The 48,128-nt window shown below is 73.4% G+C and carries 44 protein-coding genes (1 of these 44 running past the window's edge); 19 read left to right on the forward strand and 25 right to left on the reverse strand.

Annotated elements, in window-relative coordinates:
• Positions 1–1,821: the 3' portion of a thioredoxin domain-containing protein gene (locus tag KV205_RS31280; protein WP_265868185.1), read on the forward strand. Its footprint begins 207 nt before the window's first position; only the last 1,821 of its 2,028 coding nucleotides appear in the window; its start codon lies beyond the left edge, outside the window; its stop codon occupies positions 1,819–1,821.
• A 56-nt stretch (positions 1,822–1,877) separates the two neighbouring features.
• Here the strand turns inward: KV205_RS31280 and KV205_RS31285 are convergent, their stop codons facing one another.
• Positions 1,878–2,954, reverse strand: a complete 1,077-nt coding sequence (locus tag KV205_RS31285; RefSeq protein WP_265868187.1) for an LCP family protein — start codon at positions 2,952–2,954, stop codon at positions 1,878–1,880.
• A 488-nt stretch (positions 2,955–3,442) separates the two neighbouring features.
• Here KV205_RS31285 and KV205_RS31290 point away from each other — a divergent pair, with 488 nt between their 5' ends.
• Positions 3,443–3,676, forward strand: coding sequence for a chaplin (locus KV205_RS31290; RefSeq protein ID WP_265868188.1), 234 nt, complete (start codon positions 3,443–3,445; stop codon positions 3,674–3,676).
• Positions 3,677–3,760: 84 nt separating this feature from the next.
• Here KV205_RS31290 and KV205_RS31295 read toward each other — a convergent pair whose 3' ends face one another.
• Both KV205_RS31295 and KV205_RS31300 read right to left on the reverse strand, forming a co-directional pair.
• Positions 3,761–5,068, reverse strand: coding sequence for an FAD-dependent oxidoreductase (locus KV205_RS31295; RefSeq protein WP_265868189.1), 1,308 nt, complete (start codon positions 5,066–5,068; stop codon positions 3,761–3,763).
• 58 nt (positions 5,069–5,126) lie between these two features.
• Complete coding sequence (locus KV205_RS31300) at positions 5,127–6,467, reverse strand: ATP-grasp domain-containing protein (protein ID WP_265868190.1); 1,341 nt, start codon at positions 6,465–6,467, stop codon at positions 5,127–5,129.
• 315 nt (positions 6,468–6,782) lie between these two features.
• On the opposite strand from KV205_RS31300, the gene KV205_RS36610 reads away from it, so the two are divergent.
• Entirely contained in the window at positions 6,783–8,318 is a 1,536-nt protein-coding gene (locus KV205_RS36610) for a glycosyl hydrolase (protein WP_374214755.1), read from the forward strand.
• Between the two features lie 24 nt (positions 8,319–8,342).
• Here KV205_RS36610 and KV205_RS31310 read toward each other — a convergent pair whose 3' ends face one another.
• The gene (locus tag KV205_RS31310; protein WP_265868191.1) at positions 8,343–9,482 is read right to left on the reverse strand and encodes a GNAT family N-acetyltransferase; all 1,140 of its coding nucleotides are present in this window, start codon (positions 9,480–9,482) and stop codon (positions 8,343–8,345) included.
• On the reverse strand, positions 9,479–10,147 hold the full coding sequence (locus tag KV205_RS31315) for a lipopolysaccharide biosynthesis protein (protein WP_265868192.1): 669 nt from the start codon (positions 10,145–10,147) through the stop codon (positions 9,479–9,481). The genes KV205_RS31310 and KV205_RS31315 overlap by 4 nt, the downstream gene beginning before the upstream one ends.
• Positions 10,148–10,293: 146 nt before the next feature.
• Here KV205_RS31315 and KV205_RS31320 point away from each other — a divergent pair, with 146 nt between their 5' ends.
• Positions 10,294–11,499: an RNA-guided endonuclease TnpB family protein gene (locus KV205_RS31320; RefSeq protein WP_265868193.1), complete on the forward strand. Its 1,206-nt coding sequence runs from the start codon at positions 10,294–10,296 to the stop codon at positions 11,497–11,499.
• Between the two features lie 44 nt (positions 11,500–11,543).
• Here the strand turns inward: KV205_RS31320 and KV205_RS31325 are convergent, their stop codons facing one another.
• The 7 genes from KV205_RS31325 to KV205_RS31355 form a co-directional block, all read right to left on the reverse strand.
• On the reverse strand, positions 11,544–12,674 hold the full coding sequence (locus tag KV205_RS31325; RefSeq protein ID WP_265868226.1) for a glycosyltransferase: 1,131 nt from the start codon (positions 12,672–12,674) through the stop codon (positions 11,544–11,546).
• Between the two features lie 8 nt (positions 12,675–12,682).
• Complete coding sequence (locus KV205_RS31330; protein WP_265868195.1) at positions 12,683–13,468, reverse strand: polysaccharide deacetylase family protein; 786 nt, start codon at positions 13,466–13,468, stop codon at positions 12,683–12,685.
• Positions 13,380–15,797, reverse strand: a complete 2,418-nt coding sequence (locus tag KV205_RS31335; protein WP_374214756.1) for a lipid II flippase MurJ — start codon at positions 15,795–15,797, stop codon at positions 13,380–13,382. The genes KV205_RS31330 and KV205_RS31335 overlap by 89 nt, the downstream gene beginning before the upstream one ends.
• Positions 15,790–17,133 carry an O-antigen ligase gene (locus KV205_RS31340; RefSeq protein ID WP_265868196.1) on the reverse strand — a complete coding sequence of 448 codons (1,344 nt, stop codon included), beginning with the start codon at positions 17,131–17,133 and terminating at the stop codon, positions 15,790–15,792. Before KV205_RS31340 ends, KV205_RS31335 begins: the two co-directional genes overlap by 8 nt.
• Positions 17,134–17,135: 2 nt before the next feature.
• Positions 17,136–18,587 carry an exopolysaccharide biosynthesis polyprenyl glycosylphosphotransferase gene (locus KV205_RS31345; RefSeq protein WP_265868197.1) on the reverse strand — a complete coding sequence of 484 codons (1,452 nt, stop codon included), beginning with the start codon at positions 18,585–18,587 and terminating at the stop codon, positions 17,136–17,138.
• The gene (locus tag KV205_RS31350) at positions 18,584–19,756 is read right to left on the reverse strand and encodes a glycosyltransferase (protein ID WP_265868227.1); all 1,173 of its coding nucleotides are present in this window, start codon (positions 19,754–19,756) and stop codon (positions 18,584–18,586) included. Before KV205_RS31350 ends, KV205_RS31345 begins: the two co-directional genes overlap by 4 nt.
• Before the next feature lie 142 nt (positions 19,757–19,898).
• On the reverse strand, positions 19,899–21,134 hold the full coding sequence (locus KV205_RS31355; RefSeq protein WP_265868198.1) for a DUF3344 domain-containing protein: 1,236 nt from the start codon (positions 21,132–21,134) through the stop codon (positions 19,899–19,901).
• 382 nt (positions 21,135–21,516) lie between these two features.
• Between KV205_RS31355 and KV205_RS31360 the strand changes: the two genes are divergently transcribed.
• The 6 genes from KV205_RS31360 to KV205_RS31385 all read left to right on the forward strand — a co-directional run bounded on the left by KV205_RS31360 (position 21,517) and on the right by KV205_RS31385 (position 25,945).
• The gene (locus KV205_RS31360; protein WP_265868199.1) at positions 21,517–21,759 is read left to right on the forward strand and encodes a chaplin; all 243 of its coding nucleotides are present in this window, start codon (positions 21,517–21,519) and stop codon (positions 21,757–21,759) included.
• A 324-nt stretch (positions 21,760–22,083) separates the two neighbouring features.
• Positions 22,084–22,863 carry a hypothetical protein gene (locus tag KV205_RS31365; RefSeq protein ID WP_265868200.1) on the forward strand — a complete coding sequence of 260 codons (780 nt, stop codon included), beginning with the start codon at positions 22,084–22,086 and terminating at the stop codon, positions 22,861–22,863.
• Between the two features lie 264 nt (positions 22,864–23,127).
• Entirely contained in the window at positions 23,128–23,421 is a 294-nt protein-coding gene (locus tag KV205_RS31370) for a hypothetical protein (protein WP_265868201.1), read from the forward strand.
• Positions 23,422–23,616: 195 nt separating this feature from the next.
• Positions 23,617–24,711 (forward strand): hypothetical protein, encoded by a 1,095-nt coding sequence (locus KV205_RS31375; protein ID WP_265868202.1) that lies wholly within the window; start codon positions 23,617–23,619, stop codon positions 24,709–24,711.
• 112 nt (positions 24,712–24,823) lie between these two features.
• On the forward strand, positions 24,824–25,321 hold the full coding sequence (locus KV205_RS31380) for a hypothetical protein (RefSeq protein WP_265868203.1): 498 nt from the start codon (positions 24,824–24,826) through the stop codon (positions 25,319–25,321).
• Between the two features lie 339 nt (positions 25,322–25,660).
• The gene (locus KV205_RS31385) at positions 25,661–25,945 is read left to right on the forward strand and encodes a chaplin (protein WP_265868204.1); all 285 of its coding nucleotides are present in this window, start codon (positions 25,661–25,663) and stop codon (positions 25,943–25,945) included.
• 72 nt (positions 25,946–26,017) lie between these two features.
• Here KV205_RS31385 and KV205_RS31390 read toward each other — a convergent pair whose 3' ends face one another.
• Both KV205_RS31390 and KV205_RS31395 read right to left on the reverse strand, forming a co-directional pair.
• A complete protein-coding gene (locus tag KV205_RS31390; RefSeq protein ID WP_265868205.1) occupies positions 26,018–26,884 on the reverse strand; it encodes a tyrosinase family protein in 867 nt (288 codons plus the stop codon).
• Positions 26,868–27,344: a tyrosinase family oxidase copper chaperone gene (locus tag KV205_RS31395; protein WP_265868206.1), complete on the reverse strand. Its 477-nt coding sequence runs from the start codon at positions 27,342–27,344 to the stop codon at positions 26,868–26,870. Before KV205_RS31395 ends, KV205_RS31390 begins: the two co-directional genes overlap by 17 nt.
• Before the next feature lie 150 nt (positions 27,345–27,494).
• Between KV205_RS31395 and KV205_RS31400 the strand changes: the two genes are divergently transcribed.
• The 3 genes from KV205_RS31400 to KV205_RS31410 are packed head-to-tail and all read left to right on the forward strand — an operon-like array spanning position 27,495 to position 29,683.
• Complete coding sequence (locus KV205_RS31400) at positions 27,495–27,998, forward strand: DUF5949 family protein (protein WP_265868207.1); 504 nt, start codon at positions 27,495–27,497, stop codon at positions 27,996–27,998.
• 19 nt (positions 27,999–28,017) lie between these two features.
• Positions 28,018–28,674 (forward strand): vitamin K epoxide reductase family protein, encoded by a 657-nt coding sequence (locus KV205_RS31405; protein WP_265868208.1) that lies wholly within the window; start codon positions 28,018–28,020, stop codon positions 28,672–28,674.
• Position 28,675: 1 nt separating this feature from the next.
• The gene (locus KV205_RS31410) at positions 28,676–29,683 is read left to right on the forward strand and encodes a glycoside hydrolase family 26 protein (protein ID WP_374214757.1); all 1,008 of its coding nucleotides are present in this window, start codon (positions 28,676–28,678) and stop codon (positions 29,681–29,683) included.
• Here the strand turns inward: KV205_RS31410 and KV205_RS31415 are convergent.
• The gene (locus tag KV205_RS31415; protein WP_306806358.1) at positions 29,649–30,269 is read right to left on the reverse strand and encodes a TetR family transcriptional regulator; all 621 of its coding nucleotides are present in this window, start codon (positions 30,267–30,269) and stop codon (positions 29,649–29,651) included. The two genes, KV205_RS31410 and KV205_RS31415, sit on opposite strands and share 35 nt — an antisense overlap.
• Positions 30,270–30,313: 44 nt before the next feature.
• Positions 30,314–31,006, reverse strand: coding sequence for a hemolysin III family protein (locus KV205_RS31420; protein ID WP_265868210.1), 693 nt, complete (start codon positions 31,004–31,006; stop codon positions 30,314–30,316).
• Positions 31,007–31,211: 205 nt separating this feature from the next.
• Between KV205_RS31420 and KV205_RS31425 the strand changes: the two genes are divergently transcribed.
• Positions 31,212–33,035, forward strand: a complete 1,824-nt coding sequence (locus tag KV205_RS31425; RefSeq protein WP_265868211.1) for a phosphoenolpyruvate carboxykinase (GTP) — start codon at positions 31,212–31,214, stop codon at positions 33,033–33,035.
• 166 nt (positions 33,036–33,201) lie between these two features.
• Here KV205_RS31425 and KV205_RS31430 read toward each other — a convergent pair whose 3' ends face one another.
• The 7 genes from KV205_RS31430 to KV205_RS31460 all read right to left on the reverse strand — a co-directional run bounded on the left by KV205_RS31430 (position 33,202) and on the right by KV205_RS31460 (position 40,505).
• A complete protein-coding gene (locus KV205_RS31430) occupies positions 33,202–34,095 on the reverse strand; it encodes a poly-gamma-glutamate hydrolase family protein (protein WP_265868212.1) in 894 nt (297 codons plus the stop codon).
• A 17-nt stretch (positions 34,096–34,112) separates the two neighbouring features.
• Positions 34,113–34,703, reverse strand: coding sequence for a hypothetical protein (locus KV205_RS31435; RefSeq protein WP_265868213.1), 591 nt, complete (start codon positions 34,701–34,703; stop codon positions 34,113–34,115).
• Positions 34,690–36,297 carry a VWA domain-containing protein gene (locus KV205_RS31440; protein WP_265868214.1) on the reverse strand — a complete coding sequence of 536 codons (1,608 nt, stop codon included), beginning with the start codon at positions 36,295–36,297 and terminating at the stop codon, positions 34,690–34,692. Before KV205_RS31440 ends, KV205_RS31435 begins: the two co-directional genes overlap by 14 nt.
• Complete coding sequence (locus KV205_RS31445) at positions 36,294–37,532, reverse strand: toxic anion resistance protein (protein WP_265868215.1); 1,239 nt, start codon at positions 37,530–37,532, stop codon at positions 36,294–36,296. The genes KV205_RS31440 and KV205_RS31445 overlap by 4 nt, the downstream gene beginning before the upstream one ends.
• Positions 37,529–38,650, reverse strand: coding sequence for a hypothetical protein (locus tag KV205_RS31450; protein ID WP_265868216.1), 1,122 nt, complete (start codon positions 38,648–38,650; stop codon positions 37,529–37,531). Before KV205_RS31450 ends, KV205_RS31445 begins: the two co-directional genes overlap by 4 nt.
• A gap of 142 nt (positions 38,651–38,792) precedes the next feature.
• Positions 38,793–39,185, reverse strand: coding sequence for a hypothetical protein (locus KV205_RS31455; protein ID WP_265868217.1), 393 nt, complete (start codon positions 39,183–39,185; stop codon positions 38,793–38,795).
• Positions 39,186–39,293: 108 nt separating this feature from the next.
• The gene (locus KV205_RS31460) at positions 39,294–40,505 is read right to left on the reverse strand and encodes a pyridoxal phosphate-dependent aminotransferase (protein WP_265868218.1); all 1,212 of its coding nucleotides are present in this window, start codon (positions 40,503–40,505) and stop codon (positions 39,294–39,296) included.
• Positions 40,506–40,675: 170 nt separating this feature from the next.
• Between KV205_RS31460 and KV205_RS31465 the strand changes: the two genes are divergently transcribed.
• The 4 genes from KV205_RS31465 to KV205_RS36460 all read left to right on the forward strand — a co-directional run bounded on the left by KV205_RS31465 (position 40,676) and on the right by KV205_RS36460 (position 44,131).
• Entirely contained in the window at positions 40,676–41,158 is a 483-nt protein-coding gene (locus KV205_RS31465) for a hypothetical protein (RefSeq protein ID WP_265868219.1), read from the forward strand.
• A gap of 69 nt (positions 41,159–41,227) precedes the next feature.
• Positions 41,228–42,694 carry a polyprenol phosphomannose-dependent alpha 1,6 mannosyltransferase MptB gene (mptB, locus tag KV205_RS31470; protein WP_265868220.1) on the forward strand — a complete coding sequence of 489 codons (1,467 nt, stop codon included), beginning with the start codon at positions 41,228–41,230 and terminating at the stop codon, positions 42,692–42,694.
• Between the two features lie 46 nt (positions 42,695–42,740).
• Positions 42,741–43,439 (forward strand): alpha/beta fold hydrolase, encoded by a 699-nt coding sequence (locus KV205_RS31475; protein ID WP_265868221.1) that lies wholly within the window; start codon positions 42,741–42,743, stop codon positions 43,437–43,439.
• A gap of 23 nt (positions 43,440–43,462) precedes the next feature.
• The gene (locus tag KV205_RS36460; RefSeq protein ID WP_265868222.1) at positions 43,463–44,131 is read left to right on the forward strand and encodes a helix-turn-helix domain-containing protein; all 669 of its coding nucleotides are present in this window, start codon (positions 43,463–43,465) and stop codon (positions 44,129–44,131) included.
• Between the two features lie 17 nt (positions 44,132–44,148).
• On the opposite strand, the gene KV205_RS31485 is transcribed toward KV205_RS36460, so the two are convergent.
• Positions 44,149–45,762: an amidohydrolase family protein gene (locus KV205_RS31485; protein ID WP_265868230.1), complete on the reverse strand. Its 1,614-nt coding sequence runs from the start codon at positions 45,760–45,762 to the stop codon at positions 44,149–44,151.
• Positions 45,763–45,796: 34 nt separating this feature from the next.
• Positions 45,797–47,062 (reverse strand): alanine racemase, encoded by a 1,266-nt coding sequence (locus tag KV205_RS31490; protein ID WP_265868223.1) that lies wholly within the window; start codon positions 47,060–47,062, stop codon positions 45,797–45,799.
• A 248-nt stretch (positions 47,063–47,310) separates the two neighbouring features.
• Here KV205_RS31490 and KV205_RS31495 point away from each other — a divergent pair.
• Positions 47,311–48,128, forward strand: an 818-nt coding sequence (locus KV205_RS31495; protein ID WP_265868231.1) for a sugar kinase, incomplete at its 3' end; no start/stop codon positions are given.

The following is a 48,128-nucleotide window of genomic DNA, read 5'->3' on the forward strand; positions in this document are numbered from 1 at the left end:
GTCAACGAGCACTTCGTCGCCGTGAAGGTGGACCGCGAGGAGCGGCCCGACGTCGACGCCGTCTACATGGAGGCCGTGCAGGCCGCGACCGGCCAGGGCGGCTGGCCGATGACCGTGTTCCTCACCCCGGACGCCGAGCCGTTCTACTTCGGCACGTACTTCCCGCCCGAGCCCCGGCACGGCATGCCGTCCTTCTCCGACGTCCTCGACGGGGTCGCGCGCGCCTGGACCGAGCGGCGCGAGGAGGTCTCCCAGGTCGCCGCGAAGATCGTCGAGGACCTGTCCGCCCGCTCGCTCGCGTACGGCGGGGACGGCGTCCCCGGTGACGAGGAGCTCGCGCAGGCCCTGCTCGGTCTCACCCGGGAGTACGACGCCCAGGACGGTGGCTTCGGGGGCGCGCCCAAGTTCCCGCCGTCGATGGTCCTGGAGTTCCTGCTCCGCCACCACGCCCGTACGGGCTCCGAGGGCGCCCTCCAGATGGCCGCCGACACCTGCGAGGCGATGGCCCGGGGCGGCATCTACGACCAGCTCGGCGGCGGCTTCGCCCGCTACTCGGTGGACCGCGCCTGGGTGGTGCCGCACTTCGAGAAGATGCTGTACGACAACGCGCTGCTGTGCCGGGTGTACGCGCACCTGTGGCGGGTCACCGGCAGCGACCTGGCCCGCCGGGTCGCCCTGGAGACCGCCGACTTCATGGTCCGCGAACTGCGCACCCCCGAGGGCGGCTTCGCCTCCGCACTCGACGCCGACTCCGACGACGGTACGGGCAAGCACGTCGAGGGCGCCTACTACGCGTGGACGCCCGCCCAGCTCGAAGCGGTCCTCGGCGCCGAGGACGCCCGGCACGCCGCCCGCTACTTCGGCGTCACCGAGGAGGGCACCTTCGAGGAGGGCGCCTCGGTGCTCCAGCTCCCGCAGGACGGCTCCTTCGCCGACGCCGACCGCGTCGCCTCGATCCGGCAGCGGCTGCTCGCCGCCCGCGACGAGCGTCCGCGCCCCGGCCGCGACGACAAGATCGTCGCCGCCTGGAACGGCCTGGCCGTCGCGGCCCTCGCCGAGACCGGAGCCCTGCTCGACCGCCCCGACCTGATCGAGCGCGCCACCGAGGCCGCCGACCTGCTCGTCCGGGTGCACCTCGACGACGGCGCCCGCCTCACCCGTACCTCCAAGGACGGGCGCGCGGGCGGCAACACCGGGGTCCTGGAGGACTACGCCGATGTCGCCGAGGGCTTCCTCGCGCTCGCCTCCGTCACCGGCGAGGGCGTGTGGCTGGAGTTCGCCGGCTTCCTGCTCGACATCGTCCTCGACCGCTTCACCGCCGAGGGCGGCGCGCTCTACGACACGGCGCACGACGCGGAACAGCTGATCCGCCGCCCCCAGGACCCCACCGACAACGCCACCCCGTCCGGCTGGACCGCGGCCGCCGGCGCGCTCCTCTCGTACGCCGCGCACACCGGCTCCGAGGCGCACCGGACCGCCGCCGAACGGGCCCTCGGCGTGGTCAAGGCGCTCGGGCCGCGCGCCCCCCGGTTCATCGGCTGGGGCCTGGCCGTCGCCGAGGCGCTGCGCGACGGGCCGCGGGAGGTCGCCGTGGTCGGCGCCCCCGACGACGAGGGCTTCCGGGCCCTGCGCCGTACCGCCCTGCACGCCGCCACGCCCGGCGCGGTCCTCGCCGCCGGGCTGCCCGACGGCGAGGAGTTCCCGCTCCTGAGGGACCGGCCGCTGGTCGACGGCAGGGCCGCCGCCTATGTCTGCCGGCACTTCGTGTGCGACGCGCCGGCCACCGACCCCGAGCTGCTCGCCCGCAAGCTCGGCCGCTGACGCAGCTGTGGAAGCGGAAGGGCGTCCGCGTCACTTGTAGAGCTCACTTGCAGAGCTCACTTGCAGAGCAGCGAGGCGCCCTTCACCGGCTTGTAGTCGCCGAGGCCCCGCGGGATCTCGCTGGTCGGCTCCGGCCGGGCCTTCGGCAGCGCCTTGTCGGCGCGCATCGCCGCGAAGACCTGGTCCGCGTGCTTCTCGTCCCAGGCCAGGGTCGACCCGACGTCCTCGATGTTCGCGTTGAAGCCCGCGACCGGGACGACCGCGAACTCGGTACGGGCCGGGGTGAGGTTCTTCAGCCGGCCGGCGAGCGCGACCAGCTCGGTGACCGAGATCCCGCGCTCCGCCTTGCCCTTGCCGCGCACCGTCGAGGCGAAGGCCTTCAGCGCCTTCGGGCTCTTGAGCAGCCCGTCGCGCAGGCTGCGGTGCAGGTTGGCGATGAACAGCTGCTGCTTCTGGATGCGCCCGAAGTCCATCTTGCCGTCCGCCCGGCGCGAGCGGACGTACTGCAGCGCCTCGCCGCCCCGCACCGACTTCGAGCCGGCCTTCAGGTCGAGCCCGGTCACCGGGTCCTTGAGCCGCTGCTTCGTACAGATGGGGGTGCCCTTGTCGAAGACGTTCACGGTGTCCATGAAGCGGCGGAAGTCGATCTCCAGATAGCGGTGGACCGGAACCCCGGTCATCGCCTCGACGGTCTCGATCGTGAAGGCCGAACCGCCCTCCGCCCAGGCCGCGTTGATCTTCGCCGGGTGGGCCTCGTGCTGCTCGCCGGTCCGCCGGTCGACATGCCCGTCGGGGAACTCGGTGAGCGAGTCGCGCGGCAGGCTGACCACGCTCACCCGGTCGTTCTTCGCCGACACGTGGACCAGCATGATCACGTCGGTGCAGGCGCACTCGCGGCTGCCGAGCCGGTACTTCTTCTTCTCGGCGGCGGTCACCGCCTTGCGGCCGTCGACGCCGACCACCAGCAGGTTCAGGCCCTTCTTCGGCGAGGGCAGATCCGACGGCGCCGCGGCGAGGACGCCGGTGCCGAGCGCGACCAGGGCGGTGGACAGGAGCAGCGTACGTCTCCGGCGCGGGCGCGGGCGTGGGCCGAGGCCGGGGCCGGGGCGCCGGAGGTTGTGGGGGGAATTCATGGCGGAACGTTAATTCGGGCACACTCGCACACAGGTGCGCGACGCGACATCGGCAGTTCGAATCACCCGCCTGCGACGGCTGTGTCATGATGCCGGAACACCGGTGAAAGGAGCGAATATGGCCCCCGATCCAGGGAAATGGGAGCGCATGGCCTTCATTCCGAAGAGCCGTTATGTTCCCGACCCGCCGCCCGAGCGGGAGCCCTTCCCGCTCTATTCCTCCCTGGCCCGCCAGTGGGAACAGGCAGGCCGGGTGGTGCCCGGAGTGCCGGACCGGGAGTGGGAGCGGCTGATGAGAACACCTATTTGGCCGCGTTGACCATTCGGGTGCGCGGCAATGGGGTGAAGGGGGCCGGTCGGACCATCCGACGGTTTCCTTTTCGTGGCAGGGTCGTTGAGAACCGTGCAGTGGAAGGCGGGAGTCCGCAGGGCTCCCGTAATCGCGAAAGCCGTGAATTCTCTTCCGCCGCAGAAAGGATCCAGACGAAATGAAGTGCAAGAAGGCCGCGGTCGCCGTTGCCGGTCTGCTCATGGCCCTGGGTGCCGCCGCTCCCGCGATGGCCGACTCGCACGCCGAGGGCTTCGCCGTCGGCTCGCCCGGCGTCCTGTCCGGCAACGTGATCCAGGCGCCGATCCACATCCCGATCAACGTCTGCGGCAACAGCGTGAACATCATCGGCCTGTTCAACCCGGCCTTCGGCAACGTCTGCGTCAACCACTGACGTAACGGCTCCGAAGGTTCCGGCCGGCCCCGGGGCGTGTCCACCACACGCCCCGGGGCCGGCCTTCGCCGTACCTGACAGGCCTCAGGACGCCGGCGCGGTCACCCGCTCCTCGCCCGTACGGGGCCGGCCCACGGTCCCGCCCCCTGCGCCCCGCCCGGCACCGGCCCGCAGCCGCTGCCGTACGCCCTTCACCAGCCGCCCCGCCGTGTAGTCCGCGCCGAACACGAAGCGCATCGACGGCCCGTACGAGGGGGCTGTGAGCAGTCCGGCGAGGAACAGGCCCGGCCGGGACGACTCGAACAGCGCGCCCACCTCCGGCGCCCCGCCCGCCCCGGCCGCGCCCGACCCACCGGCACCCACCCGGCGCAGCCCGTCGCGCAGTTCGGGCGCGAGCACGTCGGCCCGGTCCAGGCTGGGCACGAAGCCGGTCGCCGCGATGACATGGTCGGTCTCCACGACCTCCGCGGCCCCGTCCGGGCCGGTCACGTCGAGCCGCAGCCGGTCGTCCGCGGTGACCGTCGCGCACGTCGCCCACCGCCCGAGCCGCACGTCCTTCACCTCGGCGAACCGCTCGCGCAGCCACCAGGCGCCGGCCGGGCCGAGCGCCGAGTCGAAGATCCGCTCGCGGGTGGCGGCGGGCAGCCGCCGGAAGATCCCCGGGGTGTCCGCGTACAGCTTGTTCTGCCAGCCGCAGCCGAGCCCGGTGTGCGGGGCGCGCAGCGAACGCCAGGCGCCGCGGTCGAGCGCCGGCGGCACAGTGTTCCAGTTCAGCCGGTCGGAGCGGGCCAGGACCCGTACGTGCGCGGCGCCCTGTTCGACGAGGATCGCCGCGGACTCCAGAGCGGCCTGCCCGGCGCCGATCACGGTGACGTCCTTGCCGGTGAAGCCGTCGAGCTCGCCGTGGTGGCTGGAGTGGGTGACGTAACGCCGGGGCAGCCCGCGCAGCGGCCCGGGGATCTCCATGAAGGGCAGCACGCCGACCGCGAGCGCCACCGTCCGGGCCCGGACCGTCTCGCCGTCCTCGGCGGTCACCGCGTACCCGCCGCAGGCCGTGTCCGGTGCCACCGTGGTGACCAGGCGCTCGTCGAGCGCGGGCACGGCCTGCCGGGCGAACCAGTCGCCGTACGCGGCGAAGAAGCCGACCGGCAGCGGCACCCCGTGCTCGGCGCGCACGCCCCGGGTGGCCGCGTAGGCGTCGAGCCCGTAGACGCCCTGCGGGTCGGAGAGATGGGAGGCCCACGGCTCGGACTTCAGGTACATCCCCGAGGGCATGGCGTGCCAGGACTCCATGGTGCGGCCGAAGATCCGCAGGTCCAGGCCGTGCGCCGCCGCATGGGCGGCGACGGAGAGCCCGTAGGGGCCCGCTCCCACAATCACCAGGTCGTACATCGTGCGTTCCGCCTTCGAAGTCGTCGTCGTTCTCGCGGGTCTGATGGGGTGTCGGGGGTCATCGCCGGGTCACCCGGCCGGTGGAGGAGGTACGGGCCGAGGGCTGCGGCGGTACGAGGGCCGGCCGCCGCAGGATGCGCGGCCCGCCCCGGAGCAGCCGACGCAGCGCCGGCAGGGCCTTGCGCAGGGCGTGCGCGAGCCAGGCCCGCAGCATCGCGAGGGCCGGCCGGAGGTCGTCGGCGGCGAACCAGGCCGCCTCGCGGCCACCGCCCGTGCCGACCGGACCCGCCGGCTCGGGCGTGTACCGGCGGCGCGGCGAGACCAGGTACGACAGAGCGGCGTAGTTCTCGACGACGAAGCGGCGCCCGTACGAGGGCAGGTGCGCCGGCACCGGCCGGCCGGTGAGGTCCAGATGCATGGCCCGCACCACGTCGAGCCCGTCCCGGTCGGCGAACAGCCGGAACTGGGCGCCGGGCCGCGGATTGAAGTCGAGCAGGTGGTACGCGCCGGTGTCCCGGTCCAGCCGGAAGTCGAGGTCGCACACGCCCCGGTAGCCGAGCGCGCCGAGCAGCTCCCGGGCCGCCGTGTCGACCGCCGGGTTCGCGGTCCACCGGCCGACCGCCGTGAGCCCGGCGCCGTCCGGCCAGGAGCGCTCCTTGCGGCCGGTGGCGCCGGTCGCGCAGCCGCCGGCGGAGTCCACGTACCCGTGGAAGAACCAGTCGAGGTCCCGCCCGGCCGGCAGCAGCTCCTGCAGCAGCAGCCGGCTGCCGGCCTGCGGGGTGCGGGCGTAGAGCTCGCGGACCTCGGCGAGCGAGCCGAGGATCGTGGTGCTGCGCAGGCCGCCGCCGGCCGGCAGCAGCCAGGGGCGGCTCCACTTGGCGATCACCGGAAGTCCGAGCGACCAGGCCATGGCGGCGGCCTCGTCGGCGCCGGTGGGGAGTTCGGTACGGGGGTGGGGGAGGCCCAGGGCCCGGCAGGTCTCGGCGAGCTGGGCCTTGTCGGCGACCCGGGCGAGCTGCTCGGGCGACTGGTCGGGCAGCAGGAAGCGGCCCCCCAGCTCGGGCCGGCACTCGGCGAGAAGCAGCGCGGTGATGTCGTCGAGGGGCACGAGCAGCGCGGGAGGTGACGTGCCGTCGGTCCGATCGACATCGGGAGGGAGCCCGTCCGCGATGCGGTGCAGCAGCCGGGTGAGCTCGGCGGGGGAGGGCTCGTCGGGGCGGCGGTGCGCGCCCCGGAGGTAGCGGGAGCGGACGACCGGACTGTCCGGCGACTCGACCACCGCGTGGACCGCGATGCCCGCTCGCCCCAGGGAGCGCACGGCGCCGAGCGTGCCGTGGTGAAAGGGGTTCGCGTCGAGCCGCACAAGGACCGCGGGGACACGGGTGTCAAAACTCGGCACGGCATTCCTTCGTCTCGGGGGCCCAATCGGGCGATGAGGAATCCTCTAACGGACTATTGAGCGGATCGGAGCGGAGTTCTCGGTCGGCGCATTAGGAATACATTCGGAAGATCCGACTGACGGTCCATCACGCGGCGTGCGAGCGAAGGAGAAGCTGCCATGGTCAACCGAAACCGCAGAACTTCGAGGGTGTGGCTGGGGGTGTTCACCGCCGGTCTCCTTGCGTCAGGTTCTGTCGTGCTGTCGTCCCCCGCTCACGCTCACTCCGCCGCATCCGTAACGACCCGGGACCCCCAACCGACTCTCTCCAGCGCCATGGGAGCGTTCCTCGAATCGGGACCTGTCGGAGTCGCCCGCATCGCCCAGCTGCAGCGCTGGCTCGGCGGGCACGAACTCCGGGTCGGGCACACCTACCTGCCCGGCGACCTCTGGTCGAACATCGAGGGCCCGCCCGGCTTCCTCGACTCCTGGGCGGCCTGGCGCAACGAGCGCGCCGACCGGATGTTCGTCCTCAACGTCCCCATGCTGGAGCGCAACGAGGCCGGCGTCTCCGACTACGAGGTCCGCCGCCAGCTCCAGTTGGGTGCCGCGGGCTACTACGACGAGCACTTCCGCACCCTCGCCCGGCGCCTGGTCGACCTCCGGGCCGCGGACACCGTGATCGTGCTCGGCTGGGAGATGAACGGCACGACCTACACCAGCCGGTGCGCGCCGGACCCGACGGCGTGGAAGCGGTACTGGAACCGGATCGTCGGGGCGATGCGTTCCGTGCCGGGCCAGAAGTTCCGCTTCGACTTCAACCCGAGCCGCGGCCGTGACGCGATTCCGTGGACCGAGTGCTATCCCGGGGACGACGTCGTCGACGTCATCGGCATGGACTCCTACGACCAGCCGCCGGGCTCCAGTTTCGACGAACACGTCAAGGAGCCGTACGGGCTCCAGGCGCAGGTCGATTTCGCGGCCGAGCACGGAAAGCAGATCTCCTATCCGGAATGGGGCCTGTTCCGGAACGGAGACAACCCCGCGTACATGCGGCAGATGCTGGACTGGATGAAACGGCATCAGCCGCTGTACCACACGATCACCGATTACTGCCCGCACGGCGTCTGGCAGTGCGACGACAATCCGCAGTCGTCGCTGGTGTTCCGTCAGATGCTGTACGGGGTGGAGCCGGAGGTCCCGACTCAGCCGACGGAGCCGACTCAGCCCACGGAGCCGACGGAGCCGACGGAGCCGACCGAGCCGCCTGAGCCCACGGACCCGGTGGAGCCCACGGAGCCGACTCAGCCCACGGAGCCGACTGAGCCCACGGAGCCGACTGAGCCGACTGAGCCCACGGACCCGGTGGACCCGACGGTGCCGGTCCCGAAGCCGGAGCCGAAGCCGGAACCCAAGCCTGAGCCGAAGCCGGAACCCAAGCCCGAGCCCAAGCCGGAACCGAAGCCGGAACCCAAGCCTGAGCCGAAGCCCGAGCCCAAGCCGGAACCCAAGCCTGAGCCGAAGCCCGAGCCCAAGCCGGAGCCGAAGCCGGAGCCGAAGCCGAAGCCGGAACCCAAGCCGGAGCCGAAGCCCGAGCCCACCAAGCCCGACTGCTGGAAGCTGAACCTCGGTTCGTGGGTGGAGAGCTGGATCGGCGGGCCGGTCTGCGTCCCGAAGGACACCTCCTGGAAGGACTCCCTGAAGGAACCCGCCCTGCCCGCCACGCCCGCAGTGCCTGCCCTGCCCGCCAGGCCCACGGTGCCCACCGTGCCCGCGGTTCCCGCCAAGCCGCCGGCGAAGCCGGCCGGCGGCTGGCAGGACGGGCTGAAGATCGACTGGAAGGGAGCCCTGAACGGGATCTGGCCGTTCTGACACCCGGCACGGCGGCGGAGGAGCTCATCCTCCGCCGCCGTCCGGCGTTCCGCGAAGCCGCCCGACCGCGCGGCCCAGCCACTCCCGCTCGCGCACCTGACCGGCCGCCCAGCGCCGCCCGTTCGCGGCGCCCGCGCGCAGCCAGAGCAGCGGCGCGGCACCCGGCCCGGCGAGCATCAGGCGCTGGTTGGGCACGGTCTCGGGCCGCCAGTGGTGCTTGTACGGTTCGGTGCCGCGCAGCATGCTCAGCGTGGCCCGGCCGCTCGCGCTGGTCTCGCGCGCCCCGTGCCGCAGCAGCATCGCGGCCACGTCGACCTTGCGGGCGCGCAGCTCGGGGTCCGCCCCGTACAGGTAACCGCCCGCGAGGCGCGGCGACATCAGGGTCAGGTCCGCGCACACCACGTCGCCGCCGAGCCGGAACTCGGTGACCATGGCGTCGCCGCGCTCGACCATCGGCCGCACCGCCCGCGCCAGGTGCTGGGCGAACCGCTCGCTGGTGTGCTCGGCGGTCACGCCCCGGCCCTGCCACTGGAGCCGGTGCAGCCGCAGGAGCCGCTCCAGGGCGCCGGGGACCTCGGCCGCGGGCACGATCCGCTCGTCGATGCCGAGCGCGTCCATCTTGCGCAGCTTCGCCCGTACCCGCTGGGCCTTCCCGGAGGGGATGCGTTCGAGCAGGGCCTCCATGGGGACGGCGGGCAGCTCCAGGCACAGCGAGTCGGCGAGCCGGCGGCGGGGGCCGCGCCAGGCCTCGTAGACCCGCTCGGCGGCGGCCCCGGGCCGTACCTCGCGCAGATCGATCACCGTGCCGCGGGCCGCCCGGGCCAGCGCGCCGGCGAGCGCGGGCGCCGCCTCCGGGCAGGAGTCGTCGAGGAGCACGTCGGTGAAGTCGGTGATCGCGCCGCCGAGCGGGGCGAGCGCGGGCAGCGGGCCGGGCGCCCGCATCAGCGCCGCCGCGCCGACCGGGGTGCCGTCGGCCCGCCGCACCAGGACGACGCGCAGGTCGCCGGGGCGCCCGTACGACACCCACCAGGAGTGCAGCCACGCGTACGACTGGAACGGCGTCGCCGTGGCGCACCGCCCGTACAGCGCCGTCCACTCGGGGCCGAGCCGCTCGAACTCGGCGCAGTCCCGGACGATCTCGGTCAGGAAGGATCTGCCGTTCACACCGCCTCCGGTTCCGGCTGCTGCGCGGCGGCGCCCGCCGGACCCGGCACCTGCGCCGCGCCGCCCGCGGCCGGCTGCCGGGAGTGCCGGGCCTCGGCGCGGGCCGTGCGCTTCGGCCGTACGAGCAGGGCGAGGCCGCCGAGCAGCCCGCCCGCGCAGCCGCCGACCAGCGCGGACAGCGGCGCCGACGGCGAGACCGGCTGCTGCGGCTTGGTCGCGCGGGAGAACTGGACGACCTTGACGCCGGTGTTGGCGGCGACGTGCGTGCTGTTGGTCACGAGCGCGCGGGCCACGCCGTCGGCCATCGACACCGCCGTCGCCGGCTTCGCCGACCGGGCCGTGATCGAGATCATCGGGGCGTCCGGGGAGGTCGACGCCTGCACGCTCTGCCGCAGCGTGTCCGCGGAGACGCCCGCCCACACCTGGGCGTCGCCGGTCACCGCGATGTCCGTGGCGACCCGCCCGTACGCCTGGGCGAAGCCGAGCGCGGCGGACGGGTCGGACTTCTCGCCGGGGACGACGATGACATAGCTGGTCGCCGCGTACTCGGGGGTCTTCAGGGCGCCGTAGCCGCCGCCGAGGACCGCGCCGGCGAGCACGGCGGCCGGCAGCACCATCCAGCGGGCGGGGGTGAGCAGGGAGGAACGTGGCGGGGTAGTGGTCATCGGATTCCCTCTGTGGATACCCCTGCCTTCAGGCAGGGGAGGAAGCGGACTCCTGCGGAGCAGGGCAAGGGCCGTGATCCGTCGTCATGCCGGATCACAGTGCTTCGACCCGCAGGTTTGGTGCTAAGTCGCAGTCCCGCTAGTTTGTGAGCGTGACCACGACGTGTGTGAAGCGGGCGTTCAAGTACCGCTTCTTTCCGACCGATGCGCAGGCGGCTGAGCTGTCGCGCACGTTCGGCTGCGTTCGGAAGGTCTACAACCTGGCGCTGGCCGCGCGTACAGAGGCGTGGGCGCGGCAGGAGCGGGTCAACTACAACGCCACGTCGGCGATGCTGACCGCGTGGAAGAAGACCGGGGAACTGGCCTACCTGGCTGAGGTTTCCTCCGTCCCGCTCCAACAGGCGCTGCGGCACTTGCAGGCGGCGTTCACGGGCTTCTTCGGCAAGCGGGCCAAGTACCCGCGGTTCAAGTCCCGGAAGAGATCCCGGAAGTCTGCCGAATACACCACCAGTGGTTTCCGATTCCGCGACGGTGAACTGACCCTGGCGAAGATGAGTGAACCGCTCGACATCGTGTGGTCGCGTCCGCTGCCCGCCGGGGCGCAGCCGTCCACCGTGACGGTGTCGCAGGACAGCGCGGGCCGCTGGTTCGTGTCCATGCTGTGTGACGACCCGACTGTGAATCCATTCCCGGTCACCGACACGGCGGTCGGTATCGACGTCGGACTGGACCACCTGCTGACACTGTCGACCGGGGAGAAGATCGCCAACCCGCGGCACGAACGCCGTGACCGCGCCCGGCTCGCGAAGGCCCAGCGGACGCTGGCGAGGAAGGCGAAGGGCGATGGCGCCAACCGGGCGAAGGCCCGGCGCAAGGTCGCCAGGATCCATGCCCGGATCGCCGACCGCCGGCGTGACGGCCTGCACAAGCTGACCACTCGTCTCGTGCGTGAGAACCAAACGCTCGTGATCGAGGACCTGACCGTGCGCAACATGGTCAGGAACCGGCGACTCGCCCGCGCCATCAGCGACGCCGCGTGGGCGGAGTTCCGGAGCCTGCTGGAGTACAAGGCCGGCTGGTACGGGCGGGAAGTGATCGCGGTCGACCGCTTCTTCCCCTCCTCCAAGCTGTGCTCCCACTGCGGCACCCTCGCGATGAAGATGCCGCTCAACGTCCGCACCTGGACGTGCGAGAGCTGCGGCACGGCCCATGACCGGGACGTGAACGCGGCTCGTAACCTTCTGGCCGCCGGGCTGGCGGTGACAGTCTGTGGAGCTGGTGTAAGACCTCAACGGAGTACTCCGGGCGGGCAGTCGGCGGCGAAGCAGAAAGTCCCACGGCGCGAGCCGTAGGAACCCCCCTCGTTTACGAGGGGGAGGAAGCCAAGACACAGGTCTCACTTCACGGGGCGGGGGCCGCGGACGGCCCGGTGGTAGAGGGACAGCAACTGCTCGGCGCTGTGCGCGATGTCGTAACGGCGGAGGGCCTCCGGCGGCACCAACCGCCCGCCCCGCTCCCGCAGCACCTCGTCCAGCGCGGCGGCCAGCTCGGGCACCGCCCCGCCGACCCGCCGCGCTCCGGGCGCCGCCTCCGGCGGCAGGTCCTCGATCGCCGGACACGCCACATACAGCGCGGGCAGCCCGGCCGCGAGCGCCTCGACGACGGCGAGCCCGAAGGTCTCGTCGGGCGACGCGGACACGAACACGTCCATCGCGGCGAGCAACGACGGCAGATCGGGCCTTTCACCCGGTCCCTCCGGCGGGTCCGGCACCGCGCCCGTCAGCAGCACCCGGTCCGCCGCGCGGCACTCCGCGGCGAGGCGCAGGAGCTTGGCGCGTTCGGGGCCGTCGCCGACGAGGAGGAGGTGGGCGTCCGGGAGGGCGGAGACCGCGCGGAGGAGGCGGTCGAAGTGCTTGCCGGGGGTGAGGCGGCCGACGCCGCCGACGACGAAGGCGTCGGGGGGCAGGCCGAGGGCGGTGCGGGTGCGGGCGCGGGCGGTGGGGTCGTGGGCGAAGCGGGTGGTCTCGATGCCGTTGGGGACCACGTGGATACGGGTCGGGGGGACGCCCCAGCGGGCGAGGCGGCGGGCGACGCTCGGGGAGACGGCGACCGTGGAGGTGCCGAGGCGTTCCGTCGCCAGGTACAGGGCGCGGGTGCCGGCGGAAAGGCGCCGGCCCTCGATCTGGGCGTCGCCGAGGGAGTGTTCGGTCGCGATGACGGACCGTACGCCGGCGAGCCGGGCCGCCGGCCGGCCGTACACGCAGGCCCGGTAGAGATGGGTGTGCACCAGGTCGTAGCCGCCCTGGCGGATCAGCCGGGTGAGCCGGGGGAGCGCGCCGACGTTGCGGTTGCCGGTCATGCCGAGGTGGGTGACGGGGGTGCCGTCCGCCTCGATGCCGTCGGCGACCGCGCCGGGGTTGGTGAGGGTCACCACGCGGCTCCGCACCGGCAGATGGCGCAGCAGCAGCCGCAGCTGCTGCTCGGCGCCGCCGATGCCGAGGCCGGTGATGACGTGCAGCACCTTCAGGTCACGGCTCATGACAGGACCGACCGGGCCGGGCCGCTCCGCGCGGGGATCAGATCGACGGGGCGGCGGCGCCGCAGCGGGTGCAGGACGCGCTTCGCGGTGAGCCGCCACGAGGTGTCCTCCTCGCCGACGTGCACCCGCGGCAGCGCGTACGTACCGGACAGCGGCCCCGGGTCGATGGCGCAGCCGTACGCGTAACCCGCCTTGCGGACCGCGCGCGTGACCCGGGCGTCGACCGTCCCGTACGGGTAGCAGAAGCCGTCCACCGGACCGCCGGTGATGTCCTCGATCAGTTCCCGGCTGTGCCGGGTCTCGGCGGCGAGCGTCGCGTCGTCGGCGTCCGTCAGGGACACGTGGTGCAGTCCGTGCGAGCCGATCTCCATGCCGGCGGCGGCCGCCTTGCGGATGCCGTCCTCGTCGAGCAGCGGCTTGCGCGGCCCGTGCGCGTCCCACGCGTTGTCGCCGCCGAGCCGCCCCGGCAGCACGTACACCGTCGCCGTGAAGCCGTGCCGGCGCAGCAGCGGCACCGCCGACTCCAGGAAGTCCGCGTAGCCGTCGTCGAAGGTCAGGCCGACGAGTCCGCGCTCGCGGCCCGCCGCGGTCGCCGCGAGCAACTCCCGTACGGAGACCCCGCGCAGCCCCCGGTCGCCGAGCCAGTGCAGCTGGCGGGCGAAGCGCACGGGGGAGACGGTCACCCGGTACGGATCATCGGGTGCGTCCGCGATCGAGTGGTACATCGCGACCCACAGGGGAGGCTTCGGCAGCAGACGACGCAGCACGGCTGGGGCGGGCATGGGGGGTCCTTCGGAGGGGTCGGAGGGTTCGGCGGGGGGAGCGGGGCAGGGGCGGGATCTCGGGCGCCTTGGCGGCGCACGCGACGAAGAGCAGGAAGACGCCGACGACGACGAGCGCGGCGACGGTGAGCGAGAGCAGCGGCGGGTCGATCGCCACCGAGCACAGCCAGCCCGCGCCGGTCGCCCACGCGCCGGCCGTGGCGAGCCGCAGCAGGCCCTCGCCGAGCCGGCGCACGTCGACCGGCACGGACTGCCGGTGCGCGCCGAGCAGCAGCATCACGGCGGTCAGGGTGATGCCGAAGGCGTTGGCGCCGGCGATGCCCGCGGCGCCCCACAGGTGCGCGGCGCCCGCGCCGGTCACGGCGGTCGCGGCGAGCCCGGCGCCCATCGCGGCGGCCGGGTACCAGAGCGGGCGGACCGCGGAGAAGTAGCAGCGGACCAGGGCGCCGACCATCGTCTGGCCGAGCAGCCCGAGCGCGTACACCCGCATCACGGCGGCGGTGGCGGCGGTGTCGCCGGTGTCGAACGCGCCGCGCTCGAAGAGGAGTCCGACGATCTGCGGCGCGGCGGCGATCACCGTCGACGCGCCGATCAGCACGACGACCGCGGCGAGCAGCAGATCCCGCTCGACCCGGCGGCGGGCCGCCTCCGCGTCGCCGGCGGCGAGCGCCCGGGCGATGATCGGGAAGCTGACCGTGCACAGCATCAGGGAGAGGATCATCGGCATCTGCGCGACCTTCTGCGCGTAGTTCAGATGCGAGATCGCGCCGGCCGGGAGCGGCGAGGCGAGGAAGCGTTCGATGAGGATCTGCGACTGCCGGGTCAGCGCGAAGACGACGACCGGGGCGATCATCCCGAGGACCAGGAGCCGGTTGTCGCCGCCGCCCGGGGCGGGGGGCTTCGGCTCCGTCTTCGGGACGGGCCGGGAGCGCAGCTCCCGCAGCAGCGACGGCGCCTGGACGAGCACCATCAGGACGCCGCCGACCGCGACCCCGGCGGCGGCGGACCGCACGCCGAGCGGTTCGCGCAGGACGAGCGTGGTGCCGATGATGCCGACGTTGTACGCGACGTAGATCGCCGCCGGCGGCAGGAACGAGCCGTGCGCGCGCAGCGCCGCCGAGCAGTACCCGGCGAGCGCGAACGACAGCACGCAGGTGGCCGTGAGCCGCGTGCAGTCCACCGCGAGCTTCGGGTCCGGAAGGCCGGGCGCGAGCGCGGAGACGAGCCACGGCGCGAGGAAGACGAGGAGCGCGGAGGCGGCGGCGACACCGAGGACGAGCCGGGGGAGCGTGGCGCGTACGAGGGTACGGACGGGGTCGCCGAACAGGCTGCCGGCGCGGCGGGCCAGCGCCCGGGAGAACGCCGGCACCAGGATCAGCGCCATCGCGTCCTCGATGAGCAGCGTCGACGCGAACTCCGGCACCGTCCAGGCCACCAGGAACGCGTCGGTCTCGGCGCCCGCGCCGAAGTACCCGGCGAGGATCTGGTCCCGGACCAGGCCGAGGACCGCGCCGACGGCGGTCAGCACCGCCGTCACGGCCGCCGCCCGCAGCAGGAAGCGGCCCGACGGCGACCACTTGGTACGGCGCCGGGCGTGCCGGGCCCGGACGGACGGCTCCTCCGGCGGACCGGCGGGCCGGGCACCGTGGCCGAGGGGCCGGCCGCCGAGCAGCGGCGGCCGGGCCGCCTCGCCCGGCACCGAACGGCTGGTGATGACCATGGGGCCGCGCCGCACCACCCGGCTGCCGCCGGCCGGGGTCCGGCCGTCGGTCGCGCCCGCGAGGTCCCACGGGTCGCGCGGCGGCCGCCCGGGCCCCATGCCCGGCTGGGTGCCCGGCTCGGCGGCCGGGCCGCGCGGCTCCACCCCGCACAGCAGATCGGGGCCGCTGCCGGCCGCCCACGGATCGGCGGGGCCCGTGTCCGCGCGCCCCGCCCCGCCGCCGCCCCGCGCGCCGTCCCCGCCCGGCACGCCCGCCGGCAGGTCGCACAGCGGGTCCTCGGGCGCGAGCAGCGACCAGGGGTCGCCGGGCCCGAGCGGGGGAGTGCGGTCGGCGCGGCCGTAGGGGAGGCGGAGTTGCAGGGTGGTGTCCGACGCCCACGTCGCCCCGTCGCCCCCGGCACCAGCACCGCCCCCGGCACCGGAGCCGGCCCGCCCGCCGGGTCCCCCGGCACGGCCGGGCACACCGTCGCCCGGGGCGTGCTCGCCGGTCGTCCCGCCCGCCCTCTCGCCGCCCGGCGCCCCGGCCGCCCACGCCCCGGCCCCGCCCAGGTCGAGGCCGTGGGCGGGGGTGTCGGCCGGGGGCCGGGAGGCGGACCGGGAGTCAGGCATCGCGCACCTCCGCCAGCGACCACCAGGCCGCCAGGCCGAGGACGACGGACATCAGGACCGTCGAGGGGCCGCCGATGTCCGCGTAGAAGAAGTCGATGAGCTGCCACGCCAACAGCCCGACCGCCACCAGCGCGCAGTCCGCGCCGCGCCGGCGCCGGCGCAGCGCCGCGACAAGCAGCGCCGCCCAGCTGCCGGCGAGGGCGAGCAGCCCGATCAGGCCCTGCTCGCTGAGGACCAGGAGGTACATGTTGTGCGGGGACAGCAGCGGCTGGCGGGCGAAGGCGGCGCCCGCGCCCGCCGTGTCGCTGCCGGAGGACAGGGCGAGCGAGGCGTTGGAGTCGCGGTAGGCCGGGAAGCCCTTGAGGCCGACGCCGGTCAGCGGCTCGGAGCGCCACATGCGGCCGGCCGCCGCCCACATCGTGTACCGGTCGGTGACCGACTGGTCGGGCGCGGCGGTCACCTGGGTGATGCTGGTGACGCGCTCCTTCACCATGTCGGAGCCGATGCCGAACCCGCCCACCAGGACCACCCCGAGGGCCGCGCCGGCGAGCGCGGCCCGGGCGGCCCGGCGCGGACCGGAGAGCAGCAGCTGGAGACCCACGGCGAGCACGGTCGCGATCCACGCGCCCCGGCTGAACGACAGCACGAGCGGCACGAACAGCAGCCCCGCACAGACCAGCGCCGCCGTCCGGACCCGGCTGCCCGCCCGGCCCCCGAGGGCGAGGCCCGCCGCGATCACCAGGCCGTACGCGACGACTGTCGCCATGCCCATGACGTCCGTGGCGCCGAAGGTGCCGACCGCCCGGATGTCCGCGCCCTGGTACGAGGCGCCGGTGCCGGTCGCGAACTGGAGCACGCCCACCCCGCCCTCAAGCAGGGCGAGCCCGACCAGACCCCACGCCACCACGGCGAAGTCCCGCCGGTCGCGGATCATCACGAGCACCGCGCCCGGCACAAGGACGAAGATCTGCAGATAGCGGGCCACCCCCGGCAGGCTGGCGCCCGGGTCGTTCGAGGTGATCGCGGCCAGACACACACCGAGCACCGGCAGACCGAGCACGACCGCCGCCGCCCGGGTCAGCGGCCGGGCCCCGCCGCGCACCACCCGCAGCAGACAGATCAGCACGAGCAGCCCCGACGCGGCGTCGGCCACCGTGCCCGAGCCGCCCGTCCCGCCCTGCGCGCCGCCGCCGCCCGGCACAAGCAGCAGCGCGATCACCGCGAGCACCGGGGACAGCGCCCCGGCCCGGCGCGCCCACTCCCGTACCTCGGAGCGGGCCGCGAGCCCGGTGTCCGGCACCGGCACCGGCGCAGTCGCCGTCACGGCCGTGGTCATCGTCAGCTTCCCGTCGGTCGCACGAGGCCGGCCGCCGTACGCAGCAGGATGCAGACGTCCTGCCAGAGCGACCAGTGGTCGATGTAGTGGTTGTCGAAGCGGCAGCGGTCCTCGATCGAGGTGTCACCGCGCAGCCCGTGCACCTGGGCCAGACCGGTCAGCCCCACCGGCATCCGGTGCCGGGCCGCGTAACCCGCGTGGATCCGGCTGAACTGGGCCACGAAATACGGGCGTTCGGGCCTCGGCCCGACCAGGCTCATGTCCCCGCGCAGCACGTTCCACAGCTGCGGCAGCTCGTCCAGCGAGGTCTTCCGCAGGAAGTGCCCGGCCGGGCTCATCCGCCGGTCGTTCGCGATGCTCCACTGGGTCGCCGACTCCGTCTCGTCGGCCGGCTTGAGCGTACGGAACTTCAACAGTGTGAACAGGCGCCCGTTCTGACCCACCCGCTCCTGCCGGAACAGCACCCCGGGCCCGTCCGCGATCCGCACCGCCAGCGCGCACGCCATGAGGACCGGCAGCGCGAGCGCGAGCGCCGGACCGGCCAGCGCCACGTCCAGGGCGCGCTTCGCGGTCAGCCCGCGCCGCTCGCCCAGCGGCACCAGACGCCGGCAGCCGTACCCCCACAGGTGGTCGCCCATCGGACCGCCCGACTGCTCCCCGCCGACCCGCCAGGTGGCGCAGCCGTGCTGCTGGAACAGCGTCACCAGACCCTCGTCCGCCGCGTCCGAGGAGACCAGTACCGCGTCGCGCACCGTGTTCTGGATGACCGCCCGGTGGACCTCCTCCGTGGTCGTCAGGACCGGAAGCCCCGGCTCGCCGTCCGCGCGCGGCGCGACGATCCCGACCGGCCGCACCCCGTACTCCGGGTGCTGGGCCAGCGCGGCGGCGAACCGCCGGGCCGGGCCCGCCGCGCCCACCACGAGCGCGGACCGCGGATGCGTACGGGCCGTCCGGCGCCGCCGGGCGAGCACCAGACCGCGCACCACGAACACCGCCGTCACCTGCACGGCGTACGCGGCGCACAGCCGCAGCGGTCCGATCACGAGCGCCGGGGCGTACGCGGCGACCGCGGCCGCCGTCACGCACCAGGCGATCCCGGCGCGGGCGGCGAGCGCCGGCACCTCGTCGAGCACCCCGGCGGGCAGCGCGGCCGGCCGGTGCAGCCCGGCCCGCGCGTCGAGCGCCACGACCAGGAGGACGACCGGCAGCGCCAGCTCCCAGCGGCGGTGCGCCGCGGACAGCACACCGACCGCGAGCAGCACGGCCAGCACGTCGGCCGCGACCAGCGGCACGGCCGCGTACCGCTCCCGCAGGGGCCGGCGCACCGGCAGCGCGAGCCGGTCGGACGCCGTCCGCGGCGAGGCGGGCGAGGCGAGGGAGGCGAGACCGGAGAACTGGCCCGCCACGGGCCACGGGCCCGGCGAAGGGTTGACGCTGGTGCTTTCGGTTGTCACTGTGCGATCGGCTCTCTGTGCTCCGTGCACCGCACTCCGGCCACTTCGCGGTAGAGCTCCGCGACGGCCGCGCCGGTGCGCCGCACATCGAATCTGCTGAGTACGTGCTCGCGGGCCTCCCGGCCCAGCGAGTGCCGCAGCTCGGTACGGCCCAGAAGGCGGCCGAGCGCGGCGGCGAGCGCCGCGGGGTCCCCGGACGGGACCAGGCAGTGCTCCTCGTGGCCGGGCGGCAGACTCTCCCGCGCCCCGTCCACGTCACCGACCACCACGGGCCGCCCGCTCGCCATCGCCTCCAGGGGCGCGAGCGCCATGCCCTCCCAGCGGGACGGCAGGACGACCAGGTCGGCGGCCCGGTACCAGGGCGCGGGGTCGGCCACCGCGCCGGTGAAGTGCACCGAGAAGTACGGGTCGGCGGTCGCCCGCAGCGCCGCCGCGTCCGGGCCGTCGCCGACCAGGACGAGACGGGCCTCCGGCACGGCGGCGAGCACCGCGGGCCATGCGTCGAGCAGGACGTCCTGCCCCTTCTGCCGGCACAGCCGGCCCACGCACACCACGAGCGGCCCGGCGCCCGGGAGTTCGCACTCCGGGCCCGGGCTCGCGGCCGCGTCGGCGTCGGTGGGCGGCGCGAAACGGGCGGCGTCCACCCCGTTGTGGATCACCGACCAGGCGGCGCGCACCCCGGCGTCCTCGCCGGTACGGCGCTCGGCCGCGCTGACGCACACGATCCGGTCGGTCCAGCGGGCCGCCGCGCGCTCCCACATCCGGGCGAGGGCGGCGGTCGTCCCGTCGACGGCCTCGAAGGACCAGGCGTGCGGCTGGTACACGGTCGGCACCCGGCCGCGCAGCGCGAGCCGGGCGCAGAGCCCGGCCTTGGCGCTGTGCGCGTGGACGAGCGCCGGTCGCACGGCCCGCAGCAGCCGGCCGAGCTCCCGGGTCTCCCTCAGCAGCGCGGGGCCGGGCTCGCGGCCGGCCCGCCAGTCGTACGCCTCGGCGCCCTCCGCCCGTACCGCGGCGGCGAGTTCGGTGCCGGGCGGACAGGCCACGGCGACCCGCAGGCCCGCCGCCAGCTGGCCGCGGACCAGGTCGGTCACGACCCGGGCGACCCCGCCGTCACCGGGCTGGACGGCGTGCAGCACGTCCGGCCCGGGGTCAGTCCGCGTCTTCCGGATCTTGCCGGGGCCGCGACGCCCGGCACGCACATCTGCCGCGTTCTCGTCGGTCGCCATGGCTCCGCCATGTCTCCCTCCTCCGCCTTGCAGCTGCACGCACCGGACGCCGCAGCCTGATCCGGCCTGATCCGAAAGACACGGCCTAGTCCGCGTCGGGCTCGGCTCCTCGGCCGGGCGCGACGAGGGGCAGCAGTCCGGCGCCGGGCTTTCCGAGTCCCGGCTGTGCGAGTCCGGGCTTTCCGGGACCAGGCCTTCCGAGACCGGGTTTTCCGGGGCCCGCCTGTCCGCGGGCCGGCTGTTCGAGGTCCGCCTGGAGGAAGAGCGCGCCGAGCCAGACGGCGTCCTTCCGGCTTCCGAGGCGGATGTGGAAACGATCGGCCCCATGGCGCAGCGCCCCCCGCAGATCGAAGACGTCCGAGTCGTACCCCAGGGTGTTCTGATGAGCGGGCAGTCGTTCCATCCGACTTGTTCCCGATTCCGTGATGCTGGAGTTCATCACGTCGTCCGCGGAATTCGCGGAATCGGAGATCACGCTGCGCGTGACGCTCTTCGCCCGGCCGGTCTCCACCGCCAGGTAATCGCCGGTCGTCCCCCGGTCGCCGTCGTAGCCGACGATCCCGAGGCGCCCGTCCGCACCGTTCGGCACGCGGTGCGCGCCCAGGGCGAGCGGGACCGCGAGCTCCGGGTTCCCCGGCCCGAGCGCCTCGAACCCGTCCCACACGGCGAGCCGGCGCAGCGGCTCGTCGGCCTTCTCGTACGCGGCGACCAGCGTCCAGCCGCCCCAGCCGCCCACGGCGGAGCGGCCCATGGCGACGTTCACCTGGGCGACCGTCCACAGGCCCGAACGGGACGAGCGGACCAGCTCGGTGACGTCGGCGGAGGCCTGGAAGGCGTCGGCGCCGTCGGCGGTGCGGTGGCCGATCGTGGTGTCGGCGAGCACCGCCTTGTACTGGCCGCCGGGCTCGGCGATCAGCACCCGCCCGTTGTCCTTGGGCGGCTTCTGCTCACCCACCCGCAGGTTCCCGCCCCAGTACAGGCGGGCCCAGCTGACCCGGGCGCCGTCGGGCACGCGCAGTTCGGCACGGCTGGAGTTGTAGGTGTTCGGATCGGCGTCGACGTCGACGTACGCGATTGTGGCGCCGTCGTTGGCCGACTCGGTGCCGGCCGCGCCGGTGGCCGAGGTGTTGGCGGCCCGCACGACCCCACCGTGCTGCACCGCCTCGTACCTCGCCGTGAACGGGAGTCGGGCGGACTCCTCGGGCCGGGGCGCCACCGGGGGCGCGGCGGCCGAGGCGGCCGGGAGCGCGGCGGAGAGCGCCGCGCACGAGAAGGCACACACCAGACCCCGACGTACGGCATGAACCGCTGAATTCCGCATACAGGTTCTCCGCTTTGATGAGAGAGAGAAGGGAAGACCCGTGGTGACCGGGGGAGGGAGGAGAGAAGTCGGTCGCGCGAAATGGATGAACGCGCGACGGGACCGGAAGCAACGTTCGGGAACGTTATAACCCCCGCGTCGGGCGATAGTAAGCATTAGATGCTCACAAACGCTAACTTCCGTATCCAACCGGCACGTTCCTCGTTGAGCGTGTTGCGCCTTTCTGGGCCCAGTCACTCGAATGACGCTCCTATGGCCCAAAGATCGGTTGAACGTCACCCGTTCGGGAGAGCAACCGATGAAATCCAGCGGCGTTGTTGATGCAGCCGGGCAATACCGTCCGCGCCGTCCGAGTTGAAAATCGATCGAGGAGACGTTCTCCATGTCCCGTATCGCGAAGGCCGTTGCTCTGTCCGTCGGTGCGGCTGCCGCAGTCGCCGGTTCCGCCGGTGTCGCCGCCGCCAGCGCCGGAGCCGAGGGTGCCGCCGTGCACTCCCCGGGCGTGCTGTCCGGCAACCTGGTCCAGGTCCCGGTTCACGTCCCGGTCAACGTCTGCGGCAACACCGTGAGCGTCATCGGCGCGCTGAACCCGGCCTTCGGCAACACCTGCGTCAACGCCGGCTGACCTTTCGCGCCGGATCGCGGTCCTTCCGAGGCCGGCGCGGCGACCCGTCCGGGTCGCCGCGCCGGCCTTTCGCCGTCCGCCCACCGTGCTGCCCACCGCGCTGCCCCCCTGTGTCGACTCGCCCGGGCCTCGTCCCGGGCCACGTTCGGACGCACCCCCGTGCGCCGCCCGGTGCAACGGCGCACGCCCCGTGCAGGAGCAGGTCAGGCGGGGGGATTCACCCGAACGGATTCGTGGCGCTCAGTAGTCCAGCGGTTGCGGAGCGCTATAGCCGCAGGCACGGTGACAGGGCTGTTGTCCGACGCATAAGGAAAAGGAACACATATGCGTCCCCACGCCTCATCCCGCATCACCGCCCTGGCGATATCGGCCGCACTCACCCTCGGCATGGCGGGACCCGCCTTCGCCGACGAACACCGCCCGTCCGGCCCGGCCGCCCACGCCGGCACCCGGGCCCCGCTCCCCGACTCCGCCGCGCTCCTCGCCCAGGCCCAGGCCCTCGGCGAACTCGGCTCCGTGAGCACCCCGGTGACCGAGCTGATCACCGCGACCCTGAAGGCCGACGACGGGCAGCTGCCCGCCGCCGACGCCGAGGCGTTCAAGGAGAAGATCACGACCGCCCTCGAGGCGGCGAAGGAGACCGCCCCGGTCACGCCCCCCGAGACCCCGGTGACGCCGCCCGCGGCCGAGACCCCGGTGACTCCGCCCGCGGTCGAGACGCCGGCGACCTCGCCGGTGACCTCGGCCGTGACGACGCCCGTGACCTCCGTGGTGCCGACCGGTGTTCGGGCCGCGGCGCCCGCCGACATCGTCGGCGACGCGCTCGCCACGGTCCAGAAGGCGGTCGCCGACCTGCTCGCCGCCGTCACCTCCGGCAACGCCACCGGTGTCGTCCCGCAGGTCACCGCGACCCTGACCTCGCTGGTCAACCTGGCCGTGGCGACCGTCCTCGGCAGCGGTCTGCCGGCCCCGAACCTGGCCGGACTGCCCACGCTGCCGAGCCTCCCGGTCTCCACGGACACCCTGCCGGTGAAGCCGCCGGTCTCCACGGACACTCTCCCGGTCACGCCGCCGGTGTCGACGGGCGCCCTGCCGGTCCGCTAGCCGGATCCCCGCACCCCGGGGCCGGGTCCGTCCCAGAACTTCTGGGCGGGCCCGGCCCCTTTCGCGCCGGCGTGCGCGGGCGGTCCGTCAATCACACCGGTTCCCTTCCTTCGGGTGCAGTGTCGAGAAATCGCCGCTCACGGAGTTTCCCGGGCGGCGGACGTCTCGTTACAGAGAGCGGAACGACGTACGGGAATCGCGCCAAGAGGCCTGTACGGCAAGCGAGTTGCTCACCGATTGCTCACCGATGGAAGGAACCCCTTCATGAAGCCCACCAAGGTTGCCGCGGCCGTCGCCGGTTCTCTGCTGGCCCTGGGTGTCGCCGCGCCCGCCATGGCCGCGGAAAGCCCGCTGCCCACCAGCCTGGACGGTGGCCTCGGCGCGCTCACCGGCGGGCTGAAGACGGACGCGCTCAGCAACACCACGGAGGGTTCGCCGGTCAAGGCGGTCACAGACACGGCGGAGAAGGTGAACGAGGTCGGCAAGGGCGGCGGCAAGCTGCTCGGCGGCCTGCCGGTGGGCGCCAGCCCGCTGGGTGTCGGCCAGCTGGGCGGCTGACGGCGGCTCGGCCCGCCGGTGCGGTGGACGGCCCTGGCGATTTCCGGCCAGGGCCGTGCCTTTTGCCTCCATCCGGGGTCCGATTGAATGATTTTCTGATGGTATGTCGTGTTGCTCCCGCTTCCCGAGGTTCCGCTTCCTACGCTCGCGTACGTCCCACGCAGTCGGAGGCGTGGCATGTGGAGGAAGAGCGGAATGCGACCCAACATCAGCAGGAAAGTCCTCACGACCGCCGCGGCGACCGGCATCCTGTCCCTCACCGGCGGCATCGGTCTCGCCATGAACTCCGTGGCCGCGACGGGCGATCCGTCCACCACCGGCACCGGTCAGCACGCGCAGGCGCCCCTGCCGGGCAACGTCTGCGGCCACCACGCCGGGCTGGGCGGAGAGCTCTCCGCCGCGGTCGACGACATCTGCCGGCAGGCGGTCGAGTCCGCGGTGCGGGGCGGCGGGCACGACGACCCCGACGGCTACGGCGACGACGAGGGCGGCCACCCCAAGCCGAAGCCCACGGACCACCCGGGATGCGAGGAGGGCGGATACGGCCACGGCTGCGAGACGGATCACCCGACGACGCCGCCGACGACGACCCCGCCGACGACGACGCCGCCGACGACGACCCCGCCGACGACGACGCCGCCGACGACGACGCCGCCGACGACGACGCCGCCCACGACCACGCCGCCGACGACGACCCCTCCCACCACGACTCCTCCTTGCGAGGAGGGTGAGCACGGTCCGGGCTGCGAGACGACCCCGCCCACGACCACGCCGCCGACGACGACCCCGCCGACGACGACCCCGCCGACGACGACTCCGCCCACTACGACTCCTCCCTGTGAGGAGGGTGAGCACGGTCCGGACTGCGAGACGACTCCGCCGACCACGACTCCGCCGACCACGACTCCGCCGACGACCACGCCGCCGACGACGACCCCGCCGACGACCACGCCGCCGACGACGACCCCGCCGACGACGACTCCGCCCACCACGACTCCTCCCTGTGAGGAGGGTGAGCACGGTCCGGGCTGCGAGACGACCCCGCCCACGACCACGCCGCCCACCACTACCCCGCCGACCACGACGCCGCCCACCACCACGCCCCCCTGTGAAGAGGGCGAGCACGGTTACGGCTGCGAGACCGACCACCCGCACCTGCCGGACACCGGTAGCGACTCCGCCGCCCTCATGGGCGCCGCGGCCATCAGCGCCGCGCTCGTCATCGGCGGCACCGTGATGTACCTGCGCGGCGGCCGGCTGGTCAGCGGCGGCCGCGGCCGCCGGCACTGACGCGACATGACGTGACGTCAACCGAGGCCCCCGCCCTCACCGGTGGGGGCCTCGTGTTGCTGCACTCAGGGGAATCCCGTCACGTATCGGCCCCGCAACTCGTTTGCAGGACATGAATCTGCGATCTCACGCCGGTCTGGGCCTCCTCGCCGCCGCCCTCGCCTCGGTGGCCCTGGCCCCCACCGCCTCCGCCGACGCCCCCGTGGTCGTCCCGCTGCAGGGCCTGGAGCCGGTGCTCCCGATGGACGCCCCCACGGTCGCCACCGGTGTCCCCACGCCGATCCCGGGCGCGCCCACCGGCTTCCACGAGGGCACCGGCGCGCTGCCGGACCTCAGCCTGCCCCGCCTCCCGCTCGCGAGCACCCTGTCGGAGACCGACATCGCGGCGCCGCTGCCCGAGGTGCTGCGCGGCAGCGAGCCCGGCACCGCCGAGCTCAGCAGCCCGCGCTCCGAGATGCAGGCCGTCACCCCCGGCGCCACCATCGGCAACGCGCTGCACGCGCCGCAGGGCGACCCGCTCGGGCTGCCCGGGCTCGGGGTCCCCGAGGTCGGTCTGCTCACCCCCGCGCTGAACGGTGCGCTCGACCCGCAGCTGGGTCTCGCCCCCTGACTCGCACCTGACTCGTCCCCGACTCGCCCCCCGACCGTTTGCGCAGGTCTTGTGCAGAGCGCTGGTTCGGCGGGTGAAGACACGATTCTTCCCGCCACCCATGGGGCTCGCGCTCGTTGCAAGTGAAGGCTTGTCGCATGGCCGCGGCCCGCGGAACACCGGTCCGGCCCGTCGTATCCGACGGCGGGCGGACAGCTGATCCGCGGGCCATCTCTTCCGATTCTGATTTTTCTTCGCTCCCATTCGGCGCAATGCCCGTGACTCGTGCGCGCTTTCGCCGTTGAAGGACGCGTGTGGCCGTGATTCTCGCGGTCTCTTTCCCCGTTCAAGGAGTTCTTGATGTCTCGCATCGCGAAGGCTGCCGCTGTTATCGCCGGCACCGGTGCCGTTGCCCTCAGCGGGGCCGGCCTGGCCGTCGCCGACGCCGGCGCCGAGGCTGTCGCCGCCCACTCGCCCGGTGTCGCTTCCGGCAACGTCGTGCAGGTTCCGATCCACGTTCCGGTCAACCTCTGCGGCAACACCGTCAACGTCATCGGTCTGATCAACCCGGCCTTCGGCAACCAGTGCGCGAACGTCGACGGCGGCCACGACCGCGGCCACGACGACGGCGGCTACGGCGGCTGACCCTCCGCCTCCCCGTAGGCAGTCACGACGGCGTCCCCCCGGCCCGCACACCCGCGGGCCGGGGGGACGCTGTCATGCGTAGCGGTAGATGCCGCTGTGGTCGAGCAGCTCGGACGGCGCGACGTTCCACGGGCCCATCCGCTCCCGCAGCGCCGCGACCTTGCGGTACTGCGGGTCGCCGAGCGGCGGCGGGTCCTTCGGCAGATAGCCCGCGCCCGGGTTGCGGGCCTGCCAGCGCGACCACAGCAGGTCCACGTAGGCGTGGTGCAGCCAGAACACCGGGTCGTTGACCGAGCCGCCGCCGAGCATCAGGCCGCCGACCCAGCGGTGCACCCGGTTGTGCAGCTGGAAGCGGGCGTTGCCGGTGCCCGGGCCCCAGCCCTCGACGCGGTTGCGGAAGCCGGTGGCGCTGGTGGAGTTCCACGGCGCCGTGTCGTACGTACGCTCCCGCAGCGCCGTGTCCACGTCGGCGGCGGTGGGCAGCGTGATCGGGTCGCCCGGGCGGCCGAAGTCCCGGCTCAGGTACTTCTGCTCGGTCATGCCGTGGCGGACGGTCCAGCGCCCGGTGGCGTACGCGAAGGGGCCGGTCGTCACCTGGTGGTCGCCGGGCCGTCCGTTGCCGCCGAGGAAGTCCTCGCCCCACAGGGACGCGGCCGGGGTGTTGTCCCGGGTCCAGTCCCAGTACGGCACGGTCACCGACGGGTCGATCTTGCGCAGCGCCCGCTCGAACTCGAGCAGGAACTTGCGGTGCCAGGGCAGGAAGCTGGGGCACATGTGGGCGACGCGCAGCTTCCCCTCCCCGTCGGAGACGTAGTAGTCGATGTGGGTGCGGACGAACTCGTCGTATCCCCCGGCCCGCTTGAGCTCCAGGACCGCGGAGACGAAGCGCCGGCGCTCGGCGCTCGTCAGGTCGCGCTGGTTCTTACGCGTGTACGCCACGCGGGCTCCCTCCCGGATTGGCGGCCCCGGCGTCGTGGCCGCCGTGGCCCGCGGCGTACCGGCTCAGCGGCTCGGGGCCGAGCTCGGCCACGGCCGCGCGGGTGGCCGCGAGCGGCGTGGGGCAGGACTCGTAGTGGTAGACCGGGGTGACCCAGCCGCCGTCGGCGCAGCGCATCAGGTGCAGCGGCCGGCCGTCGACGAGCGCCACGGGCTCGCCGGTGGGGCCCGCGAAGCCCCGGATGCGCCGGCCCGCGTACATCTCGTCGAACTCGTCGAACTCGTCGAACTCGTCGAACTCGTCGAACTCGTCGAAGGCGGGCAGGTTGTCGCCGGTGTCGTACGGTCCGGTCCGGTTAGGCCGGTCCGGTATGGCGGTGATACGGGTGAGCGCGCCGCCGGTGAAGGCGGTGACGGCCAGTGCGAAAAGCGAACGCACGGCCACCCGGCGCGGGACGATCATGAGTGATCTCCTGGGGTCGAAAAGGTGCCCTATGGGCACAACGATGAAAACCCCGGTTCGTTGCGGCGGAAATGCCGGCGGGCGGATTCTCGGCCGAATGAGTGAATTCGGCTCCGGCCTCCGGGTGTTCTTCCCCTAGCATCCGGATTCATGACCACTTCCAACGTCGCGGCCAAGGCGCACAGCGCCCATTCGATGGGGACGCTCACCGTCATCTCGTGGACCCTCGGCCCCACCGACGACATGCCCGCCACCCCCTTTCTGATGGTGTATTCGCTCGGGGACGGCCAGCACGGCCCGGAGGCCGTCGAGGCGGAGCTGCGGACGACCCTGGAGGACATGGGCGTGCAGATCGGCGGCATCGTCGTCGACGCCGGCCAGGACCGCGGGGTCGGCGCGCATCTGCTCGTCGAGGCGGGGCGGGCCGTGCTGACCCTGCCGTTCATGAACGCGCAGTGCCTGGTGCCGCCGGAGTGGCAGGCGGCGGCGTACGAGACGGGCCACGTCATCGTGAAGATCCCGGTCGTGCCGTGGCCGGACGCGCGGCCGGGCGTGCCGGTCACCGAGGACGGACTGAAGGCCTTCCTCATGGACGACCACGTCGTGCGGAACTCGGGTCTCATCGCCGTGCCGGTGAGCCGGATCCAGGGCTGAGCGGACAGGGGGCGCGCTCATGGCGACGGTGAACGCACACCGCGGGACCGGGGTCCCCGGTCAGCGGCAGCAGGAGGAGACCGAGCGGGCGGGCGGAGCGGGGACCGGCGCGAGCCGGGCCTTCGCCTGGATGCTCATGGTGACCGGTGCGGCGGGTGTGCTCGCCGGCTGGGTCATCACCATCGACAAGATCAAGCTGGCCGAGGACCCGGGCTTCCGGCCGGGGTGCAGCCTGAACCCGGTGATCTCCTGCGGCAGCGTGATGCAGAGCGAGCAGGCGGGCGTGTTCGGGTTCCCGAACCCGATGCTGGGCCTCATCACGTACGCCGTCGTCGTCGCCGTGGGCGCCGGGATCCTGGCCGGCGCCCGCTACCGGGGCTGGTTCTGGCTCGGGCTCAACGGCGGGATGCTGTTCGGCGTCGCCTTCTGCACCTGGCTGATGCAGCAGTCGCTGTACCAGATCAACGCCCTGTGCCTGTGGTGCTCGCTGGCCTGGTGCGCGACGATCGTCATGTTCTGGTACACGACCGCGCACAACCTGCGGCACGGGTTCCTGCCCGCGCCCGCCGCCGTGAAGGGCTTCCTGACGGAGTTCACCTTCGCACTGCCGGTGCTGCACATCGGGATCATCGGGATGCTGGTCCTGACCCGCTGGTGGGAGTTCTGGACGAGCTGACGTGCGCTCCCTGACGATCTGGCCGCGAGTGGCGCTGACGGTGCTGCTCGCGGTCGTTCTCGTGTTCCTGCTGCCGTACGGGCGGCTCGCGCCGGACGGGCGGGCGCCGCTGGCGGAGCCCGTACCGCCGCGGGTGACCGTGCCGTCCGGTTTCTTCACCGGCTCTGACGAGGCCGGGGTGCGGCGGATCGCCGGCGTGGAGGAGTGGCTGGGCGGGGCGTCGCTGACCGTCGGGCACACCTATCTGCCGGGCGACCGCTGGTCGAACATCGAGGGGCATCCGGCGCTGTTCGAGCCGTGGGCGCGGTGGAAGGCGGCGCGGCCGGGCCGGATGTTCGTGCTCAACGTGCCGCTGCTCGACCGCAACGAGGAGGGCCTGTCCGACGCGGAGGTGCGGGCGGGGCTGCGGCGCGGGGCGGCCGGGGAGTTCGACGGGCACTTCCGGACGCTGGGCGAACGCCTGGTGACGTACGGGCTCGCGGACGCGGTCCTGGTGCTCGGCTGGGAGATGAACGGCACCACGTACGCGCACCGCTGCGGGCCGGACCCGGAGCGCTGGAAGGCGTACTGGCGGCGGGTGGTGGCGGAGCTGCGGGCGGTGCCGGGGCAGCGGTTCCGCTTCGACTTCACGCCGAGCCGGGGTCTGGACGCGGTGCCCTGGCCGCGCTGCTACCCGGGCGACGACGTGGTGGACGTGATCGGCCTCGACGCGTACGACCAGCCGGCCGGTGTGTCGTTCGAGGAGCAGGTGACGGAGCCGTACGGGCTCGACTTCCACGTCCGGTTCGCGGCGGAGCACGGCAAGCCGGTGTCGTTCCCTGAGTGGGGGCTGTTCCGCAACGGGGACAATCCGGCGTACGTACGGGGGATGCTGGACTGGTTCGCGCGGCACCGGCCGCTCTACCAGACCTTCACCGACTACTGCCCGCACGGGGTGTGGGAGTGCGCGGCGAACCCGGCGTCGGGCGAGGTGGTCAGGGGCGCGTTCGGAGCGTCAGCCCGGCCTTGAGGGTCTCGACGGTCCGGTCGAGCAGCTCCACCAGGTCGTCGCCCCGGCCGTGCTCGGCCCAGTGCACGGTGGCCTCGCGCAGGGCACCGAGGACGGCCGCCGTGAAGACCCGTACCTCCAGGTCGTCGGGGGAGCGGCCGGTGCGCTCGGCGACGGCCCCGGAGAGCAGCCGCCCGGTCTGGGCCGTGGTCTCGGTGAGCCGGGCGCGCACGGCCGGGATCTCCACCATGAGCCGGGCCCGCAGCCGGGTCTCCGCGGGTTCCGCGGCGAGCGAGCCGGTGACGGCGTCCAGGACGACGGCCCGCAGCGAGTCGAGCGGCTCCTCACCGACCGGGCGGGCGCGCAGCCGTGCCAGGAGCAGTTCGTCCTGGTCGTCGGTGAGGACGATGTCCTCCCTCACCGGGAAGTACCGCACCACGGTGGACGGCGACACCTCGGCACCCGCGGCGATCGCCTCGACGGTGGCGGCCTCCCACCCCTGCTCGCCCGCGATCCGATAGGCGGCCCGGCGGATCGCGGCGCGGGTCTTCAGCTTCTTGCGCTCACGCAGCGACGGGCGCTCGGGGGTCTCGGGGGTTTCCGCCATGGCGGACATTGTGCCTGGCCAGGACGGGTGCCCGGGCGGGAGAGCTACGCGTGGCTGTAGGCGACCAGGGAGATGCCGACGTAGTGGACGATGAAGGCGGCGAGGGTGAAGGAGTGGAAGACCTCGTGGAAGCCGAACCAGCGGGGTGAGGGGTTCGGGCGCTTGATGCCGTAGATGACGCCGCCCGCGCTGTAGAGCAGGCCGCCGACGATCACCAGGACGAGGACGGCGATGCCGCCGGCCCGCATGAAGTCGGGGAGGAAGAAGACGGCGGCCCAGCCCATCGCGATGTAGCACGGGGTGTAGAGCCAGCGCGGGGCGCCGACCCAGAAGACCCGGAAGGCGATGCCGGCGGCGGCCGCGGCCCAGACCGCCCACATGAGGGGCCGTCCGGTGGAGTCGGGGAGGAGCAGCAGCGTCAGCGGGGTATAGGTGCCCGCGATGATCAGGAAGATATTGGCGTGGTCGAGGCGCCGGAGCACCGCCTCGCCGCGCGGACCCCAGTCGCCCCGGTGGTACAGCGCGCTGATGCCGAAGAGCAGGCAGGCCGTGAGGACGTAGACACCGCAGGCGATCCGGGCCCGCGGCGAGTCGGAGAGGGCGACCAGAACAAGCCCCGCGACGATCACCGCGGGGAACATTCCGGCGTGCAGCCAGCCTCGGAGTCTCGGCTTGAGCGGGAGCGGCAGCGCCGGGCGCTGCTCCATTGCGGTGAGGTCCGGCGAGGCTGCTGTCATGGCTCGCCATCGTACCTACGCCTCCGTAAGCCACGGATATGAGTGGTGATGCTCACGTGTGCGGCCCTCTGGACATATGGGCGCCGGCGTCGGATGATCAAATGAGTGCGGTCGGCACCGGATGAGCGCCTACGACGCAACACACGCATCCGGGTCGCAGCCCCCAAGGGGCATACATCTAAAAACCCCTCTTCAAGGAGCAATCGTGGCGCGCGACAACGCGGCTCCCTCCACCGTCCCCACCCAGCACCAGGAGCTCGTCTCCTGGGTCAACGAGATCGCCGAGATCACCCAGCCCGACCGCGTCGTCTGGTGCGACGGGTCCGAGGCCGAGTACGACCGCCTCGCCGAGGAACTGGTCGCCAAGGGGACCTTCAAGAAGCTGGACCCGGTCAAGCGCCCGAACTCGTACTACGCCGCCTCCGACCCGACCGACGTCGCACGCGTCGAGGACCGGACCTTCATCTGCTCCGAGAAGGAGGAGGACGCGGGCCCGACGAACAACTGGATGGCCCCGGCCGAGATGCGCGAGCTCTTCGCCGGTGACAACGGCATCTTCCGCGGCTCCATGAAGGGCCGCACCATGTACGTCGTGCCCTTCTGCATGGGCCCGGTCGGCTCCCCGCTCTCCGCCATCGGCGTCGAGATCACCGACTCCGCGTACGTCGCCGTCTCCATGCGCACCATGACCCGCATGGGACAGGCCGTCCTCGACGAGCTCGGCACCGACGGCTTCTTCGTCAAGGCCGTGCACTCTGTCGGCGCCCCGCTGGAGGCGGGCCAGGAGGACGTGCCGTGGCCGTGCAGCACCACCAAGTACATCTCGCACTTCCCCGAGAGCCGCGAGATCTGGTCCTACGGCTCCGGCTACGGCGGCAACGCCCTGCTCGGCAAGAAGTGCTACGCGCTGCGCATCGCCTCCGTCATGGCGCGTGACGAGGGCTGGCTCGCCGAGCACATGCTCATCCTCAAGCTCACCCCGCCGCAGGGCGAGTCCCGCTACGTCGCCGCCGCCTTCCCGTCGGCCTGCGGCAAGACGAACCTGTCGATGCTGGAGCCGACCGTCCCCGGCTGGACCGTCGAGACCATCGGCGACGACATCGCCTGGATGCGCTTCGGCGAGGACGGGCGCCTCTACGCGATCAACCCCGAGGCCGGCTTCTTCGGCGTCGCACCCGGCACCGGCGAGCACACCAACGCCAACGCCATCAAGACCCTCTGGGGCAACTCCGTCTTCACCAACGTCGCGCTCACCGACGACAACGACGTGTGGTGGGAGGGCCTCACCGAGGAGACCCCGGCGCACCTGACCGACTGGCGCGGCAACGACTGGACCCCGGAGTCCGAGACCCCGGCCGCCCACCCGAACTCGCGCTTCACGGTCCCGGCCTCGCAGTGCCCGATCATCGCGCCCGAGTGGGAGGACCCCAAGGGCGTCCCGATCTCCGCGATCCTCTTCGGCGGCCGCCGCGCCTCCGCCGTACCGCTGGTCACCGAGTCCTTCGACTGGAACCACGGCGTCTTCCTCGGCGCCAACGTGGCCTCCGAGAAGACCGCCGCCGCCGAGGGCAAGGTCGGCGAGCTGCGCCGCGACCCCTTCGCCATGCTGCCGTTCTGCGGCTACAACATGGGCGACTACATGGCCCACTGGATCAAGGTCGGCGCGAACGCGGACGCCGCGAAGCTCCCGAAGATCTACTACGTGAACTGGTTCCGCAAGAACGACGCGGGCAAGTTCGTGTGGCCCGGCTTCGGCGAGAACAGCCGCGTCCTGAAGTGGATCGTCGAGCGCCTCGACGGCAAGGCCGAGGGCGTCGAGACCCCCATCGGCATCCTGCCGACCAAGGACGCCCTGGACACCGACGGCCTCGAACTGGCCGACGAGGACCTGGACTTCCTGCTCACCGTCGACAAGGACGTCTGGCGCGAGGAGGCCGCCCTGGTCCCCGCCCACCTGGAGACCTTCGGCAGCCACACCCCGAAGGAGCTGTGGGACCAGTACAACAACCTGGTGAAGCGGCTGGGCTGATCCCGCCGATCCCGTAGAGACTCGTGGCGGGTTGCCCCGATTTCCGCCCTGACCAGCTGGGGTCACGACGGCCCGTCACGACGCATCCGGCCCCCGGAGCCCCCTCACGGCTCCGGGGGCCGGCGCATGTCCGCCTCTACGGCATCTCCACGGCATCTCTCCGGCATCACAGGATCGGCTGCGCGGCCTCCACCGTCGCGATCGCCCGCCGGCAGGCGTCCCGGAACGGGATCAGCGCCGCACCCGGCTCGTCCCAGGTCTCGGCCCGCCGCGACCGGCTGGAGGCGTCCCCGAACAGGCTGGTGCGCAGCTCCGTCGTCAACTCCAGCTGCGCGCCCCGGCCCAGCATCGTGCGGTTGCACGGATTGAGCGGATGATCGCCGTTGAACTCCGTGAGCCCCGCTGCGTGCGCCGGGTCGAAGGCGTCGACCGCCGGGAATCCGGCCGCCGTCAGCTCGGCCACGAGCGCCGCCCGGAAGTCCGCGTTCAGCCCGCCGACCACCGCCATCCGCCTGTCCCCGTCCGCCGGCAACGGCAGCCCGAGCGAGTCGAAGGTGCAGCCGTGCAGGCTCAGTACGTTGAGGTGCCCGGCGGCCGTCGCCAGCGCCACGTGGTCGTCGCAGTGGCTCGCGGTGACATGCAGCGCCTCCTTGTTGCCGCTGCTCATCAGGCCCTCGAACATCCAGTAGTCATGGGTCTCCGACAGGATCGGCGCGCCCTCGGGATCGCGCGGGCTGTAACCGGCGACGGCCAGGCACAGCTCGCTCGTACCGGTCTCGATGCCGCCGCCGTGCAGCGCCAGGACCGCCGTCCGCGGGAACGGGTACACCGTGTCCGGACGGGTGTCGGTCCGCTCGTGCCGCCGGTACCGGCGCCCGAAGGTCGTGCCCTCCTGGCCAGCCAGGGCCTGGTACAGGGCGGTGTTGGAGGCGTAGCGGTCGGCGGCCGCCGCCGGGGTCGCGGCGGCGAGCTGGGCGAGGACCGGGGCGCCCACGGTGGCGGCGGCGAGGGCGGTCAGGACGGTACGGCGGGAGGCGCCGGGGCGCTGCGGAGATGTCATGCGCGGAACATAACCGATCACCGTCCGCGGTCCTCCAGATAACGCGTGTGCGTCTCCTGGCGCCGCGCCTCCGCCTCCCGCAGCGCGTCCGCGATCGCCGCCGCCTCCTCGTACAACGCCCCCAGCTGGCGCTCCAGATGCCGCTCCGGCGGCTCCGCGCCTGGCACCACCCGGTTCCACCAGCGGGTCCGTACGAAGGCGTCGACCGCCTCCGGCACGTCCTGCCGCACCGCGCGGCCGAGCACCCGCACATGCTCCGGGTCGCTCACCCAGCCCGGTTCGAGCAGCGCGCCGACCAGGGTGTCCAGCTCGGTCAGCCGGCCGTGGGCGGCGGGCGGCAGCTCCACCTCGGCGAGGTACGCGCGCAGCGTCGCCAGGTCCGTCCGCAGCGCGTCGAGCTGCTCGGCCGGCTCGGGGAACGCCGGGGCGGGCGGCCGCTCCGGCGGCGCGATCAGCGCCCCCGCCCCGTACAGACCCGCGACCACCACCGGCCACAGCGCGCCCGCGGCGCCGGTCAGGGTCAGCCCGAGCCCGGCCAGGCCGCACGCGCAGCCCACCAGGTTCTTGCGGGACTCCAGATAGCGCAGCGCGCTCCTACTGATAGCCACGGATCTCCTCGAAGGCCCCGTCGAGCGAGCCCTGGTGGGCGTCGAACAGCCGGCCGCCGGTGAGCTGCGCGATGTGGTCGAGCGCCGCCCGGTCGGAGTCGCCGAACAGGATCGGGAACACCGGGATGCGCTGCTGCTCCGGGCCGAGGCCCCGGTAGAAGCCGTCGAAGGCGCCGGCCGGGTCGCCGTCGGTGTTGGCGCCGTCCGTCATCAGGACGATCGAGGTGAAGGTGTCCTCCGACGCGGTGCCCAGCTTCCCGTACGCCGCCTCCAGACTGGAGTAGACGGCCGTGCCGCCGGACGCCGACAGCCGGTTCGCGTCGGCGCGGATCGCGTCCAGGGCGGCCTTCGGCGCCGCCGGGTCCACCGTGTGCGTGGTGACCTCGGCCTCCTTCACCGAGGAGCCGAACGGCAGCAGCGTCACCTCCTCCCGGTCCCGGAAGTCCCCGGTCAGCTCCACCAGGGCCTTCTTCAGCCGGTCGAGCCGCTCGCCGTCCATCGAGCCCGAGGTGTCGAGCACGTACACCGTCCGCGAGGGGCGGCGCAGCGTGTTGTCGTACGCGTCGAGCAGCCCGTCCGCCACCGACCGGCTGCCGGGGAACGGCAGTTCGCGGCGCGGGCCGGCCGCGAGCCGCGGCTCCGGCGCGACACCGGGCACGACCGGGCGGCGCAGGGTCCGCTCGGTGATCAGCCGCTGCGCGGCCGGGGTGCGCAGGTGCGAGGCGAGCCGGCGGGCCGCGTCCTTCGCCTCGGGCCGGGCGGCGGTCAGCGAGGTCAGCGGATAGTCGGCGGTCACCACCCCGTCGGCCGGGCGGATCACGGTCAGCCTCTGCGGCATCGACAGCAGCACCGACTCGTAGTTGACCAGCGCGTCGATGTCGGTACGGCGGGCGTACGCGGTGGCCAGCCAGCCGGAGGAGCCGGAGGTCAGCTTCTGCCCGGCGAAGAACTCCTTCAGCTTCGGGCTCGTCGCCTTCACATCGGCGTCGGTCAGCGCCGCCTGCGCGCCGGACAGGCCGGAGGCGACCGAGACGAGCGCGGAGAAACCGGAGTTGGAGCGCAGCGGGTCCGTCATGCCGTAGGTCAGCTTCTTCTCGGCGACCGCCCGGTGGATCTGCGCCCAGGTGACCTTCTCCGGGTCCCAGCCGAGCCGGGCCACGGCCTCGGGCCGTACGCCGAAGGCCACCGGCGAGGTCATCACCGGTGTCTCGCCGGTGATCCGCTGGGCGACCTCGGGGCGGAGCCGCAGATAGTCGTTCGAGGACAGCCAGATCGCGTCGTACTGCTTGTCCGCCTCACCCGAGGCGATCCGCTCGACCGCGTCCAGGGTGCCGGCGTACGTGGGGCGCACGGTGACGCCGGTGGCCTTGCGGGCCTCCTCCAGGACCGGGGCCATGTCGGCGAGTTCCGAGGAGGCGAGGACCCGCAGGGTGCCGGGGCGGTACGCCAGGTCGTCGGTGCCGGAGCCCTTGTCGCCGCTCCCGCCTTCGTCGGAGGTGCAGCCGGTGACCGCGAGGGCCAGGGCGAGGGCGAGGGCCGCGAGCCGGCCCGTACGGACTCCTGCTCTGCCGACTCCTGTTGTAAGGGGTCTCATCCGCGGCCTCCTTCGAGGATGCCGGGGGCGTGGCTGTCGCCCGTCCCCTGCGCGCGCTCCACGTAGGCGCTCGCGGTGCGCAGTTCGCCCGAGAGCGCCTCCACGGTCTGCGCCATCGACTCGGTCGCGCGCACCTTGTACGTGTCGATCGCGTCGAGCGTCCGGTAGATCTGCTGGAACGCGGTGCGCACCGTCTCCAGGCCGACCGCGGGCTCCGCCGCGAGCCGCTGGATGTCGCCGGACTGGCCGGCGAGCGCCGCCGCGTTGCCCTGGATCAGGGTCTCCGTCGTCCCGCGCAGCGCGTTCACCTGCTCGACGACCTTCTTCTGGTGGTCGAGCGCGGCGGCCAGCATCACCGCGATCCGCAGCGCCGTCACCGTCGTCGTGGCGGCCCGGTCGACGCCCTTGATCAGCTCGTCGTTGTTGCGGCGCACCACGTCCATCGCCAGATAGCCCTGCGCGCACACCGCGAGCTGGGTCAGCAGGTCCTGGTGCTTCTGCCGCACCGGGAACAGCACGTCCGCGCGGAGCGCGTCGGCCCGGCCCGGGTCGGCGGTGGCGGCGATCCGCTGCTCCACGGCCGCGTCGAGGGCCTCGGTGAGCACCGCGTACTCCTGGAGCTTGCCCATGGTCTCCCAGAGACGGGTGCGTTCGGTCTGCAACGCCGCGTTGTCGCGGCGCAGTTCGTCCTGGCCGCCGCGCAGCGCGTCGAGGATCCGGCTGATGGTGTCCTGCGAGGAGGCGTAGCGGGCGATGTGGTCGCGCAGCCGGTTCCCGCCGGGCAGTTTGGCGAGCAGGCCGCGCACGCCCTTGCCGGGGGTGTCGCGCGGGTCGAGGTCCTCGATGGTGCGGCGCAGCGCGACGAGGGAGTCGCCGACCCGGGTGCTGGGGTCGCCGCCGGCGGTGCCGAGGGAGCGGACGGTGCGGTCCAGCATCCGGTTGGACTGCTGGGCGGCGGTGCGGATCTCGCCGGAGCCGAGTGCGGCGATCTCGCCGATGCGGCCGGTGAACTCGGGGGAGCGGGTGTCGAGTCCGGCGAGCGAGCCGACGTACTCGGCGGCCCTGCGGTCCATTTCGGTACGGACGGAGTCGTCGACCGGTACGAGCGTGGCGGCCTGCTCGGCGCGGATCGGCGCGACCGGCTCGGGCGGGGTGAGGACGAGCGGCGTTTCGTCGGGCGGCTGGAGCGAGGGAGTGCCGGACGGCGTGCCGGACGGCGTGCTGGGTGTGGTCATGCGGTGCCCCCCTGGTCGCGGGCCCGCAGCGCCATCTCGTGCAGCACCTGCGAGGTGGGCACGGGCGCCTGGCGGACACCGCCGAGCGTCTGGTTGAGGTAGCCGGTGTGTCCGGCGGTGGCGGCGGTGAACTCGGCCGCGGCGCCCTGCGGGCGGAAGCCGTGCCGTACCGCGAGCTTGCGCAACTCCGGGTCGGAGGAGAGGAGTTCACCGAGGGTGCGGCCGGCCTCGGTGAGCGGTACGAGGGTGTGGTCGCTGTTGACGGTGGTGTCCGGGTAGAGCACCACCAGGTCGCCCAGGTCCTGCTTGGCGATCAGCTGGGACGCCACCTGCGACTCGTACACGAGCACCAGCGGGTTGCCGACGCCGCTGACGAAGTCCCGGAACGGCGCGTCCGAGCTGGACTGCTGGGCGCCCTGCACCTGGGTGAGCTTGCGCAGCAGCGGCGCGGTGCGGTCCACGGCGGCCTTGTCCCCGGCGACCCGGCCGCCGTCGGCGACATAGCTCGCGGCGGCGAGGTAGAGCGCGCCGGAGTTGGAGGCGACGGGGTCGGTGGAGGTGATGAAGAGGGTGCCGCTCAGCTCGGCGTGCCCGGCCGAGCCCTTGAGCTGCTGCCAGGTGCGGTCGGCGCGGGCGGCGGCCAGATACGGCTCCATCCGCAGGGTGCCGGTGTGGCCGCCGGCGCCGAGGGTGGCGAGCCCGTTGTCCGCGAGCACCTTGGCGGCGGCGCTGTGCGCGACGACCACGAGCGGCGAGTAGAAGGGCCGCAGCGGGGCCGCGGTCACCTTCGTCTTCGCCTTGATCCCGTCGGCGGGCGCCTTGGCGGACGGGAACGCGAAGTCGTAGCCCGCCAGGGGCAGTTGCTCCATGTCCCAGGACCCGGAGGTCTCGGTCCGCACGGTGAGGCCCTTGGCTGCCAGGGCCTTCACGACCTCGGGATCGGCGAAGAACTCCGCCTTCTCCGACCCGATCACTCCTCGCACGGTCTTCGTTGCCGTGCCGCTGTCGTCCTGGTCGCCGCCCACCACGAGGGCGGCGGCCACGCCGCCGAGGAGAAGGACGGCGAGGACGATTCCCAGAATGCGTCTCACGGGTGCAGGCTGCTCGCGGAAGCCCACATTCCAGGGGGAGTCGGGTGTACGGCGGGTGAAGCGGTGATCCCGGTAGTGAACCGGAGCGGGGTGTACCGGGGCGTACCGGAGTACCGAGGGTGGGTGGCGCCCGGGCCGCGCGGGATCGTGGCCGCGCGGCCCGGGGCCGTCAGGGGGCGGCGACCAGGGGGTCGCCGGAGAGGGCCGCGGCGTGGGCGTCCATGCGCTCGGCGGCGAGGATCGCGGCGGCGGTGTCGGCACGGGAGGCGGCGACGACGAGGGCGCGGCCGGCCAGGGCGTGCGCCTTGCGGTGCAGGGCCTCGGCGGGGGCGCCGCTGAGACCCGCGTGCCGGGCCGGCGGGGCGCCGCGCAGCCGGGCCACCTGGCGGGCGATCAGCTCGCCGGCCGCCGTCTCGCCCAGTTCGTCGGTGACGGCGAGCAGGGCGGCGAGGTGTCCGGCGAGCTGGATGTCCAGCTCCTCACCGCGGGAGCGGTGCGGGATGTCGTTCCGGGTGTCGTCGGCCATCCGGTGGACCGACTTGGTGCGGATCGGTTCGTACATGGGGACGGCCTCCTGAGATGAGCTCTGGAGGCATCCTAGCTTGGATTCAATCTAAAGTTGAGCCGAGTCCGGGTAAAGAACGGGGTAAGGGGGCGGGCGAGGGCGGGGTCAGTACTGGCTGTAGCCGTCCAGGAAGCGCGCGATCCTGGTCACCGCGTCCGTGAGGTCCGTCGCGTTCGGCAGGGTCACGATCCGGAAGTGGTCCGGCTCGTGCCAGTTGAAGCCCGTGCCGTGCACGACCATGATCTTCTCGGCCCGCAGCAGGTCCAGGACCATCTGCCGGTCGTCCTTGATCTTGTAGACCGCCGGGTCGAGCCGCGGGAACAGATACAGCGCGCCCTTCGGCTTCACGCACGTCACGCCCGGGATCTGGGTGAGCAGCTCGTACGCCGTGTCCCGCTGCTCCAGGAGCCGCCCGCCCGGAAGGACCAGGTCCTCGATCGACTGCCGGCCCTGGAGGGCCGCGGCCACCGCGTGCTGGGCCGGCATGTTGGCGCACAGCCGCATGTTGGCCAGGATCGTCAGCCCCTCGATGTACGAGGAGGCGTGCGCCTTCGGGCCGCAGACCGCGAGCCAGCCGGAGCGGAAGCCCGCCACCCGGTAGTTCTTGCTCATCCCGTTGAAGGTGAGGCAGAGCAGGTCGGGCGCGAGCGCGGCGGTCGGGGTGTGCGTGGCGCCGTCGTAGAGGATCTTGTCGTAGATCTCGTCCGAGCAGACCACCAGGTTGTGCCGGCGGGCGATCTCCGTCAGGGACCGCAGCATCTCGTCGTCGTAGACGGCCCCGGTCGGGTTGTTCGGGTTGATGATCACGATCGCCTTGGTGCGGTCGGTGATCTTCCGCTCGATGTCGGCCAGGTCCGGCATCCAGTCCGCCTGCTCGTCGCAGCGGTAGTGCACGGCCGTACCGCCGGACAGCGCCACCGAGGCCGTCCACAGCGGATAGTCGGGGGCCGGGACGAGCACCTCGTCGCCGTCGTCGAGCAGCGCCTGCATCGCCATCTGGATGAGCTCGGAGACGCCGTTGCCGAGGTAGATGTCCTCGACGGAGAGCGGGATGCCCTTGGTCTCGTAGTGGCTCATGATCGCGCGGCGCGCGGACAGCAGCCCCTTCGCGTCGCCGTAGCCGTGCGCCTCGGAGAGGTTGCGCAGCATGTCCTCGAGGATGGCCGGCGGGCACTCGAAGCCGAAGGCGGCCGGGTTTCCGGTGTTGAGCTTGAGGATGCGGTGGCCCGCCGCCTCCAGCCGCATCGCCTCTTCGAGCACCGGGCCGCGGATTTCGTAACAGACGTTGGCGAGCTTCGTGGACTGGATCACCTGCATGACGAGAGCTTACGGCCGGTGGTCGCCGCGCGCTTCGTGTTTTGGGACACGTCGGGCGTTCGGTGCGCTTCGTGGAGGTAGGGGAGAGGACGGGCGACGGCGGGGGGCCGGGGCGGCCGGTGTGACCCAGGTCGCGCCCGGGGATGTCGTGATCCCTACAATCACGCCTCGTGACTCCGACTTCTCACGACGCGGGGGGCGCGGAGCCCCCGAGACGGGCTCGGCACGCCTCCAAGCGGCGCGGCCCCGGTCCGCTGTGGATCCTCGGCAGCGGCGCCCTCGTCGCGGCCGGGGTCCTGTCGGCGATGGCCGCGCTCGATTCCGGCCCGGGCGGTGCGGCGCCGCGCGGTGGCCCCGCCGTCGATGACGGGCGTCCCGGGATGCCCGCGCTGATCCAGCCCGACCGGTCCGGTGCCGGGGACGACTCCGGCGACGGGAACGGAGACGGAGACGGGGACGGGGACGGGCGGTCCGCGAGCCCCGGGGCGACGTCGAGCGGCTCGGCCTCGCCGTCCGTCGGCACGGCGTCGCCGACCGGCCCCACGCCGTCCGCGGGGGCCACCGGCGCGCCCACCCCGACCGCCTCGGGGGGCGCCTCGTACTTCCCCGGGAAGTCGGGTGTGGCGCCCGGCGCGAAGAAGAAGCAGCGGTAGAGGCGGTGCGGTAGCGGGCGGAGGCACGGCGGGCGGCGGCCTTCGGGGCGCAGGATAGGTTGGTCCGTCATGTGGGTTTTCAGCACCGCCGGCTGCCGGTGGCTCGGCGCGGCCGGAACGCTCGCCGTCACCGCCGGCGGCTGGGCCGCCGGCACGCTGCCGGTACGGGGCGGCGCGGGCCTCTGGCAGCGCCACGGCGGCGCCGTCACGACCGCCGGGGCGATCCTCGCGTACCTCGGTCTGACCCTGCTGATCCTGGCCTGGTGGCAGTACGGGCGACGCCTGCGCGCGGGCGCGGGCGCCCGGGACCGGGCCGGGGTGACCCTCGTCTGCTGGGCGGCGCCGCTGCTGCTCGCCCCGCCGCTCTACAGCGCCGACGTCTACAGCTACATCGCCCAGGGCGCGATGGTCCTGGAAGGGCACGACGTGTACGGCGCCGGGCCGGCCGTGCTGCGGCCCGGCGAACTCGGGTACGAGGCCGCCGCGAGCGTCGGCGGCCACTGGACCGACACCCCCGCCCCGTACGGCCCCTTCTTCCTCGTCCTGGCCCAGGCGGTCGTGAAGCTCACCGGCGGCGCGGTCGTGCCCGCCGTGCTCGGCATGCGGCTGATCGCGCTCCTCGCGCTGCTGCTCATCGTGTGGGCCGTACGGGGGCTCGCGCCCGAGCGGCACCGCGCGGGCGCCCTGTGGCTGGCCGCGCTCAACCCGCTGCTGCTCATCCACGTGGTGGGCGGGCTGCACAACGACGGTCTGATGGCCGGGCTGCTGCTCGCGGGGATGCTGTGCGCCGTGCGCGGGCGGTGGCTGGTCGGGGGCGTGCTGGCCGGGGCGCTCATCGGACTCGCGATGACGATCAAGTCGCCGGCCGCGCTGGGACTCCTCTTCGCGGGGATCGTGATCGCCCGGCGGCGGGGCCGCGTGCCGGCCGGGCTGCTGCCGGGCGCGGTCGCCGTGGCCGTCGCCGCTGCCGCGAGCCTCCTCGCGGGCACCGGCTTCGGCTGGCTCCGTACCCAGAGCGTGGCCGCCACCATCCACACCGCGCTCTCCGTGACGAGCGACCTGGGCCTCGGCCTAGGGCTGCTCGTCTCCGGCGAGCCGGAGCCCGTGAAGGGCCTGGTCCAGAAGCTCGGCCTGCTGGCGGCGGGCGCCGTGATCGCGGCCGTGGCGTGGCGCGCCTGGAAGGGCCGCGTCGATCCGGTCCTGGGCCTCGGCCTCTCGCTCCTCGCCCTCGTCGCGCTCTCCCCGATGGTCCAGCCCTGGTACGCCCTGTGGGGTACGTGCGCGGTCGCGGCCGTCGCCTGGGGCGGGCGCCTCGGGCAGGTGCTCGCCGTGGTGTCCGCCGGCCTCGCGTACGAGACGGCGCCCTCCGGTCACACCCCGTGGTACGGCTTCGTCGCGGCCGGCGCCGTGGTGGCGGCCGGGCTGTGGTGGGCCCGGCGCGAGCCGTGGCGCGAGGGCGGCGGCTCCGTGTCGCTGCCCGCGCAGGCGGCGGGGGAGCGGGAGCGGTCCTCGATCAGTTGGCCTTCTCGTTTTTGAAGTAGACACTTCAAAAACGAGAAGTTGTCGACTAGGGTCGGGACCCATGACGACGACCTATGTACTCGTCCACGGGGCCTGGCACGGGCCCTGGGCCTGGGAGCGGCTCGTGCCCCTGCTGCACGCCGCCGGGGCCCGCACCGTCACCCCCGACCTCGGCGTCCCCGGCGACGGCGACCACGGCGACCACGGACTGCACGACGACGCCCGCACGGTCGTCGCCGCCCTCGACTCCGTCCCCGACGGCGACGACGTGGTCCTGGTCGGGCACAGCTACGCCGGCCTCGTCGTCCGCGAGGCCGCCGACGCCCGGCCGGACGCCGTCGACCACCTGGTCCTCGTGGACGGCTGGGCGGGACCGGACGGCGCCGGCCTGTTCGACCTGGCCCCCGACTCCTTCGCCACCGCCGTGCGCGCCGCCGCCGCGGCCTCCCCGGACGGGGACGGGCGCATGATCCCGGCCCCGCCGCCGGCCGCCTTCGGCATCACCGGCGCCGCCGACACGGCCTGGCTGGCGCCCCGCCTCGTCCCGCAGCCGCTGCGCACCTTCACCGAGGCGAGCCGACTGCGCGGGGCCGTCGACGCGATCCCCGGCACCGCCGTCCACTGCCGGCCCGCGACCTACCCGTTCGACCGGTTCGGCGCCGCCCTCGGCTACCGGACCCGGGCGCTCGACGGCCCGCACGACGTGATGCTCACCGACGCCGAGCCGCTCGCCCGGCTGCTCCTGGAGGCCCCGGCCTAGCGCCCCCGGCCTACAGTGAGGGCGTGGAGCAGCGAACGTACAACCAGTACTGCGCGACCGCGCGCACCCTCGACCTCGTCGGCGAGCGCTGGACGCTGCTCCTGATCCGCGAGCTGCTCACCGGGCCCAAGCGCTTCGGCGACCTCCAGGCCGCGCTGCGCGGCCTCGGCACCGGTCTGCTCTCGACCCGTCTGAAGCACCTGGAACGCGAGGGCCTCGCTCGCAAGGTCACCCTCCCGGCGCCCGCCCGCACCCCCGCGTACGCCCTCACCGAGGCCGGCGAGGAGCTCGGCCCCGCCGTGCTCGCCCTCGCCCGCTGGGGCATGACCTGGGCGATGGGGGAGCGGCGCGAGAGCGAGGCCTTCCACCCCGGTTGGGCCGTGCTCGGCCTGCGGGCCTGCTTCGACCCGGAGGCGGCGGCCGGGCTCCACGCGGTGTACGAGTTCCGCGTCGGCGACGAGGTCTTCCACGCCCGGGTCGCCGACGGGACCGTCGAGACCCTCCACGGCCCGGCCCAGGACCCGGACGCGACCCTCACGATCGGCGAGGCGGAGTTCCTCGCCGCGGTGGAGGGTGCGGGCCTGGCCCGGGCCCTCGCGGACGGCGCCGCCACGGCGACCGGGGACGCCGAGGCCCTGCGCCGGATGAAGTCCCTCTTCCGGCTGCCGGCCCGGCGGTCCCGTACCGCCTAGCGCCCGTACCTCCGGGGTCATCCCGTCGGCGTCCGCGTCCTCCTGACCGACCGGCCCGGCAGCTCGTCCGTCCGCTTGCCGTCCTCGATCACGAACCGCCCGTTCACCAGCACGTGCGGGATGCCCACCGGGAGGGCGCGGGGAGCGGCGTACGTCGAGCCGGCCGCGACCGTCGCCGGGTCGAAGAGGACCAGGTCGGCGACGAAGCCCTCGCGGATCCGGCCGCGGTCGGGGAGCCGGAGGCGGGCGGCGGGGCGGGAGGTGAGGTGGGCAACGCACTCCTCCAGGGAGAGGACGCCCTCCTCGCGGACGTAACGGCCGAGGTATTCGGGGAAGGTGCCGTACGCGCGCGGGTGCGGCTTGGCGCCCTGCAGGATGCCGTCCGAGCCGCCGGTGTGGACCCGGTGGCGCATGATCGCCCGCACGTTCTCCTCGTGGCCCACGTGCTGGAGGATCGTCGAGCCGAGCCGGTCCTCCAGGAGCAGCCGGCGGGCCGCCGGCCAGTCGGGGACCGTGCGGCCGACCCACTCCGCCAGGGCCGGGTTCGTCACGCCGGAGATCTCGATGGTGTCCCACTCCATCGGCACCCCGTGGCAGCCGTCCGAGCCCAGCTCCTCCAGGTGGTGCCGGATCCGCTCCGCCGTCGCGTCGTCCGCGAGCCGCGCGAGCAGCGCCTCCGGCCCGCCCTCGTGAGCCCAGCTCGGCAGCACGGCGACCAGCGTCGTACAGCCCGGGGTGTACGGGTAGGTGTCGAGCGAGAGGTCCGCGCCGCCGTCGAGGGCCGCGTCCAGGAGCGCGAGCAGCTCCGGCGCGCGCCCCTTGTTCACGCCGAAGTTCATCGTGGCGTGCGCGAGGTGCAGGGCGCAGCCCGCGTCACGGGTGAGCGCGACCATCTCCTCGTACGCGCGCAGGGCGCCCGCCCCGTACGAGCGGTGGTGCGGGCAGTAGTAGCCGCCGTAGGAGGCCACCACCCGGCACAGCTCGGTCAGTTCGGCGTCCGGCGCGTACATCCCGGGGGTGTAGGTGAGCCCGGAGGACATGCCGACGGCGCCCTGCTCCAGGCCCTCGGCGACCAGTTGCCGCATCCGGTCCAGCTCGGTGTCCGTCGCCGGCCGGTCCTCCCAGCCCATCGCGTACATGCGGACCGTGCCCTGGGGGACGAGGTACGCGGCGTTCACGGCGATGCCCCGCCCGCCGTGCGCGGTGTCGAGCCGGTCCAGGTACTCGCCGACCGTCCGCCAGTCGAAGTCGACGCTCGTGTCGTCGGGACCGCCGCCGTTCCAGCCGGCGATGGTGCGGCGGACCTCGGCCAGCGTGCGGTCGTCGACCGGCGCGTACGACAGGCCGTCCTGCCCCAGGACCTCCAGGGTCACGCCCTGCGCCGCCTTCGCGCCGTGGTCCGGGTCGCGGAGCAGCGCGAGGTCGCTGTGGGCGTGCATGTCGATGAAGCCGGGGGCCAGGGCGAGGCCCTCGGCGTCGACGGTCCGGCGGGCCGTCGGGCGCTGGCAGCCGGCCTGCGCGGCCTCCTTGACGATCGCGGCGATCCGGCCGCCCTCGACGGCGACATCGGCGCGGTAGGAGGGTTCGCCGGTGCCGTCGACGACCTCCGCGTCACGGAAGACGAGGTCCATCACGGTCAGGGCTCCTCTCTGCCTCTCGTGGGCGTCAGAAGAAGGTGCGGATGTAGTCGACGACCGTGCCGTCCGCCTCGACCAGCGGGATCAGCTGCCACTTGTCGAAGGACGTGCACGGGTGGGACAGGCCCATGCCGAGCCAGTCGCCGACCTCCAGATCGGCGCCCTCCTCCGTACGTACCCAGCCGTGCTGGTCGGACAGACCGGTGACGGTGATGCCGTCGGCCGGCCGGACCGCGCCCGTGCGCGCGTCGCGCACCACCTGGGCCTCGGGCAGGTGCAGGTCGTAGGCGGCGTCGCGCTTGCCCGCGTTGGTGAAGGCCTGCTCGGGCGTGGGCCGGGACACGACCTGCGCCCACAGCCGGAACGCCGGCTCCAGGGCGCCCTCCTCGGGCACCCGGTTGAAGGGGGTCAGCTTCCGGTACTGCCCGTCGTCGTGCGAGACGTACGCGCCGGAGCGCAGCAGCTTCAGGACCGGCAGGGAGAGCGCGGGAAGCTCCGCGAAGACCTCGGCGACCGTGTCGAACCAGGCGCTGCCGCCCGCACTCACCACGATCTCGCCGATCTCCGGGGCGAAGCGGCCCGCCTTGTCGAAGTCGGCGGCCAGCGCGGTCAGCCGGAGCAGCCAGGCCCGCACCCGGGCGGGGTCGGCCTGCGGCACCTCGCCCTCGTAGCCGGCGACACCGACCAGGCGCAGCGTGCGGGTGGCGGCCACGGCGTCGGCGACGGCGGTGCAGTCCGCCTCGGTACGGGCGCCGGTGCGGGCCCCGTCGCCCGCGCCGAGCTCCACCACCACGTCCACGGCGCGGCGCGCCCCGGCGGCGGTCAGTGCCTCGTCCATCAGCTCGACGCCGCGCGCGGAGTCGACGTAGCAGACGAAGCGGAAGTCCGGGTCGGCGTCCAGCTCGGCGGCGAGCCAGCGCAGCGCGACGGAGTCGACGAGCTCGTTGGCGAGGAAGATCCGCGCGACGCCGTGCGCGCGGTAGACGCGGGCCTGGTGGGGGACCGCGGCTGTGATGCCCCAGGCGCCGTGGGCGATCTGACGGTCGAACAGCTGCGGGGCCATGGACGTCTTGCCGTGCGGCGCGAAGGCCAGGCCGTGGCGCTCGGTGTACGTCTCCAGGAGGCGCAGGTTGTGCTCGACGGACTCGGCGGAGAGGGCGAGGACGGGGGTGGTGAAACCGCCGGTGAAGAGGTTGCGGCGCTGGGCGGCGAGCTCGCCGACGGTCAGCCCCGCGGCGTCCGGCGGCAGGGCCTTGAAGCGGTGGTCGACGACCTCGTGGGCCAGGTCCGGCATGGGGGTGTCCTCCTCGTCGAGGGCGGTCGGGTGAGTGGTCGGGTGTGCGGGCGGGTGTCGCCTGCCGATTCTCACCGCTCTGAGTCGCCGCGGCGTCGGCGTTGCAACATGTGCAACATCCATTGCGTATATCGCTCAACGCTGTCTAACATCCGGGCCAGCGCCGGGTCAATGGATCCGTACCCACGCCGAGGAGCCCCGCAGTGACAGGAAAACCCCCCGTGGACGTCGTCTGCCTCGGCGAATCCATGGTCACCTTCCTGCCCACCCGGCCCGGCAGCCTCGCCGACGTGCCCTCCTTCGACCGCGCCATCGGCGGCGCCGAGTCCAACGTCGCCTGCGCCCTCGCCGCCGCCGGCCACCGCGCGCGGTGGGTCGGCCGGGTCGGCCGGGACGGCTTCGGCACCCACCTGACCGAGGCGATCGGCGCGTACGGCGTCGACGTCTCCGCCGTCGTCCGCGACCCCGACCGGCCCACCGGCGTCTACTTCCGCACCGCCACCGACCGCGCGACGGACGCGCACGAGGTCGTCTACTACCGGGCCGGGTCCGCCGCCTCGGCGATGGCGCCCTCGACCGTGCCGTACGACGTCGTCGCGGCCGGCCGGATCCTGCACCTCACCGGTATCACCGCCGCGCTCTCGGACTCCTGCCTCGCGCTCGTACGGGAACTCACCGGCCCCCGGCCCGGCCGGCCGCTCGTCTCCTTCGACGTCAACTTCCGGCCCGGGCTGTGGGCCGATCCGGCGTGCGGGGGGCGGGTGTTGCTTGAGCTCGCGCGGGGGGCCGACGTCGTGTTCGTCGGCGCCGACGAGGCGGAGGAGGCGTGGGGCATCGGGGAGCCGGACGCGATTCGTCGTCTGCTGCCGGAGCCGGGGGTGCTGGTGGTGAAGCGAGGGGAGGCGGGGGCGACGGTGTACGAGCGCTGCGCGGAGCCTTTCCCCACCCCGCCCTCCCCCTGGGCTTCGCCCGGGAGGTACCCCCATCCCGAAACCGGGGCTTCGCCCCGGACCCCGTACGGCCTGCGGCCGTGTCCTCAAACGCCGGACGGGCTGAAAACTCAGCC

The organism is Streptomyces sp. SKN60, from assembly GCF_026236535.1.
In the GTDB taxonomy this organism is placed as follows: domain Bacteria; phylum Actinomycetota; class Actinomycetes; order Streptomycetales; family Streptomycetaceae; genus Streptomyces.

Bases quoted from the DNA above. Each gene is read 5' to 3' on its own strand.
- KV205_RS31285 (WP_265868187.1), bottom strand. From the start codon at position 2,954: ATGAATTCCCCCCACAACCTCCGGCGCCCCGGCCCCGGCCTCGGCCCA.
- KV205_RS31290 (WP_265868188.1), top strand. From the start codon at position 3,443: ATGAAGTGCAAGAAGGCCGCGGTCGCCGTTGCCGGTCTGCTCATGGCC.
- KV205_RS31295 (WP_265868189.1), bottom strand. From the start codon at position 5,068: ATGTACGACCTGGTGATTGTGGGAGCGGGCCCCTACGGGCTCTCCGTC.
- KV205_RS36610 (WP_374214755.1), top strand. From the start codon at position 6,783: ATGGGAGCGTTCCTCGAATCGGGACCTGTCGGAGTCGCCCGCATCGCC.
- KV205_RS31315 (WP_265868192.1), bottom strand. From the start codon at position 10,147: ATGACCACTACCCCGCCACGTTCCTCCCTGCTCACCCCCGCCCGCTGG.
- KV205_RS31330 (WP_265868195.1), bottom strand. From the start codon at position 13,468: ATGCCCGCCCCAGCCGTGCTGCGTCGTCTGCTGCCGAAGCCTCCCCTG.
- KV205_RS31335 (WP_374214756.1), bottom strand. From the start codon at position 15,797: ATGCCTGACTCCCGGTCCGCCTCCCGGCCCCCGGCCGACACCCCCGCC.
- KV205_RS31340 (WP_265868196.1), bottom strand. From the start codon at position 17,133: ATGACCACGGCCGTGACGGCGACTGCGCCGGTGCCGGTGCCGGACACC.
- KV205_RS31355 (WP_265868198.1), bottom strand. From the start codon at position 21,134: ATGCGGAATTCAGCGGTTCATGCCGTACGTCGGGGTCTGGTGTGTGCC.
- KV205_RS31360 (WP_265868199.1), top strand. From the start codon at position 21,517: ATGTCCCGTATCGCGAAGGCCGTTGCTCTGTCCGTCGGTGCGGCTGCC.
- KV205_RS31365 (WP_265868200.1), top strand. From the start codon at position 22,084: ATGCGTCCCCACGCCTCATCCCGCATCACCGCCCTGGCGATATCGGCC.
- KV205_RS31370 (WP_265868201.1), top strand. From the start codon at position 23,128: ATGAAGCCCACCAAGGTTGCCGCGGCCGTCGCCGGTTCTCTGCTGGCC.
- KV205_RS31375 (WP_265868202.1), top strand. From the start codon at position 23,617: ATGCGACCCAACATCAGCAGGAAAGTCCTCACGACCGCCGCGGCGACC.
- KV205_RS31380 (WP_265868203.1), top strand. From the start codon at position 24,824: ATGAATCTGCGATCTCACGCCGGTCTGGGCCTCCTCGCCGCCGCCCTC.
- KV205_RS31385 (WP_265868204.1), top strand. From the start codon at position 25,661: ATGTCTCGCATCGCGAAGGCTGCCGCTGTTATCGCCGGCACCGGTGCC.
- KV205_RS31395 (WP_265868206.1), bottom strand. From the start codon at position 27,344: ATGATCGTCCCGCGCCGGGTGGCCGTGCGTTCGCTTTTCGCACTGGCC.
- KV205_RS31400 (WP_265868207.1), top strand. From the start codon at position 27,495: ATGACCACTTCCAACGTCGCGGCCAAGGCGCACAGCGCCCATTCGATG.
- KV205_RS31405 (WP_265868208.1), top strand. From the start codon at position 28,018: ATGGCGACGGTGAACGCACACCGCGGGACCGGGGTCCCCGGTCAGCGG.
- KV205_RS31415 (WP_306806358.1), bottom strand. From the start codon at position 30,269: ATGGCGGAAACCCCCGAGACCCCCGAGCGCCCGTCGCTGCGTGAGCGC.
- KV205_RS31420 (WP_265868210.1), bottom strand. From the start codon at position 31,006: ATGACAGCAGCCTCGCCGGACCTCACCGCAATGGAGCAGCGCCCGGCG.
- KV205_RS31430 (WP_265868212.1), bottom strand. From the start codon at position 34,095: ATGACATCTCCGCAGCGCCCCGGCGCCTCCCGCCGTACCGTCCTGACC.
- KV205_RS31440 (WP_265868214.1), bottom strand. From the start codon at position 36,297: ATGAGACCCCTTACAACAGGAGTCGGCAGAGCAGGAGTCCGTACGGGC.
- KV205_RS31445 (WP_265868215.1), bottom strand. From the start codon at position 37,532: ATGACCACACCCAGCACGCCGTCCGGCACGCCGTCCGGCACTCCCTCG.
- KV205_RS31455 (WP_265868217.1), bottom strand. From the start codon at position 39,185: ATGTACGAACCGATCCGCACCAAGTCGGTCCACCGGATGGCCGACGAC.
- KV205_RS31460 (WP_265868218.1), bottom strand. From the start codon at position 40,505: ATGCAGGTGATCCAGTCCACGAAGCTCGCCAACGTCTGTTACGAAATC.
- mptB (WP_265868220.1), top strand. From the start codon at position 41,228: ATGTGGGTTTTCAGCACCGCCGGCTGCCGGTGGCTCGGCGCGGCCGGA.
- KV205_RS31475 (WP_265868221.1), top strand. From the start codon at position 42,741: ATGACGACGACCTATGTACTCGTCCACGGGGCCTGGCACGGGCCCTGG.
- KV205_RS31485 (WP_265868230.1), bottom strand. From the start codon at position 45,762: ATGGACCTCGTCTTCCGTGACGCGGAGGTCGTCGACGGCACCGGCGAA.
- KV205_RS31490 (WP_265868223.1), bottom strand. From the start codon at position 47,062: ATGCCGGACCTGGCCCACGAGGTCGTCGACCACCGCTTCAAGGCCCTG.